Annotated in this window: 51 protein-coding genes and 1 pseudogene (2 of these 52 cut by a window edge); 40 read left to right on the top strand and 12 right to left on the bottom strand. The window is 58.4% G+C overall.

Annotation, left to right across the window (positions count from 1 at the left end; genetic code table 11):
- A protein-coding gene (locus GIW79_RS14030) for an EAL domain-containing response regulator (protein ID WP_054895710.1) crosses the window boundary here: on the bottom strand, positions 1–778 show its 5' portion. It extends 437 nt beyond the left edge of the window; 778 of the gene's 1,215 nt are visible here — the first part of the coding sequence; the start codon lies at positions 776–778; its stop codon lies beyond the left edge, outside the window.
- A 192-nt stretch (positions 779–970) separates the two neighbouring features.
- Here GIW79_RS14030 and GIW79_RS14025 point away from each other — a divergent pair, with 192 nt between their 5' ends.
- Positions 971–1,225, top strand: coding sequence for a hypothetical protein (locus GIW79_RS14025; protein ID WP_014718023.1), 255 nt, complete (start codon positions 971–973; stop codon positions 1,223–1,225).
- A 5-nt stretch (positions 1,226–1,230) separates the two neighbouring features.
- A complete protein-coding gene (locus tag GIW79_RS14020) occupies positions 1,231–1,509 on the top strand; it encodes a hypothetical protein (protein ID WP_020303212.1) in 279 nt (92 codons plus the stop codon).
- 19 nt (positions 1,510–1,528) lie between these two features.
- On the opposite strand, the gene GIW79_RS14015 is transcribed toward GIW79_RS14020, so the two are convergent.
- Positions 1,529–2,029: a CinA family protein gene (locus tag GIW79_RS14015; RefSeq protein ID WP_054895711.1), complete on the bottom strand. Its 501-nt coding sequence runs from the start codon at positions 2,027–2,029 to the stop codon at positions 1,529–1,531.
- Between the two features lie 122 nt (positions 2,030–2,151).
- Here GIW79_RS14015 and GIW79_RS14010 point away from each other — a divergent pair, with 122 nt between their 5' ends.
- On the top strand, positions 2,152–2,550 hold the full coding sequence (locus tag GIW79_RS14010) for a low affinity iron permease family protein (protein ID WP_014718020.1): 399 nt from the start codon (positions 2,152–2,154) through the stop codon (positions 2,548–2,550).
- 34 nt (positions 2,551–2,584) lie between these two features.
- Here GIW79_RS14010 and GIW79_RS14005 read toward each other — a convergent pair whose 3' ends face one another.
- Positions 2,585–3,646 carry a M28 family peptidase gene (locus tag GIW79_RS14005; protein ID WP_072448503.1) on the bottom strand — a complete coding sequence of 354 codons (1,062 nt, stop codon included), beginning with the start codon at positions 3,644–3,646 and terminating at the stop codon, positions 2,585–2,587.
- 192 nt (positions 3,647–3,838) lie between these two features.
- Between GIW79_RS14005 and GIW79_RS14000 the strand changes: the two genes are divergently transcribed.
- The 5 genes from GIW79_RS14000 (at position 3,839) to GIW79_RS13980 (ending at position 7,024) form a co-directional block, all read left to right on the top strand.
- The gene (locus GIW79_RS14000; protein ID WP_072448501.1) at positions 3,839–4,603 is read left to right on the top strand and encodes an OBAP family protein; all 765 of its coding nucleotides are present in this window, start codon (positions 3,839–3,841) and stop codon (positions 4,601–4,603) included.
- An 80-nt stretch (positions 4,604–4,683) separates the two neighbouring features.
- Positions 4,684–5,973 (top strand): SDR family oxidoreductase, encoded by a 1,290-nt coding sequence (locus GIW79_RS13995; protein ID WP_236455801.1) that lies wholly within the window; start codon positions 4,684–4,686, stop codon positions 5,971–5,973.
- A 173-nt stretch (positions 5,974–6,146) separates the two neighbouring features.
- The gene (locus GIW79_RS13990) at positions 6,147–6,428 is read left to right on the top strand and encodes a hypothetical protein (RefSeq protein ID WP_020303208.1); all 282 of its coding nucleotides are present in this window, start codon (positions 6,147–6,149) and stop codon (positions 6,426–6,428) included.
- Positions 6,429–6,530: 102 nt separating this feature from the next.
- On the top strand, positions 6,531–6,788 hold the full coding sequence (locus tag GIW79_RS13985) for a DUF6555 family protein (protein ID WP_236455799.1): 258 nt from the start codon (positions 6,531–6,533) through the stop codon (positions 6,786–6,788).
- Entirely contained in the window at positions 6,785–7,024 is a 240-nt protein-coding gene (locus GIW79_RS13980; RefSeq protein ID WP_019821471.1) for a hypothetical protein, read from the top strand. Before GIW79_RS13985 ends, GIW79_RS13980 begins: the two co-directional genes overlap by 4 nt.
- Positions 7,025–7,334: 310 nt before the next feature.
- Here GIW79_RS13980 and GIW79_RS13975 read toward each other — a convergent pair whose 3' ends face one another.
- Positions 7,335–8,192, bottom strand: coding sequence for an SDR family oxidoreductase (locus tag GIW79_RS13975; RefSeq protein ID WP_014718015.1), 858 nt, complete (start codon positions 8,190–8,192; stop codon positions 7,335–7,337).
- A 308-nt stretch (positions 8,193–8,500) separates the two neighbouring features.
- On the opposite strand from GIW79_RS13975, the gene GIW79_RS13970 reads away from it, so the two are divergent.
- On the top strand, positions 8,501–12,646 hold the full coding sequence (locus GIW79_RS13970; RefSeq protein ID WP_236477379.1) for a CheR family methyltransferase: 4,146 nt from the start codon (positions 8,501–8,503) through the stop codon (positions 12,644–12,646).
- A 15-nt stretch (positions 12,647–12,661) separates the two neighbouring features.
- Here GIW79_RS13970 and GIW79_RS13965 read toward each other — a convergent pair whose 3' ends face one another.
- Together GIW79_RS13965 and GIW79_RS13960 are read right to left on the bottom strand one after the other, a co-directional pair.
- Complete coding sequence (locus GIW79_RS13965; protein ID WP_236455085.1) at positions 12,662–13,177, bottom strand: hypothetical protein; 516 nt, start codon at positions 13,175–13,177, stop codon at positions 12,662–12,664.
- A gap of 14 nt (positions 13,178–13,191) precedes the next feature.
- A complete protein-coding gene (locus GIW79_RS13960) occupies positions 13,192–13,413 on the bottom strand; it encodes a PLDc N-terminal domain-containing protein (protein ID WP_003190416.1) in 222 nt (73 codons plus the stop codon).
- A gap of 288 nt (positions 13,414–13,701) precedes the next feature.
- On the opposite strand from GIW79_RS13960, the gene GIW79_RS13955 reads away from it, so the two are divergent.
- Positions 13,702–14,976, top strand: coding sequence for a glycoside hydrolase family 68 protein (locus GIW79_RS13955; protein WP_236279715.1), 1,275 nt, complete (start codon positions 13,702–13,704; stop codon positions 14,974–14,976).
- Positions 14,977–15,281: 305 nt separating this feature from the next.
- Here the strand turns inward: GIW79_RS13955 and GIW79_RS13950 are convergent, their stop codons facing one another.
- The 3 genes from GIW79_RS13950 to GIW79_RS13945 all read right to left on the bottom strand — a co-directional run bounded on the left by GIW79_RS13950 (position 15,282) and on the right by GIW79_RS13945 (position 18,349).
- Positions 15,282–16,991 carry a polyurethane esterase gene (locus tag GIW79_RS13950; protein WP_236455087.1) on the bottom strand — a complete coding sequence of 570 codons (1,710 nt, stop codon included), beginning with the start codon at positions 16,989–16,991 and terminating at the stop codon, positions 15,282–15,284.
- Between the two features lie 208 nt (positions 16,992–17,199).
- A complete protein-coding gene (locus tag GIW79_RS29815) occupies positions 17,200–17,403 on the bottom strand; it encodes an SDR family NAD(P)-dependent oxidoreductase (protein WP_181197099.1) in 204 nt (67 codons plus the stop codon).
- A 46-nt stretch (positions 17,404–17,449) separates the two neighbouring features.
- Positions 17,450–18,349: a LysR substrate-binding domain-containing protein gene (locus tag GIW79_RS13945; RefSeq protein ID WP_236455089.1), complete on the bottom strand. Its 900-nt coding sequence runs from the start codon at positions 18,347–18,349 to the stop codon at positions 17,450–17,452.
- Positions 18,350–18,494: 145 nt separating this feature from the next.
- Here GIW79_RS13945 and GIW79_RS13940 point away from each other — a divergent pair, with 145 nt between their 5' ends.
- The 4 genes from GIW79_RS13940 (at position 18,495) to yecR (ending at position 20,892) form a co-directional block, all read left to right on the top strand.
- Positions 18,495–18,881 carry a hypothetical protein gene (locus tag GIW79_RS13940; protein WP_236455091.1) on the top strand — a complete coding sequence of 129 codons (387 nt, stop codon included), beginning with the start codon at positions 18,495–18,497 and terminating at the stop codon, positions 18,879–18,881.
- 11 nt (positions 18,882–18,892) lie between these two features.
- A complete protein-coding gene (locus GIW79_RS13935; RefSeq protein WP_236455093.1) occupies positions 18,893–19,495 on the top strand; it encodes a glutathione S-transferase in 603 nt (200 codons plus the stop codon).
- A 68-nt stretch (positions 19,496–19,563) separates the two neighbouring features.
- The gene (locus tag GIW79_RS13930) at positions 19,564–19,989 is read left to right on the top strand and encodes a glutathione S-transferase family protein (protein ID WP_236279720.1); all 426 of its coding nucleotides are present in this window, start codon (positions 19,564–19,566) and stop codon (positions 19,987–19,989) included.
- 600 nt (positions 19,990–20,589) lie between these two features.
- Positions 20,590–20,892, top strand: a complete 303-nt coding sequence (gene yecR, locus GIW79_RS13925; protein ID WP_236455095.1) for a YecR family lipoprotein — start codon at positions 20,590–20,592, stop codon at positions 20,890–20,892.
- Positions 20,893–20,932: 40 nt separating this feature from the next.
- Here yecR and GIW79_RS13920 read toward each other — a convergent pair whose 3' ends face one another.
- Positions 20,933–22,183, bottom strand: coding sequence for an MFS transporter (locus tag GIW79_RS13920; RefSeq protein WP_236455097.1), 1,251 nt, complete (start codon positions 22,181–22,183; stop codon positions 20,933–20,935).
- A gap of 101 nt (positions 22,184–22,284) precedes the next feature.
- Here GIW79_RS13920 and GIW79_RS13915 point away from each other — a divergent pair, with 101 nt between their 5' ends.
- Positions 22,285–23,253 (top strand): AraC family transcriptional regulator, encoded by a 969-nt coding sequence (locus GIW79_RS13915; protein WP_236455098.1) that lies wholly within the window; start codon positions 22,285–22,287, stop codon positions 23,251–23,253.
- A gap of 220 nt (positions 23,254–23,473) precedes the next feature.
- Positions 23,474–23,701 (top strand): hypothetical protein, encoded by a 228-nt coding sequence (locus GIW79_RS13910; RefSeq protein WP_236455099.1) that lies wholly within the window; start codon positions 23,474–23,476, stop codon positions 23,699–23,701.
- A 130-nt stretch (positions 23,702–23,831) separates the two neighbouring features.
- Here the strand turns inward: GIW79_RS13910 and GIW79_RS13905 are convergent, their stop codons facing one another.
- Positions 23,832–25,154, bottom strand: a complete 1,323-nt coding sequence (locus GIW79_RS13905; RefSeq protein WP_236455100.1) for a hypothetical protein — start codon at positions 25,152–25,154, stop codon at positions 23,832–23,834.
- Between the two features lie 51 nt (positions 25,155–25,205).
- A pseudogene (locus tag GIW79_RS13900) lies at positions 25,206–25,817 on the bottom strand (type VI secretion IcmF C-terminal domain-containing protein); the annotation flags it as partial.
- A 638-nt stretch (positions 25,818–26,455) separates the two neighbouring features.
- Between GIW79_RS13900 and tssA the strand changes: the two are divergent.
- The 24 genes from tssA to GIW79_RS13775 all read left to right on the top strand — a co-directional run.
- Positions 26,456–28,021 carry a type VI secretion system protein TssA gene (gene tssA / locus GIW79_RS13895; RefSeq protein WP_236455104.1) on the top strand — a complete coding sequence of 522 codons (1,566 nt, stop codon included), beginning with the start codon at positions 26,456–26,458 and terminating at the stop codon, positions 28,019–28,021.
- Positions 28,022–28,054: 33 nt separating this feature from the next.
- Positions 28,055–28,561: a type VI secretion system contractile sheath small subunit gene (gene tssB / locus GIW79_RS13890; RefSeq protein ID WP_105226457.1), complete on the top strand. Its 507-nt coding sequence runs from the start codon at positions 28,055–28,057 to the stop codon at positions 28,559–28,561.
- Between the two features lie 25 nt (positions 28,562–28,586).
- A complete protein-coding gene (gene tssC, locus GIW79_RS13885) occupies positions 28,587–30,062 on the top strand; it encodes a type VI secretion system contractile sheath large subunit (protein ID WP_236455106.1) in 1,476 nt (491 codons plus the stop codon).
- A gap of 10 nt (positions 30,063–30,072) precedes the next feature.
- The gene (gene tssE, locus GIW79_RS13880) at positions 30,073–30,480 is read left to right on the top strand and encodes a type VI secretion system baseplate subunit TssE (protein ID WP_105226455.1); all 408 of its coding nucleotides are present in this window, start codon (positions 30,073–30,075) and stop codon (positions 30,478–30,480) included.
- Positions 30,481–30,490: 10 nt separating this feature from the next.
- Positions 30,491–31,600 (top strand): PAAR domain-containing protein, encoded by a 1,110-nt coding sequence (locus GIW79_RS13875; RefSeq protein ID WP_233098221.1) that lies wholly within the window; start codon positions 30,491–30,493, stop codon positions 31,598–31,600.
- A 385-nt stretch (positions 31,601–31,985) separates the two neighbouring features.
- On the top strand, positions 31,986–33,773 hold the full coding sequence (tssF, locus tag GIW79_RS13870; protein WP_127881715.1) for a type VI secretion system baseplate subunit TssF: 1,788 nt from the start codon (positions 31,986–31,988) through the stop codon (positions 33,771–33,773).
- Complete coding sequence (gene tssG, locus GIW79_RS13865; protein WP_236455108.1) at positions 33,737–34,765, top strand: type VI secretion system baseplate subunit TssG; 1,029 nt, start codon at positions 33,737–33,739, stop codon at positions 34,763–34,765. Before tssF ends, tssG begins: the two co-directional genes overlap by 37 nt.
- The gene (tssH, locus tag GIW79_RS13860; RefSeq protein WP_236455109.1) at positions 34,752–37,352 is read left to right on the top strand and encodes a type VI secretion system ATPase TssH; all 2,601 of its coding nucleotides are present in this window, start codon (positions 34,752–34,754) and stop codon (positions 37,350–37,352) included. The genes tssG and tssH overlap by 14 nt, the downstream gene beginning before the upstream one ends.
- 19 nt (positions 37,353–37,371) lie before the next feature.
- On the top strand, positions 37,372–38,937 hold the full coding sequence (locus GIW79_RS13855) for a sigma 54-interacting transcriptional regulator (RefSeq protein WP_268934339.1): 1,566 nt from the start codon (positions 37,372–37,374) through the stop codon (positions 38,935–38,937).
- A complete protein-coding gene (locus tag GIW79_RS13850; RefSeq protein WP_236477378.1) occupies positions 38,934–40,985 on the top strand; it encodes a type VI secretion system Vgr family protein in 2,052 nt (683 codons plus the stop codon). Before GIW79_RS13855 ends, GIW79_RS13850 begins: the two co-directional genes overlap by 4 nt.
- A 37-nt stretch (positions 40,986–41,022) precedes the next feature.
- Positions 41,023–41,880 (top strand): DUF4123 domain-containing protein, encoded by an 858-nt coding sequence (locus tag GIW79_RS13845; protein WP_236453265.1) that lies wholly within the window; start codon positions 41,023–41,025, stop codon positions 41,878–41,880.
- A gap of 95 nt (positions 41,881–41,975) precedes the next feature.
- A complete protein-coding gene (locus GIW79_RS13840) occupies positions 41,976–42,686 on the top strand; it encodes a hypothetical protein (RefSeq protein ID WP_236453262.1) in 711 nt (236 codons plus the stop codon).
- Positions 42,687–42,692: 6 nt separating this feature from the next.
- Entirely contained in the window at positions 42,693–43,529 is an 837-nt protein-coding gene (locus GIW79_RS13835; RefSeq protein ID WP_127881703.1) for a hypothetical protein, read from the top strand.
- Between the two features lie 6 nt (positions 43,530–43,535).
- Positions 43,536–45,698, top strand: a complete 2,163-nt coding sequence (locus tag GIW79_RS13830) for a lipase family protein (RefSeq protein WP_127881701.1) — start codon at positions 43,536–43,538, stop codon at positions 45,696–45,698.
- 221 nt (positions 45,699–45,919) lie between these two features.
- Positions 45,920–47,050: a type VI secretion system-associated FHA domain protein TagH gene (gene tagH, locus GIW79_RS13820; protein WP_236453259.1), complete on the top strand. Its 1,131-nt coding sequence runs from the start codon at positions 45,920–45,922 to the stop codon at positions 47,048–47,050.
- On the top strand, positions 47,050–47,541 hold the full coding sequence (tssJ, locus tag GIW79_RS13815; RefSeq protein WP_236453256.1) for a type VI secretion system lipoprotein TssJ: 492 nt from the start codon (positions 47,050–47,052) through the stop codon (positions 47,539–47,541). The genes tagH and tssJ overlap by 1 nt, the downstream gene beginning before the upstream one ends.
- A 137-nt stretch (positions 47,542–47,678) precedes the next feature.
- Positions 47,679–48,524: a hypothetical protein gene (locus GIW79_RS13810; RefSeq protein ID WP_236453253.1), complete on the top strand. Its 846-nt coding sequence runs from the start codon at positions 47,679–47,681 to the stop codon at positions 48,522–48,524.
- A 6-nt stretch (positions 48,525–48,530) separates the two neighbouring features.
- Positions 48,531–50,696: a lipase family protein gene (locus GIW79_RS13805; protein ID WP_236453249.1), complete on the top strand. Its 2,166-nt coding sequence runs from the start codon at positions 48,531–48,533 to the stop codon at positions 50,694–50,696.
- Between the two features lie 233 nt (positions 50,697–50,929).
- Entirely contained in the window at positions 50,930–52,261 is a 1,332-nt protein-coding gene (gene tssK / locus GIW79_RS13800) for a type VI secretion system baseplate subunit TssK (protein ID WP_236453246.1), read from the top strand.
- Between the two features lie 5 nt (positions 52,262–52,266).
- A complete protein-coding gene (gene icmH, locus GIW79_RS13795) occupies positions 52,267–53,181 on the top strand; it encodes a type IVB secretion system protein IcmH/DotU (protein ID WP_236453243.1) in 915 nt (304 codons plus the stop codon).
- The gene (locus GIW79_RS13790) at positions 53,162–54,004 is read left to right on the top strand and encodes a hypothetical protein (RefSeq protein WP_236453240.1); all 843 of its coding nucleotides are present in this window, start codon (positions 53,162–53,164) and stop codon (positions 54,002–54,004) included. The genes icmH and GIW79_RS13790 overlap by 20 nt, the downstream gene beginning before the upstream one ends.
- A 6-nt stretch (positions 54,005–54,010) precedes the next feature.
- A complete protein-coding gene (locus tag GIW79_RS13785) occupies positions 54,011–56,176 on the top strand; it encodes a lipase family protein (RefSeq protein WP_236477377.1) in 2,166 nt (721 codons plus the stop codon).
- A 24-nt stretch (positions 56,177–56,200) separates the two neighbouring features.
- Entirely contained in the window at positions 56,201–57,382 is a 1,182-nt protein-coding gene (locus tag GIW79_RS13780; protein ID WP_236453233.1) for a hypothetical protein, read from the top strand.
- Positions 57,383–57,388: 6 nt separating this feature from the next.
- Positions 57,389–57,671, top strand: partial view of a lipase family protein gene (locus GIW79_RS13775; RefSeq protein WP_236477376.1) — the 5' portion only. The gene runs 1,883 nt beyond the window's last position; the window shows 283 of its 2,166 coding nt (coding positions 1–283); its start codon is at positions 57,389–57,391; its stop codon lies beyond the right edge, outside the window.

The raw sequence follows: 57,671 nt of genomic DNA, 5'->3' as shown, positions 1-57,671 counted from the left end.
GGGATTGGAGTGAATCGCAAAGACGCGGCAATAATGAGCCACGACCGAGCTGGTCGGACTCCAGGTTGAATGCCAGCGATAAGACCTGCTGCTGCTCTGCCGACTGCTGCAAGAACTCAAGGCCTTGTTGCAACAGCGCGAAGAACAGTTCATCCAATGCGCCAACTTGAGCGAGCAGCGGCAAAAAATCTGCCGGATACAACAGGCCGTACTGTGGATGTTGCCAACGCGCCAGCACTTCAAAACCGCGCACGTGCCCCGTGCTCAAATTGAACTTGGGCTGGAAGAACGCCTTGAACTCATGCCTTGAAAAACCCCCAGCCACGCAGGCCTTGCTCAAGAACCCAGACCGGCTGCTTCGGCGCGCCTGCTTTGTCGGCGCGCCAATCCTCTCCAAGTAGCGGCTGAGCATAGGCGCAATGGCGCTTGCTGGCACCGGGAAGTCCACATAACCCAATACACTGATGCCCAACAGGCCTGCCATGCGATCAATTGCATCGTGCAGGTCCGTGCCATGGGCGCTGAACATAATGAGCGCTTTAGCCAAGTGGCCACGGCCGAGCACTTCGATGGCCCTCAAGCCGTGTGCGCCCTCGTCCTTCAAGTTGCACAAGGCGATATCGACAGGCCCGGTACGCTCGAGCAACTCAACGGCCGCCACGACATCGGCAACGGCGGCCACCTCTTCACACCCGACCTCCCGGAACACCTGGGTGGCAACAAGCCGCTTGAACGGGTGTTCTTCGATGACCAGAACACGAATAGGTAGGAAGGACATGGCAGAGCACACATAAGTGGGGATGTGCGAATTATCGGCAGACCTTCAGCCGGCGTATTTAGGAACGCTCCTAGAAAGGGCCAGAAATATGTAAGGTAGAACATCTGCCCCAGCAGCCATTACCTTGCCAGTATTTACGCCAACTGATTCTGAGCTAGCCTTAACGCGCTGAGTCCTTTATGCGGTGAACTCATGGATACGCTAACGAAAGCCGAAATCGAAACGGCCCTGTCCGCTCGCCTTCCCAAGTGCGCGGTCAAGTGCGCGCTCAACGCAGACGGCAGCCTTTCAGTCACTGTAACGGCGCACGGTATGGACCAATTCACCATCGCGAACATCAACCGCGCCCACTACCACGGTGTTTCGGGGATCAACCGGCTTGTGCGGGAAATACGTGAAGAAATGGTCATCGCCAGACAGTCTTTCTGGCTGTCATCGGTGGGGTAACAGATATGCCAGACGCTACTGACGCAACGCTGCAACCGGTCAACATTCAATACCTGCATGACACGCTGTTCGGTGTGAACACGCTCGCCAGCGAATGCATGGGGCAACTTGTGCGCACTGCGCCCGGCGTGCAGTTGCGGCTTGCACCGCCATGGCCAAAGCTATTGCCGAAGGCCCACTGGATTAGCTTTGAATGGAATGGTCAGGCCTATCGTGGCGTGGTGCAGGAGGCTGAATCCTTGACCAACGGCGACTTGCTGATGGACATCGAACCGCAGCCGTAAACGCGCACACTTGGCAGCATTAGGCGCGTTCACCGACCATCGCCCGTTGGTGAAAATGCGGCAGCCATTTCAATGCATGAAGAGACGCGGCCAACTGCACCTGCTCACGAGAACCCATAAAGCGTTCCTTGCGACTGAACACACTCAGTGCCCCGCCGTTTCGATAGGCCCAGGCAAAACAGACAGTGCCTGGGGGAATGCCATCAATTCCATCCGGCCCCAGCAGGCCAGTGGTGGCGACCGCCACATCAGCGGGGCTGTCGCGCAGCGCGCCTTGGGCCATTTCCTGAGCGACCTCACAGCTGGTGAGATTGAAGGTATCGATGGTATAGCGACGCACGTTCAACAGCCGCTGTTTCGCTTCTGGCGAATACACCACGTACCCGCTTTCGATCCACGAACCGCTGCCGTCGACCTGCGAAAGCAAGGTGATGATCTTGCCTGCGGTACACGACTCCGCCGTCGTGATGACCAACTGATGGTGCTTGAGGTATTCAACGATAGAAGCAGCGACCGACATGCTGAGTGCTCCTTTGCAAGAGGGATTTGCTCATTGATTTTTGTCAAAAAAAACGATTTGTAAAAAAGAATTTCGAAATTCTGCTGGGGTCTACAGAGGAACATCCCCCAGGAGACAGCACCATGAAGTTCGCGAAATTCTGCCAAAAACTCTCCAACCAGGCGGGCAGCTCAAAAACCTTTCTGACAGCCGTCAGCTTGATTGCTGTTTGGGCGCTCACCGGGCCTTACTTTCATTACAACGACACCTGGCAGTTAATCATCAATACCTCCACCACCATCATCACCTTCCTGATGGTGTTCCTGATCCAGAATACCCAGAACCGTGACAACGATATTCTTCATCTGAAACTGGACGAGCTGATTCGTGCCACCAAAGAAGCTCACAATGCGGCGTTAAGCCTGGATAAGCTTGGGTCGCGTGAGTTGCAAAAATTGCGCGAGCAATACAGCAAGCTGGGGCAACCCAATGCGGCCGATGAAATCAGGCAGGAGACAGATTCTCCAAGCGGCCCAATCTGAGCCCCACGCCGGTCAGCGTACCTTGCCCCGTCTATCAGGTTGCAAGGTACTCGGCCAATGTCGCGGCACAGGCCTGCACCGCCCCATCCACAATCAATTCATAACCATGGGTATTTTCCGTTGGAATGGCCAGGCAGCCGGCGCGGGCACAGGTCCCGTTACTCATGACCGCACTGGCATCCGAAGCGAAATCCACCAACAGCGCATATTGGGGGCTGTAGCCGCAGCGCTCTGCGGCAGCCGCCAGGTCGTTGACCACCGCCCGGGTGTAATAGCCTTTCTGGTCCCCGGTATTGATGATCGGGTCGACGGCCAGGCGCGTGCCGTATTCCTGCATGACCGGCCCCACCTCCACCGCGATGGTGGTGTCGCCGGGTAGCGTCGACGCGGCATACATTGCCCCGGCATTGCACTCCTCTTCGAGGGTGGTGAATACCAGATAGACATCCCTGGCCAACGCCTCCCGGCGCGAAGCCAGCAGCTGGGCTGTATGCAGAACGGCAGCAATCGGGGCGCGGTCATCCAGAAAATGCGCGGCAATGGCATCGCCCACTTGGAAGGGCTCACGCCAATGCCGGCTCAGCACCACACGGCTTCCTGGCCGAATGCCGTGCTCGCGTAATGCCTGGGCAGTGCATCGCGTGATCACATGAACGTCGTTCCAGTGCACATCGCCCGAGAGCACATCAGCCCCTTGTGCCGTATTACTGGTCGCGTGCATCGAGCCAAAGGACAGCACGCCAGGAAGGATGCGTGCGTCCCCCAGGATATCCACCGGGCACACACCAAAGTTGACCGGGTTGGCCCCACCCAACGCCGTCACCCGCAACGTGCCATCCGCCTCGACGCGTTTAACCACCATGGCGATTTCATCCATATGCGCCATGACTTTAACCGCACCGGCAGGCTCGGCATCGCTGGGTTTGCCCTTGATCAAACCCACCACATTACCTGCCGGATCGACCCAGGCCTCATCGCACAACGGCGTCAGGCTTTCCAGGCATATGGCGCGCACCTCGTCCTCCTGACCGCCCGGCCCGCGTGCCTGGAGCAATTGGGTAAGCAGCGTCGACGCTGGATTTTCAGTCTTGTGCATGGGATGAACACCTCACTGGCAGGTAAGCAATTGCGCTGTCAGCGCCTCTATAAAAAACGACCTGATGAATGAGTGAGTGTTCAACTCAAAGCATTTTGAACGCCCCGTACGCGCGTCTTTCCAACGAGAACAGGATCAAACCTGGCTTTGATCATCGCGCATGAACACACCGGCAACAGGAGGCAGCCGACCATGACTGACAACCCCATCCATCAAGTGACCCAATCCCTGGCCGCAGCAGTGACGCTGGCCCTGCTCAGCGCCTGCGCTGGCAACAACTCACCCTCGAATGTCGAGGCCCCCGGAAAACCCACAACACCCTCGACCCGAACACTGGAAGCCGGCGCCGCCCTGCTTCAATCACGCCCGCCGATTGACGCACTGAACGCCTACCTGGACGGCTTTCACTTCTACAACGGCCATCCCGATGTACAAATGGAAGCCCATCACTACTGCGCAATCCTCAATGAAGAGGTCATCCAGTGCGTGATCTACGACGGCAACCGCAAGGATGCGAAGTTGATGGGCGTGGAGTACATCATCAGCGAGGCGCAGTTCAACACGTTGCCCGCGCCTGAAAAGGCGCTGTGGCACAGCCATGTGCATGAAGTGAAGTCAGGGCAACTGGTCGCGCCGGGAATTCCTGAGGTGGCGGAACATGCGCTGATGGAGAAGCTGGTGCACACCTACGGCAAGACCTGGCACACCTGGCATACCGATCTGGATAAACGCCTCCCGTTAGGCGTGCCTCAGCTGATGATGGGCTTTACCGCCGACGGCCAGGCTGACCCGCGCATGGTCGCCGAGCGAGATAAACGCCTGGGCATCGACAGTGCCGACAAGAAAAAGACGCGTACCGATATCCCCGCGCCGCCCATCGCCCCTGGGGCGGACGCGTGGCGCCAGGGCACGGTTATCCAGATCGCCGACCCGACCCTGAAGGCCCATCAACATTGACACCGCCATTCAGTCATTTGGATTGAACGATCATTTGCGGGCCTTTCTCTACCCAAGACCAGCCAAAGGAGGATGTCATGATGATTGATACCGCAACCGGAATGAGGCCTGGCGAGCGATACGCCGTGGAAAACCTGGAGCGCACACCGAACTTCAGCGGGTTTTTCCTGGACGGAAAGTACTACCTAGGCCCTGAATTGATGACGGCCGTCGGATGGCTTGAAGGCCAGACTTTTATCTATGATGAGCTCGACGCCACAGGCGAACCGGTGTTTCCCGACCGCGTCGCTGGCACCGTCGAAAACCTGACCCTGATACTGACTGACGGTACCCGCCTGCAACTGCACCCGGTGCCCGTCCACGTGCCCGAGGATTCGCCTGGCGTCATGCAGGCCAAGGGGAAACTGCACGGCAAGACCGTGGTGATCACCGGCGCCTCCAGTGGCATTGGTCGCGCGGCTGCTCACGCCTTTGCCGAGCAAAGTACCCGCTTGGTATTGGCGGCCCGAGATGAAAAAGCCTTGGAAGAGGTGGTCGAGGAATGCGCTGCGCGTGGCGCCGAGGCCATCGCCGTTAAAACCGATGTAACCCAGGGCGACCAGATGCGCGCCCTTGCCGAACAAGCGGCTGCCTTCGGCAATGGCCGCATCGATATCTGGATCAACAACGCCGGAGTAGGCGCCGTCGGCAGTTTCGAGGACACGCCCCTGGAAGCCCACGAACAGGTGCTGCAAACCGACCTGCTCGGGTACCTGCGCGGCGCCCACGTGGTGTGGCCCTATTTCAAAGCCCAGCACCGCGGCACTCTGATCAACACCTTGTCGCTGGGCAGTTGGGTAGCCCAGCCCTATGCCGTCGCCTACTCCGCCAGTAAATACGGCCTGCGCGGCCTGACTGAGGCACTGCGCGGCGAGCTGACTGACTACCCGGATATTCATGTGTGCGACATCTATCCCGCCGTGATGGACACACCGGGCTTTCGCGATGGCGGCAATTTTACCGGCCACGAGTTGACGCCACCGCCACCGGTCTACGACCCACATAAAGTCGCGCAAGCGATGGTGGCCTGTGCGCTGCAACCGAGGGACAGCACCACGGTAGGCAGCGCTGCCACCGTGGCCCGCGTCGCGCATTTTTTGCTGCCCGGCTTTGCCCGGTTATCCGGTTGGCTCACCCGCCTCGGCCTGGAGCGCAGCCCGCGCGCCGTGACCTCTACGGGCAACCTCTACACCCCGGCAAGCGGCGAACGTCGTGTCGAAGGCGGCTGGCGGCAAACCCGCCGTACGCCCTATGGGATGGTTGCAATAGGCGCAGCGCTGCTAGTGGGCGGCGTTGTCGTTGCGCGCAAATATTCGGCTCGTCACAAATGAAAACGGGGCAAATCCCGAATACCAGCCAGTCAAGCACAACTCCTCTGTGGGAGCGGGCTTGCTCGCGAAGGCGGTGGATCAGTCACGTCAATGTTTAATGGACGGACGTCTTCGCGAGCAAGCCCGCTCCCACATTTGATCTTCGTTGTTCCCTTTACATGAGGTAACCCAGCATGTCTTACGACTACCAAGGTATTGCCAGTGTCATCACTGCCTCGCGCCATCTTGGAACACCCTCAGATGAACGCCTTAACGAATCAAAAAACATCCAAATGACCAGTAGCGGTAAACCGACCATCGCGCGCTTGGACTTTGACACGCCAATGGATTGGCCCGGCAATCCCAACTTTATCACCGTCAATTTGCCCGACGGCTCCTCTGTCAGCGGGGTCATCGCCGAGCTGCAACGCCCGGCCGATGGGCCTGGATGGGTCACCTTTACGGTAGACGATTAGGTCTCGTCCACGCCCTGCGCCCAATCATCGAATTGTCGGACAACTTATTTGAATTTTTTTTGACGTCAAATATCTGTAGTTCATGAGTATCAAGGAGGCCTCATGAAACAAAACGACCTTTTCACTATCGAGTACCAGCTGCACGGCGAGCCCAAGTCCTTCATCGTGCGCGCACCGCGCATGGACAATGCCGAGGCTTGGCATTGGGCCAGTTGTGACGCTGGTGTGGCGGTCATCCCCAAATTTGGGCAACACACGTTCAAGCGTGTGTCCAAACCGATGGCGGAGAAATACGGCATTACCCAGGTGCGCTGGAGTGGCGCGGCACAGATTCAATGGGCGGAGGGCCTCAGAGGATGAACAGTCAGACTCTTGGTTACACAACTACAAACAGGCGGGACGACGAGGTCACGCGAAACGCCGAGATGTTCTTCGAAGCGGATCGATTGGACGCGTTGGCGTACGAGATCATTGAGTCCTACAGCGGCGATGCGCAGACGTGGGCGCGCTTTACCGAGGCGAAGAAACGTGCGGATGCGCAGCGTACAGTGGCCTATCGAGAGTGGATGCGAATTCATCGGTCCAAGCGAAAATAACGTCAGCCAGCATGCATCGACCTGACACCCCCGCGATCCAAATGTGGGAGCTGGCTTGCCTGCGATAGCGGCCTGACAACCAATCAGGATGTCAGGCCGAGTGTATATCCCCTCGCGTTCACGCCCCTGACTCAGGGTCTGTTGAAGGCCCTCCAGGAGCGACACCGCCTTGCCTATGTGCCTGTTGCCCGCCTGCCGGTGCCTGCGACTTATCGTTTCGCTTAGCCGCCGCCGGGCGCACCTTGCGCTCAGAAGGATTCGGTTCGTGGTGCTTCGAGGCTTCGCTCATACCGCCCTCCTCAATCACTGATCAAAGTATCGGCTTGCCACCCGTCACGCCGTAGCGTTCGCCGGAGATGTAGCTGCCTTCATCCGACGCCAGCAGCACGTAGATCGGCGCCACTTCCACTGGCTGGCCTGGGCGTCCCAATGGGGTGTTGCCGCCAAAGTTTTTCACCATGTCCGGCGTCATCGTCGAGACGATCAACGGCGTCCAGATAGGCCCGGGGGCCACGCTGTTGACGCGAATCCCGCGCTCGCCGAGCATCTGCGCCAGGCCGGCGGTGAAGTTGGCAATCGCGCCTTTGGTGGCCGCATAGGGCAACAGGCTGGGGTTGGGCATATCGGAGTTGACCGAGCTGGTGTTGATGATCGAACTGCCCTCGGCCATATGCGGCAGCGCGGCCTTGCAGATGCGAAACATCGCGGTGATGTTGACGTTGAAGGTTTTCACCCAGTCCTCGTCGGGGATGTCTTCCAGCGATTGATAGGTCATCTGGAACGCTGCGTTGTTGACCAGCACATCGATGCGGCCGAACTTCTCCACGGTGTCGTTGACGATGGCCGTGCACTGCGCCGCATCGCCCAGGTCGCCGGGCAGTAACAGGCATTGACGACCCGCCGCCTCGACCCAGCGTGCGGTCTCCTTGGCGTCTTCATGTTCATCCAGATACGACACCGCCACGTCCGCGCCTTCACGTGCGAAGGCAATGGCCACGGCCCGTCCGATGCCGCTGTCGGCCCCGGTGACCAAGGCGATTTTATTGGCGAGCCGGCCCGAGCCTTGGTATGACTGCTCACCGCAATCGGGCATCGGGTCCATCTTGCGCTGCTCACCGGGTACGGGCTGTTGCTGGGCGTTGAAGGGTGGTTTTGGATAGCTGTTCATCAGAACGTCTCCTGGGTGGGTTTCTCTTTGCGAGGGTTCGCCAGGAAGCGAAGTTCAGACGGATTTTCAGAAAATCGGATAACCGTGCTACCACGATGGCCACTCGTCAGTTTGATTAAACCTTCCGCAGGCTGCGCGCCTCAACCGGGTGTAAGTGGTCGGTCGAATGACCGGGTGGCCTAAACGCATTTTTTGTTGGCGGCAGGTTTTCAGCTATATTTCACTGTCGGTTCAGCCCTCGCCCTCGTTGCTCAAGTTCTTCCCTCTACACCCGTCTTCCTGTGCGCCGTTATCCAAGGTTGGTATTTATGAAGTCTGCCCCCCCGCGGTCCCCCAACGTTCCGCAACGCAAAGATCTGACCCCCAGCAACTTGAATTTCCCGGTGGTGGGTATTGGCGCGTCGGCGGGCGGGCTGCAAGCCGTGAAAGCGTTCTTCGAGCACATGCCCAGAGACTGCGGCATGGCCTTTGTGGTGATCCTGCATCTTTCGCCCGACCATCAAAGTGTGGCGGGCAAGATCATTCAGGAAACGACCCGCATGCCGGTGTCGCAGGTCAATGACGCCACGCCCATCGAAAAGAATCACGTGTACGTCATCTCGCCAGCACAGCTCTTGAAGATGAATGATGGCTACCTCGCGGTCTCACCTGCCGTGCGCGAAGGTGGACCGCACATTGCCATCGACCTGTTTTTTCGCGACCTGGCAGACACCCATAAAGAACGCGCGTTTTGTCTGATCCTGTCTGGTACCGGCTCAGATGGCGCGGTAGGGCTGTCGCGCATCAAAGAGCAAGGCGGCATCACCCTGGTACAAGCACCGGAAGACGCCGAGTACGATGGCATGCCGCTGGCGGCCATCGAAACCCAGATGGTCGACCTGGTGCTGCCTGTGGTGGAAATGCCGCAGAAGCTGCTGGAACTGTGGCGCAATGCCCAGTCGATTGTGCTGCCCACCGCCAACGACCCTGAGATCAAGACCACCCCACCCAGTACCGAACGCGATGCCGCCGTGGCCGAGCAGCTGTTGCTGGATATTCTGATCCAGTTGCGCGCCAGTACCGGGCATGACTTCAAGCATTACAAGCGCGCCACGGTGTTACGTCGTATCGAGCGGCGCTTGCAGGTCACGGCCCAACCCGACCTCGCCACCTATTACAACTTCCTCCAGGCCAACCCGGACGAAACCAAGGCTTTGCTGGGCGACATGCTGATTGGCGTGACCAACTTCTTTCGCGACCGCGAGGCCTTCGAAGCGCTTGAGCGAGACGTAATCCCCAACCTGGTGAAGTCACTGGAAGACAGCGTGCCGCACCGTGAGGAAGTGCGTATCTGGTCGGCAGGATGCTCCACCGGCGAAGAGGCCTACAGCCTGGCGATGCTGGTGGCCGAGCAACTGGCGCTGGACGCCAGCGGTGCAAAGATGCAGGTGTTTGCCACTGATATTGATGAGCGGGCCATTACCCATGGCCGCAACGGCGTGTACCCCGAAGCGATCATCACCGACGTACCGCCTCAACGGTTGCGCCAGTACTTTGCCAAGGAGAAGAACCAGCACTACCGGGTGCGCAAGGAAATTCGCGAAAAGGTACTGTTCGCCAAACACAGCCTGTTGGCCGACCCACCGTTCTCGCAGATCGACCTGATCGTGTGCCGCAACCTGTTGATCTACCTGGACCGCGAAGTGCAACGCGACATCCTGCAAATGTTCCACTTCGCGTTGCGCCCCGGAGGTTACCTGTTTCTCGGCTCCTCGGAGTCGGCCGACGGCTGCCTGGACCTGTTTGTACCGGTGGACAAGCGCAACCGCATTTTCAGGGTGCGTGCCGGCTCGTCCGCCGTGCGTCGCGCCCCGACCATGCCGCGAGGCGGCTACCTGCGCCCGAGCGCCAGGACGCTGGCGATTGAAACCAAGGCGCCCAGCAAGGTCTCGTTCGCGGACATCCATCTGCGCGCTCTGGAAAAAGCCGCGCCGCCCAGCGTTATCGTGAATATGCAGGCCGATATCCTGCACATGAGCGAAGGCGCAGGTCGATTCCTGCGCTACGTGGCCGGCGAGGTGACGCACAACCTGCTGACGTTGGTGCATCCCGATTTACGCCTCGATATCCGCACCACCTTGTTTCAGGTCCAGCAATCGAATAGCCCGGTGTCTTCGCGCAAGATCCGCATCCAACGCGAGCAAGGCCCCTTCCTGGTGGACATCAGCGCCCGCCCCTACCGCGATGAAGCGACCGAAAACGACTACGTGCTGGTGATCTTCCAGGAAACCGCCGTCGACCCACAGCTGCCCGACATCGACACCGTCAGCCAGGCCGAAAACGCGATCATGAGCAACCTGGAGCGCGAGCTGCAACGCACCAAGTTGCACCTGCAGGACACCATCGAACAGGCGGAAGTCTCCAGCGAGGAACTCAAGGCCTCCAACGAAGAAATGCAGGCCGTCAACGAAGAACTGCGCTCGGCCACCGAGGAGTTGGAAACCAGCAAGGAAGAGTTGCAGTCGATCAACGAAGAATTGCTGACCGTCAATTTCGAGCTCAAGACCAAGGTGGAAGAGACGGACAAGGTCAACGACTACCTGACCAACCTGATCGCGTCCACCGACATCGCCACGGTCTTTGTCGACCGCAACATGCGCATCCGTTGGTTCACGCCACGGGCCACGGATATTTTCAGTATGTTGCCGGTGGACACCGGACGCTCATTGCTGGACATCACCCACCGCCTCAATTACCCGCAAATGACCGAAGACGCCGCCACCGTGTTTGAGTCCCTGAGCTTGATCGAGCGGGAAATCAGCAGCAACGACGACCGCTGGTACATTGCGCGGTTGCTGCCTTACCGCTCCAGTGAAGACCACATTGATGGCACCGTGCTGACCTTCATTGATATCACCAAGCGGCGTCAGGCCGAAGAGGAACTGCGCCTGGGCGAGGAGCGCATGCGTCTGGTTGCCGAGAGCACCCACGACTTTGCCATCATCATCCTCGATGACCACGGCGCCATCACCGACTGGAACACCGGTGCCGAACTGATCTTCGGCTACACCAAGGACGAGGTGCTGGGCGCTTACTACGACCTGATTTTCTCCCCGGAAGACCGCTCCGCTGGCGTGCCGGAGAGCGAACTGCGCACCGCCCGCGAACATGGGCGTGGCGAAGATGAACGCTGGCATGTGCGCAAGGATGGCAGCCGTTTCTATTGCAGTGGCGAGGTGACGCAGCTCAAGAGCGACAGCTTGCGCGGCTACGTCAAGATTGCCCGCGACCTTACCGGCCACAAACGCACCCAGGACGAACAGAATCAGCGCTTGAAGGAAACCCAGACCAAAAGCCATCTCAAGGATGAGTTCTTCGCGGTGATGTCCCACGAACTCAAGCATCCGTTGAACCTGATCCAGCTGAACGCCGAACTGTTGCGGCGCTTGCCAGCCACCAAGGTCGCGGGCCCGGCCATCAAGGCGGTCAATACCATCTGCGAAGCGGTGTCCAGCCAGGCGCGGATCATTGACGACCTGCTGGATGTCGCCCGGGTTCGCACGGGCAAACTGAAGCTGAAAAAGCAACCGATCGACCTGATTCGCACCCTCAAGGACATTCACAGCGTGGTCCTTGCCGACGGTCATCGTCGCCAGGTCAGCCTTCAGACACCTTCGGTGCCGGGCCCGTTGATCGTTGACGTAGACCCCACGCGCATCGAGCAAGTGATCTGGAACCTCGTCAACAACGCCCTGAAATTCACCCCCGAAGACGGCCAGGTGCAGTTGGTGGTCAGCCGCTCGGACGGGCGCGCGCAACTGGACGTCATCGACAGCGGCGCGGGCCTGGCCCAAGAAAGCCTGGAAGAAATCTTCGACCTGTTCGGGCAAGCGGAAAACCAGCACCAGACTCACCAGCGCGAAGGCCTGGGGATTGGCTTGTCGTTGGTGCGGCAGCTGGTGGAGGCCCACGGCGGTTCGGTGAGCGTGCATTCGCGAGGGCTGGGCTTCGGTTGCACCTTTTCGATCTGGTTGCCGCTGTGCGAACAGCAGGATCATCTGCTGGATAGCGGCGCTACCCAGAACGAAGATCAGCGCCTCAATGGCCTCAAGGTTTTACTGGTCGATGATTCAGCCGAAGTCCTTGAGGTGCTGAACATGCTGCTGGAAATGGAAGGCGCCCAAGTGAGCGCCTTCAGCGACCCGTTAAGCGCACTTGAAACAGCCCGGGATGCCCAGTACGACGTGATTATTTCGGACATCGGCATGCCTAAAATGAATGGCCATGAGCTGATGCAGAAGCTGCGCAAAGTAAGCCACCTTCGACAGGCTCCCGCCATCGCCTTAACGGGCTATGGCGCTGGCAATGACCAGAAAAAGGCGACTGAATCGGGCTTTAATGCGCATGTCAGCAAACCCGTGGGCCATGACTCGTTGATCTCCTTGATCGAAAAACTGTGCCGCTCACGCCGTTAGGGTTTGGGCTGACGGTCAAGGGTAGATGAACTGAGAGAAGCGCACGGACGCCCCTGTTGGTCGCGACACCTGGGTATCCACGCTGCCCACCGTGTCGCTGCGCAAGGTCAGGTACAACACGGCCTGGCCGGCGCTGTCACTCAGCATCCAGACGCTTACACCCTCCCCGGCCGCCCTGGCCTTGAGCGGCTGCGGCTGGAGCATCTCGATATTGAAACCGCGCAGCAGCTCACCGCTCAACTCGACCTCCAGGGGTTCTTGGGCCTTGCCTTGCACATGAATCACCAGCCCATCGGAGGCGCCATTGCGCAAAAAGCGTTGGTACTCCACGCGCAACTGCCCATCGGCACTGCGCACTTCGCGGGTGCTCAGCGGCCCGCTGGAAAACAGGCCCGCCAGGCTCAGCCCCATCAGCACCAGCAGCGCGTACCAACCCACCCTTTCAAAGCGCCAGACCTTGCGCTGCAAGGCCATATCTTCCGGTACCGGGTAGTTGCGGCTCTGTAAGTCGGCGGGGTCTGGGTTGTTCATAGCGCGGCCCGGACTCAGCCCTTGCTGTGCTCGGGAGAAGACGGCCCCTTGGTGACACCCCTTGGGCCGGCAATCGCCCATATCGCGGCGCCCAGGAACGGCAGTACCACGACGACAGCACTCCAGCCTGCCTTGCTGGCCGATGCGTTATCGCTGCGCCAGATGCTGTTGATGATCCACGCGTCGAGCAGTACGAGGATCACTGCCAGGCCTATCCAGAAGTAAGTGGTTTGCATGATGCACCTCCAGGTTATGTAACTTTGGGTGCGCAGGCGCAGGCAGGGTTCATTATTTTTGGGCTTTCTGCCTGGCGCTTGGTTTGCCGCCATCATGCGGACAACTTCGCCGATCCATTCAGGAACGAACCTCTTTAAACAAGACACGCTGAAACGTATCAGCTTTGGAAAAAGCACGAATTATGCACAACTGCATTTTTAACCTTGACCCATAGCGACGAGTCCTCTAAATTCAAATAACTGTATATGAATACAGTATTTTGAATCCCTTCATGGACGAGGCTTACTATGAAAAGCACCCCTTCGAAATTTGGCAAAACACCCCATCAACCCAGCCTGTGGACCCGCGCCGATGCGCTCAAAGTCCATGCGGACGACCCCACCACCACCCAGCCGCTGGTCAGTGCGAACTTCCCGGTATTGAGTGACGAGGTTTTTATCTGGGACACCATGCCGCTGCGTGATATCGACGGCAACATCACCTCCGTCGACGGCTGGTCGGTGATCTTCACCCTCACCGCGGATCGCCATCCGAACGACCCGCAATACCTCGATCAGAATGGCAACTACGACGTCATCCGCGACTGGAACGATCGCCATGGCCGGGCAAAGATGTACTACTGGTTCTCCCGCACCGGCAAAGACTGGAAACTCGGCGGCCGGGTAATGGCTGAAGGGGTTTCGCCCACCGTGCGCGAATGGGCTGGCACACCGATCCTGCTGAACGAACAAGGCGAAGTGGACCTGTACTACACCGCCGTCACGCCCGGCGCGACCATCGTCAAGGTGCGTGGCCGCGTGGTGACCACCGAGCACGGCGTCAGCCTGGTGGGCTTCGAGAAGGTCAAGCCGCTGTTCGAGGCGGACGGCAAGATGTACCAGACCGAAGCGCAAAACGCCTTCTGGGGCTTTCGCGATCCATGGCCATTCCGCGACCCGAAAGACGGCAAGCTGTACATGCTGTTCGAAGGCAACGTGGCCGGCGAACGCGGCTCGCACAAGGTCGGTAACGCCGAAATCGGCGACGTGCCACCCGGCTATGAAGAGGTCGGCAACTCGCGCTTCCAGACCGCCTGCGTCGGGATCGCCGTGGCCCGCGACGAAGACGGTGACGACTGGGAAATGCTCCCACCGCTGCTGACCGCGGTCGGCGTCAACGACCAGACCGAACGCCCGCACTTCGTGTTCCAGGACGGCAAGTACTACCTGTTCACCATCAGCCACACCTTCACCTACGCCGACGGTGTAACCGGCCCGGACGGGGTGTACGGTTTCGTCGCCGATTCGCTGTTCGGCCCGTATGTGCCGTTGAACGGCTCTGGCCTGGTACTGGGCAACCCGTCCTCCCAACCGTTCCAGACCTACTCGCACTGCGTCATGCCCAACGGCCTGGTGACCTCCTTCATCGACAGCGTACCGACTGACGACACCGGCACGCAGATCCGTATCGGCGGCACCGAGGCACCGACGGTGGGTATCAAGATCAAAGGGCAGCAAACGTTCGTAGTCGCCGAGTATGACTACGGCTACATCCCGCCGATGCTCGACGTCACGCTCAAGTAAACGGAGGCTGTAAGACAACGGGTTTGAATTCGATGACAAACCCGTAGTGGATAGCATCGAGGTATCCCGTCTGATGCAACTCACCCCACCTCACTGGCTACAAGGATGTCGCCAGTGAGGTGGGGTGCGCCGCACCTGTGGCGAGGGAGCTTGCTCCCGTAGCGGTCTGACAGCAGACGCTGATCTCACTGACACGCCGCGATCCAAATGTGGGGAGTAAGGTAGATACGCCTAGGCTGACAGGACGTCACGGGAGCAAGCTCCCTCGCCACAGGTTCAGCGTCACATCACCGTTATTTGGAGACTCAGGAAATATAAATCCCCGCCCCATTCAACTGAGTCATATTCACGCCAACCAACGTCACAGAATTGTCCCCGAAGGACAGCAGCGCGTTGTCCTCGAACATCGAGACATGGGAGCGATAATCGTATTGCTGTCCCAAGTCAGGAATACCCATGAACACCAGCTTATCGCTGGCCTGGTACCCCTCGACCCGGTCATTACCAAAGAGGCCGTTGAACAGGAAGGTATTGCTGCCACCGCCCGACACCATCAGGTCATTGCCCGCCCCGCCAACGAACACGTTATTGCCCTGCCCACCGATCAAATGATCGTCGCCGCCCAAACCAAATAACCACTCCCCTGCTGCATGAGCGGTGAGAACGTTATCCTGTACATCGCCGTTGACTGAGGGCACGTAGTGCGTCAAGGCTGTTCCGGCCAGCAGGCCCTGGCCGGTTACGGTATAGGTGATGTCGTGAGAACCCCACGGAATTGAATTCCACAGTATGTAGGACGTCTCCTTACTCACCAGCGCGCTGATATCCCGAGTCATACTGATACCACCATAGGCGTCGTTGACGTACAGCGTGCCATCGCCATCATTGGCAAAGCTGAAGCCGGCCAGTGGTTTTTGGAGTTCGAAGACGTTATCGCCCTGCCCGCCCAGCAGGATGTTGTAGCCACCGTCATCGCGAAAACGATCATCACCGGCCCCGCCTTCCAGGAAGTCATTGCCGGCCCCGCCCTTGAGCAGGTCGTTGCCCTCGGTGCCGAGGATGAAGGTATTGCCGGTGTGTTTTTCAGCGTAGCGGTTCAGATCTTCTACCCAGGTGGTTCCACGCGCAGCCTCTGTAAGGCTGGAAACCACGATGGTCGAGTCCTTGTCGGTCAAGTCATAGAACTGCGAGGACGCGATGCGCCCCAGGCCCTGGATATAACCGTCCAGGGAGTGGGCCTTGGCGACGCCCCAATTGAGGCTATTGGGTAAATGCGCCGAGAACGACGCGTAATTATCGGTAAAGCTGACGAGGTTGTTCGCGGCCGAATCCCAGCCCCTGTCGTTACCCCAGAAGAGCGCCGAGGTGTTGATGCCGTTTCCATCAATGGCTTTGAACACCGGATCGTTCTCGTAGCCGATATTCAATACCTGAGTGTCGCCTGAACGTTGGGTAGGTGAAGCGAAGGTCACATAGTGAGCGTCCTGGTAGAAGCCGCCCCAATGATCGGGGCTCAAGGCCGCCAGGCTGTTGGCCCCGAGCGCGCCGAGGCTATGGCCGGTGACCAGGATATCCTTACCGCTCAGCCCCTGGCTCGCGGCATAACGGGCGACGTTCTCGAACAAGGCGCTGAAGGCGAACTTGGCATAATTGGCGGCGTATCCAGGTAGTGCAGCGGCTGCCAGGTCGCTGGCCACATCGCCCGCGCCATCCCAGGTCAAGCCAAAGGACGTGCCACGAAAGGCAATGCCCATGGCAATCAGCCTGCCACCCCCATCGTACTGCCCGAGAATCTCGACGTTTGCCGAAGGGGCCAAGGCAGTCTCGCCCCAAAAGGTGCCTTGCTTGTCGACGTTCTGCGTCACGCCCAACGCTTGCGCACCAATGGGCGCCCAGCCACCGGTGGCCAGGGGTTTGCCGGTGGAGTCATAAGCGTACTCGGACAACGCCAAGGCGTTGTCCAGCAGCGCTTTGGCTTGCTCGCCCCTCATGCTCTTGTAATCGAAAACGCCCATGCCCTTCGCCCCTTTCAAATGACTATCAGATGGCGATCAGTTCGCACAGCCGGGGTCGATTGAGTGCGCGGCGCTGGGGAGTGTCAAGGGTTACCTAGAAATTCAATAATGCTCATCAAATCACCCTCTCATCCGTGCGCAGGTGCATGCCGTCGATCAACGTGTGTTCTCAATCACCCAATAGTCGGCTGTGTCGACGTTGATGTAACTACCCTTCTCGATGCGTCTGTGCCTGGTCGGCGTCAGTCAGGTCGCTGGCAAAGGTATGCACCTGCAGGCCCGCTCGCTCGCACTCGCGTTGCGCCTGTTCCAGCCGCACTTGCGACCTTGAAACGATCGCCGCTCGGGCGCTTTCACCGGCGAATGCCCGGGCGCATGCCAGGCCAATCCCCGAGCTGCCGCCCGCGACCACAACCAGGCGTTCTTGCAGAGACAGATCCTTTCGGGCAGTACCTCCGTCAGGTGTTTTTTTTCAGTTGCGCGAGGTAACGCTCCACTTCCCCCGATAACCAATGGGAGAACTCGCGTTGTTTATCTTCCGAACTTTCCCTGGGTGGCCACACCAGCCAATAGGGGTACGCGTACGGTGCACTGACGTCACACAGCTGGATCAGTTCGCCCCGCTCGATAGCGTCATGCACCAGGCTGCGCCGCTCCAGCGCGATGCCTTGCCCCAGGCGAACGGCTTCCAGCACCAGGTTGGAGTCATTGCTGCATAAACCCTTGCGCTCGCTGCCCATCTCGACACCTGCAGCCTCGCACCAGGGCAACCAGGACTCAGTGTTGTAGATGATGGTGCTGTCGACCACCTCCTGCGGTGTCTGCGGCAGGCGCCCGCCATTGAAATGAGGGGCGGCAACCACAACGACTTCATCATGAAACAACAGCTTTTGCTCGACGCCCTCCCACTCCCCCTTGCCCATGCGGATGCCGATATCCACTGACTCCTGATGCAAATTGGAGATGGTCAAGCTGGCTTGCAGACGAATGCCGATATCAGGGTAAAGCTGCTGAAAACCCGGTAGTCGCGGTAACAGCCAGGACCGGCCGAACGACGGCAGAACCGCTATCACCAACTCCCCCATCTTGGGCTGTGCCTGGATCAATCGGGTGGCCTCGGCGATGTCGCCCAGCGCTTTGCGGATCTGCAACGCATACAGGCGCCCATCCTCGCTGACTCGCAAGCCGCGCCCTTCGCGCACGAATAGCGTCAACCCCACAATTTCCTCCAGCACCTTGATCTGCTGGCTGATAGCAGAATGCGTGACGTGCAACTCCTTGGCAGCAAGGGTGACGCTCCCCAATCTGGAAGTGGCTTCGAAACTGCGCAGGCATGTCAATGGAGGAAATGCACTCATGTAAGCTAAGCTAACCTTTTCTGGTAAAAATTATCGATATTTTGAGGGCTATACCAACGTTAAAGTAACCTCAAATTAACAATTCCTGCCAGCCACGGGCGTCTTTGCGTTCCACCGTCACCTCGAGAACAGCGGAGCGTCTTCGATGAAAACCACCCTCATGGAACCAAGCCTCCGGACCACCCGCCTCAACCAGGCCCCGCAGGTATTACTGACGAAAATGGGCCAGGGGCGCCATGCCCTGAAATGGCTGGTGACCAAGGATCAACTACTCTCCTTCTGGCTGGAGCAGCAGGCCTACGTGATCGCGCTGAAGGGCCGCCATTGGATGACGTCCCAAGGCATTGATGTCTGCCTGGAACAAGGGACTTTCACCTGCCTTGCGCCGGGCCTGATCCTGCTGGAAGGCGAAGGGGAAATTGCGCTGTACCTGGCCGACCACCAGGCCACCCCCCGCGCCTGGGGGCTGCTGTTCAACCTGTACAAGTACCTCAAGCATCCCCACTGCACGTTGAAAATTACCCTGACGTAAATGGAGGTTTCATGAAACTGGTCGGCATGCTGGACTCGCCTTACGTGCGCCGCGTAGCAATTTCCCTGGATCTTTACGGCGTCGACTTTGAGCATCAGCCACTTTCGGTATTCAGCACCTACGAACAATTTGCCAGCATCAACCCGGTGGTAAAAGCGCCCAGCCTGGTGCTGGACGATTCAACCGTACTGATGGACTCAAGCCTGATTCTCGATTACTTCGAAGCGTCGGCCCCGATTGATAGAAAGCTGTTGCCACAGCAAGCCAGCGCGCGCGTCCAAGACCTGCAGTTGATTGGCCTCGCCCTTGCTGCCTGTGAGAAAACCGTACAGATCGTGTACGAACATAACCTGCGCCCCGCAGAAAAACTCCACGAGCCCTGGCTCGACCGAGTAACCGGCCAGTTGCTGGCCGCCTACTCAGCCTTGGAAAAACGCCTGGCCCATGCGCCGGATGCAGGCTTGACCCAAGGTGCCATCAGCGCAGCAGTGGCCTGGTCGTTCAGCCAGTTCACAGTGGCCTCAGTGGTTAACGCCGAGGCCTTCCCGCACCTGCAGCGCCATGCTGGGAGGCTCGAGGAACACCCGGCCTTCAAGCGATACCCCATCGCATAAGCCCCCTGCAACGTACCGCGAGCCGGCACCTGCCGGCTCTTTGCCCTGCGCTCACATGAACGGCCTCTATGTACACCGTCTTTTTCTCACCCACCGCCAATGGCTATAAAATGCTGCTGATGCTGGAGGCCCTGGCGGTCAGTTATGACATCTGCCACATCCATCTCGCCGGCGATGAACAACACCTTCCCGCGTATCTGCAGGTGAACCCGAACGCCAAAATCTCGGTGCTGCTGGACAACGACAACCAGCAAGTGGTGGTGGAGTCTGCCGCGGTGCTTCTATACCTGGCGGAAAAACACGCACGTTTTGGCGGCACATCGCCCGTACAACGCTGGCAAGTGATGCAGTGGCTGATCTGGCAAGTCAGCAGCCTGGGGCCGATGACTGGGCAGAGTTACCACTTCCATCATCAGTTGCCCCAACCCGATGGGTACTCGGCTACGCGCTATCTGAACCAGACCCACACATTGTGGTTTTGGTTGATTGCGTAAGGCACCTGGCTGAACTTATCCGCGGTCGGCGTCGCAAAGCGGTCGCTCAGCAGTTGTTGCTCATGCGCCAATACATTGATCGCAAAGCCCTGCGCCGCAATCGGTAGCAGCGTCGCAGAGCCCGATAACTGCTTGGGTTGTAGCCGATTTCCGTCAGCCCCAGCACGGTCCACCGTAGCTTGCGTCTCGATTTCCTCCAGGTGATTGTCGGGCTCTTTACGCGCTTCTAGACTCCGCCGCCGTGGGGCAAGTCCCTTTCCCATCATGATTCCCACAGGCGGCACGGCGCAGATTTTTTTGCCGCCGCCATTCGCAAGGAGAATTTCCTGGGCGGCGCTGAACTGAACTCAAAGCCGCGACCCCCAGAGGCCGTCTGGTCAACTGCTCGACGGTCAATAACCCGAATTACTGCATCCTTTCCATCACCATGGATCAGGACAGGAAAGTTGTCGGGTTTGAGGCCGATGAAGGCGAACCGCTGCTGCCCAGTGGTTACCAGTCAGTCAAATTTGGGCCACCTTCGCCCTCTACGTTGATGCTGGCGAACAAAAAACGAAGCCTACCAACGTCATTTTCACCAATAAAGGATCGTCCTCGACAATGAAACCCGTCATCGTCGCCATCGCCCTACCGCTCTTTGCAGGCTGCGTCACGCCGAAATATTGGGAAGCTACCGGCGGCAACCCGTCCGATGGGCTGGTCCAACTCTCCTACCTACATACGCCATTCGAGCTCGGCCAAATCCGGGAATCCCAAGGTCTGGCGATCGCCACGGGGCGCTGCCAGTTTTGGGACTACGCACGCGCAGAACGCGAAGGTGCGGAGAAATCCGTGTGCCGAACGATGGGGCAATTTCATTGCCTGGAAACCACCGTGACTCAGGATTATCGGTGCCAAATGTGACATCCACCCAAAGCGCAACGAGGCAGTTTGGAAAACCGAATCAAAGGTGCAATGCGGGCGTGGACTCGCGAACGCCATGGACAGAAGGGACCCGGACACGCAGCGCAATCAGCAACGCAGCCAGCAGCATCAGCACCGCTGCCGCTATGAATACGCCCGCGCTGCCACCGAGGCTGAACACTGCACCGCCAGCGGCGGCGCCCGTGGCGATGGCGGACTGCACAGATGCCACCACCATGCCCCCGGCGCTTTCCGCCTGATCAGGTACCGCGCTGGCGACCCAGTTCGACCACGCTACCGGCACACCGCCGAAGGCCAAGCCCCATATTGCCAGCAGTACTGCCTGCACCGGCAACGAGGGTGGCAACAGCACCAACGCCAATGCTGCAACCCCGACCAGCGCAGGCATTAACACCAGAGTGGCCAGCGGGTGGTGCTCCAGCAGCCTGCCAGCCAACAGCGTGCCGAAGAAGTTCGCCACACCGAACCCCAGCAACATCAGCGACAGCCCTTGCGGGCCGATGCCGGTAGTGCCTTCCAGGAATGGCCGAACGTAGGTGAACATCGCAAAGTGACCGCTATGCACCAGCACACAACCGAACATCCCCATGGCGATGCCCGGGCGCTGCAACACTTCGAAAACGGTGCGCAGACGTGTCGGCCGGCGCGGCGCGAGGTGCGGCAAAGTCAATGACTGAAAAGCCAGGGTCACCATGCCTACCGCCGCCGCTGCAAAGAACGCGCTGCGCCAGCCGTATAGCCCGCCCAGATAACTGCCCAGCGGCACGGCAACGACCGTCCCGATGGCAATCCCGCTGAAAATGATCGACAGCGCCCGAGGCAACAAAGCACTCGGCACCAAGCGCATCGCCACCGCCGCAGCCATGCTCCAGAACCCGCCTAGGGCAATCCCCAGCAAGATGCGCATCAACAACAGCACCGCGAAGCTGGAGGAAACGGCGACCAGAAGATTGGAGGCAACCATCAGCGTTGAAAACCCCAGCAACACCCAACGTCGGTCGATACCGCGGGTCAGGCCTGGCACCAACAAACCGGCGAACAGCGCTATCACTGCTGTCACCGTTACCGCCTGGCCAGCCAGTGCTTCGGACACTCCCAGATCAGTCGCCATCAGTGTTAACAAACTGGCCGGAAGGTACTCAGCGGTCAGTAATCCGAACACCCCCATTGCCAGCGAGAAGACCGCCATCCACGCGGGGGCCGCAGGCTCTGCCTCCGAGAAGGCGCCGGGATGGCGGTTGGATACGGCACTACATATACAGTCAGTCATTGCAGGGATCTCCAGTCTTCATTTCAGGCCGCAGTCTAGGCGCCGGAAACTGGATGATCTATGATCAAAAACCTCTACTTTTTGACTAAAACACCTGAACAATGTCTGCAGAACAGTTTGCTCTTTCCTCGGATCTCATCAACGAGCTGTTGCGCGGTATGCGCCTGCGTGGCGTCGAATACCGGCGTATACAAGCCAGTCCGAGTTTCGGTTTGGGCTTCGCTGAAAAACCTGGGCATGCCTGGTTCCATTTCATGGCGGTCGGCAATGCGGTGCTGCGAATGGCGGACGGCACCACCTACGCGCTGTCTGCCGGCAACGCCGTGTTCATCTCCCATGGCGCCGCCCATCAACTGTCTTCCCATGCGGACGCACCTGTTCAGGACATCGACGGTCTAGACAGCGTCCCCCTCGGTGACACCGTGAGCGCGGTGCACACCGCAACCGATGCCAGCCCAACGCCGAGCACTATTTTGTTCAGTGGTTGCATGGAGTTTGAACTGGGCAGTATCCATGGCCTTGGCAAACTGATGCCGGGCCTGATGTTGATTGATGCCAGCGGCCAGCGCTACCCTGGACTGGTGCCTATCCTGACCACCATGGAACGCGAGGTCAGCGCCGCACGTGTGGGCTTCGCCGGTATCCTCGCGCGGTTGGCCGACGTGGTGGCCGCCATGGTCGTTCGCGGCTGGGTGGAGTGCGCTTGCGGTAATGCCTCTGGCCTGGTCGCCGCCTTGCGCGATCCACGCTTGGCAGGGGCACTGCTAGCGCTCCATCAACAACCGGGCCGCGACTGGACCGTTGCCCAGTTGGCAGAGCAATGCAATACCTCACGCTCAGCCTTCGCGGATCGCTTCCAGGTGACGATTGGCATGACGCCGCTGCGCTATGTCACCGAACTACGAATGCGGCTTGCAAGCCAGTGGCTGACCCTGGAAAGGCTGCCGATTGAAAAGGTAGCACAGCGCTTGGGCTATACATCCCAGGCCGCTTTCAGCCGCGCATTCAAACGCATTACGGGCAAGACACCAGGATCAAGTCGCAAGGTGAGACAGCCCATTGTTACTTGACGCTGAGCGCAAGTAGTCGACGATCTGTGCCTCTGAATCATTTAACGCCCGTTACGTCGAGTAATGGGTCACGGCAGTGCAACACCGGCTAAAGGACTGTCAAGTATGACAGTAGACGCCTGCGACGACTCACCTGAGAATGAACGCCACGCGGCAAGAATCCCAGCCTCTGATCCTGGGCCTGCACGTTTGCCGCCAGCACTCGATGAGAGGCTCAGTCATGGAGATCACTGAATGCCGCGCCGCAGACAACGTCATCTTGACACTAAAGCAGCCGATGAACGCGCGACGCACACGCCTGCTGTGCGGTTATCTGCGCCAGATCAATCCGCCGGCCGAGTATTTGATCCTGGTCGAGGAATGGACGGCGCAAGCCCATTACGTGCAGTTCAACCAGATTACAGGGTGCGCGCGCATGACCAAAAAACTGCGGCCACGCCTTGCCTGAGCATTTCCTCATGAAGGTACGTTCACGCGCCATCAGCGTAACGCTGGCGATCGGTTTGTTCACCACCATGGGGGGGTGCGGGCAGAACGCGGCCTCATTGAGCAGCCCCAGATGGAGCACCCTGCCCCCTTTACGAGCGCAGCGCCTCACCGATTTCTTCAATAGCAAAACCAACGTCATGCCCCGCACGAATCAACTCCGCGAACCGCAGCATCACTGAAGAGCCGACATCGTGGGACAGCGCCAAGGTCATCAGTTCGCGTATCGGTTCATCAAGCGCTGCTTCGACGCTGGGAGAACACGCCTGCCCTGTGAGCCAGGCAACAAGGGACGAGACCCTATGGCCAGGGGTATCTTCATCAACACCCAAAATCTCGCCTAACACCATTCCCAGTGTGCCTGCAGGATGTTGTTCCGGGCGGCTCCAAGTCTTGAGTTCAATTGACTCTCGCTGCACCTTTTCCAAGTTCCGCCGAATCTTTCCAGGAATGGTCGCCGCCGCTTTGGGGCGATTGTAGTACTCGCGGTTAGCTAAACTTGCGGCATCCCTGACAACCTTCCAGGCCACCGACCACAGCTGTGAAACACTGTAGGTATGCAAAGCTGCGCGCATAGTACTTTTAATTTCTGCCAGCTCTTGTTCCGACAGATCATGGTTATAGAGTTCGCACTGAGCGTCCAGATAGCGCATGACATCGGCGACTGCGTAATCAAGCCACAGGTTGAACAGCCCGTCAGCATCGGTATACACCCTATCCGACAGGTTACGAATGACCTCGTCCGCACGCCTTGATGCGACATCTGGCGCCAAACGATAGACAACCTGGTCCCTCAACACCCAAATCTCATCGCCCTCCCAATAGTAGGTGCCCGGGCTTGCTTTACTGGGGTCATCAAGGACGAGCCCAGCCTCACGCAATTGCAGCATGAAGTCATCGACATATCGAGGCGCCAGCCCTCGACAATCACCCGGTCTGAAGCCGCCATTGGTCAACCTCGGGGTAACAGCCCTGTCCAACGCAAGCAGAAGCACCACCTGATTATCCGGGACCGCTGAGTAGTCCACCGTACGGGTTAACTGCTTGCGTACGTATTCGGCCAACTGCCGTTCAAGCTCTGCGGCTTTGGTCTTTTTAGCCTCAAGCGCAATGGCGTCATGGTCGTTCTGACAAAGCGTACAAAGCTTCGTGGACCGTTGAGGGACCTTTTTGGCCTCTGAGCGATTTTTGATTTCGATCAATTCCGCACACTTGGGGCAGACCTGATTATCATCGAATGCATTGCAACGTTGCCGTACGAAGCTGGCGAGTGTAACGCCTGGGGCCATTTCAATAACGTCCGTCAGAGCACTCACTTTTTCAAGGTACTGCCCTGACTCATCGACAGCCCAGTACCGCTCGATCAACTCAATTTCTTTAGGATCTTCGGTCAACATTTGCAGCTTGATTGCCATGTAAGCAGTCCTGTTTCGCGTGTGATTATTTCGCACCCAGTCATCGCTGACTTATGGGCGTTCATAGGTGAGAGCTGTTGCGGCGAGCCTCTCGACCTTGTTCGGTTTTTTCTTTATTTGACGTTCTTCCAACAGAGTCCTGGGCAATACAAACCCTTCAAAACTGCGCTGTGTAATCGGGTTATTAGCCTTCTCCGCTCCAATCCGATAACGCATCAACCCATCGGCGACTGAAAAGGTCAGGTCCACACTGGTGTCGGTGCGGCCATTTAGGTGCCCGCGACTCAGCAGCCGGAACAACGACCACGGCCCGCGGTAGCTCAGGCTGGCGGTGTTGCCGGTGCTATGCACCAGAGTCAGTTGACTGCCATTGCTGTTGCCCAGGCTGTTGGGCCACACCAGACCGGTGCGCTGTGGCGCGCCGTGCTGGTAGGGGATCAGTTGGCCGTCGACGCTGAGCATGCTGCTCAGGCGAGTGGCACTCAGGGCCAGGGGTTCGATGGTGAGTTGCACGGCAAGATGGCCGCGATGGTTGAAGAAGGTCTCGCGGATGCGCTCGGCCTTTTTCAGTTGCTCCAGCACGTCGCTGCGTACCAGGTAGCCGCCGAGGCTGTCGGAGTACAGGGCATCGAGGTTGTCCTTGAGGAACACGTTCGGGTATTGGATCAGCATGGTTTGGGAGAATAAACTTCACACTTTCTTGCAGCAGTGACACGACGGTCATATAAGCAGCGCGGATCCCCGGCATTTCTTTCCTGACCGTGAGGGTCGACTGCTTGAATTGCTCCAGTGCATGCGCTGAATAGTGCAACGATTTAACCGACTCCATCACCCCTCCTTCACCTGATCAAACCAAAGTAGAAAGAAACAACTGTCGTCCACTTCCTACAAATAGAAAGTTAATGAACACAACACATGATTAAACCGCCCCGCAGGCGCAGAAAATTAACTATTGCCTGCAGTCAGCATGCGCTCAGAACTTCATCACACCATAGCGCAAAAAGACCATGCAACTTGTTCCAAGTTCGCAGTATTACGTGACTTCCCACAAATAAAAGCGAAATCAACGAAGCCACGCAAAGCCCTAGCTAGAGCTGTTTCGGAAAAGACTTACGAAACCAGAGAAAAATCTCACACAAAATTCAAGGATCGGTCCTACTTGCTACTTATATTGCATTCCGGCAAGTATTGTTCTCACATTGAGATGCAAAATTCGCCACGGGCTAGAAACTCAACCAAAGCAAGAAAAATCAGTCAACACGGCTACTTTCTACCGAACCGTTCATCATGGACGATATAATGTGAACCACGCCCATCCGCTCTGTACTCATTACTTGCAGTTAGCCAAGTGCGCTATCTCGTCCGATGACTTTATGGGAAGTGACCTACGGTATTGTCCAGAGTTTGAAGAACTCGAAAGCGAAGTGGGGCGCGAAGCCACATTTCATGAGACAGCGCAGACAGACTGGAAGCTGGTTCGCGAACGCAGCGAAACATTCCTTGAAACGCAGTCCAAAGACCTGCGCGTCGTAGCATGGCTGGCGTGGAGCCTGTTTCAGTGCGAATCCTATAAAGGCCTGCAAGCTGGCCTCGCCATGCTTCGCTATCTCATCAGCGACCATTGGGACGAGATCCACCCGCAGAAGCCGCGCACGCGGGCAGCGGCCGTCAGTTGGTTGTGCTTGCGCTTGGAGCAAATCCAATTTGAGCAGGTCGCCATCGCCGGGCAGCTTGCGCTTTTTCGCCAATTGATCGACGACCTACACGCCATTGAGGGCTCGCTATCTCATCACTTGGGCGAAGGGGCACCTCTGTTACTTCCGCTATGTCGTCGCCTGGACGAGTTGCTTACACGGGCCAGTCAAGGGCATCCAGAGCCCGGCACCCTGGGTGCCGCGTTCGCCCAGGTGAAGCACGTCGCGGAACAACTGATCACGCCTGGGGCACCGGTGGACAATGAAAAAACCGCCCATAAAACCCTTCGCACGCTTCAGGATCAGACCCGGCCACTGTGCCTGTACTGGCTCAAACAAAAATCCAGCGACATTCGAGCTTTACGCTTGGGCCGAACGCTACTCTGGCTGCCTATCGATACCCTGCCAGAACACAACGCCGAGAAGGTCACGGCACTGCGTGGCGTTCCCATCGACAAGTTGGCCGACTTTCAGGAGCGTTTTGCCCAACGGCAATACGCCGACCTGATGACTGAGCTGGAAGCCTGTACGGCCCGCTCTCCCTTCTGGCTGGATGGGCAACGCTTAACCTGGGAATGCCTTCAGGCCTTGCAGGCAGAACACGCCATGCGCGAAGTGGAAATCCAGCTGGCCCTGTTTCTGCAGCGCGTTCCCGGCTTGGAGGAATTACAGTTTCACGACGGCACCCCGTTCGCCGATCCGCAAACCCGATTGTGGATCCGCGCATCCGTCCTTCCCCACTTGAAAGCCAATGAGCCGCCGCCTGACCTTCACCCCAAAAATGGTGATGACACGACTGCACCGTGGGAGCAAAGCTTGCAGGACGCCCTCCCCACCCTGCAGGCATCAGGCCTGAAAGCTGCCGTTCAGCACTTCAAAAAAGACATGCGCATGGCCGGGAACCGTCGCGAACACTTCCTCTGGCAATTGACGCTCGCCCGCCTGAGCTTCCATGCCAAGAAATACGAACTGGCCAGGGTCCAGCTCACTGCCTTGGACACGTTGCTGCACAACAGCGGCCTGAATGATTGGGAGCCGGACCTCGTACTGGACGTACTCAATCTTTTGCATACCTGCTGCGAGCTGCTGCCGCAGAACCACGAAGTGCGCGAGCACAAAGAAGAAATTCACCGAAGGCTGTGCCACCTCGATGTTGAAGTGGTGCTCGACTAACCCCTCGGATCAACCCCGCGATGGAGAATGGACATGGCCAAAGAAGGCTCAGTTGCCCCCAAGGAACGTATCAACGTCACCTACAAACCTGCAACCGGAGGCGCGCAAGAACAGACCGAACTGCCGCTCAAGCTGATGGTGTTGGGTGACTTTACCCAGCGTCAGGACGAGCGCCGGATTGAGGACCGCAAACCCATCAGCATCGACAAGAACACCTTTGACGATGTGCTCGCCAAACAGGAAATACAACTGACCTTGGCGGTGCCCAACCGGCTTCAAGAGGATGCGGGCGACGACGAATTGGCCGTCCAGCTGAACATCCAGTCGTTGAAGGATTTTCATCCCGACCAACTGGTTGAACAGGTTCCTGAACTCAAGAAATTGATGGAGCTGCGCGATGCCCTGGTCTCGCTGAAAGGCCCCCTGGGCAATGCACCGGCATTCCGCAAAGCCATTGAGAGCGTGTTGGACGACGGCGATAGCCGTGAACGCGTACTCAAAGAATTGGGCCTAGCCGCCCGCCCTACTACGGACGCCTGATCCCCCGACAAGGAAGAGAGTACTCATGAGCACTCAAGCCGCCAAAGCCCAACAACACAGCACCGCCGACGTCGGCATCCTGGATCGCATCATTGCCGAAACCAGGCTGACACCGGATGACGATGCCTACCTGATTGCCAAACGTGGCGTTTCAGCCTTTATCGAAGAACTGTTGAAACCGCAGAACAGTGGCGAGCCAGTCAAGAAAGCCATGGTCGACCGCATGATTGCGCAGATCGATGCGCGGCTCAGCGAACAGATGGATGAGATCCTCCATCACCCGGATTTTCAAGCGGCCGAATCGGCGTGGCGTGGGTTGCGGCTGCTGGTGGATCGCACCGACTTTCGCGAAAACATCAAGTTGGAAATCCTCAGCACGTCAAAACAGGACCTGCTCGACGACTTCGAAGACAGCCCCGAGCTGGTTCAGTCGGGTCTCTACAAGCACATCTACAGCGCGGAGTACGGGCAGTTCGGCGGCGAGCCTGTAGCGGCATTGATTGCCAACTACTATTTCGACCCCAGCGCACCGGATATCAAAACACTGCAGTACGTTTCCGGGGTCGCCTGTATGGCGCACGCGCCATTCATTGCAGCTGCAGGCCCCAAGTTCTTCGGCCTGGAAAGCTTCACCGGCTTGCCGGACATCAAGGACCTGAAAGACCACTTCACCGGCCCGCAATTTGCCAAATGGCAGAGCTTTCGCGAGGAGGAAAATTCTCGCTACACAGGATTGACCGCGCCGCGCTTCCTGCTGCGCCAACCCTACGATATGGAAGGCAACCCCATCAAACGCTTTGGGTATGCGGAAAACGTCGCGCACAGCCACGAGCACTATCTGTGGGGCAACACCGCCTACGCATTTGGTACCCGGTTGACCGACAGCTTTGCCAAGTTTCGCTGGTGTCCGAACATCATTGGCCCGCAAAGCGGCGGCGCCGTGGAAGACCTTCCCCTGCACCACTTCCAGAGCATGGGCGAGATCGAAACCAAGATTCCAACGGAAGTACTGGTCTCTGATCGCCGCGAGTATGAACTGGCTGAAGAGGGTTTCATTGCGCTGACCATGCGCAAGGGTAGCGACAACGCAGCGTTCTTCTCTGCCAACTCGGTTCAGAAACCGAAGAACTTCGGCAACAGCGACGAAGGCAAGGCGGCGGAGCTGAACTACAAGCTCGGCACTCAACTGCCCTACCTGTTCATCATCAACCGCTTGGCGCACTACATCAAAGTGCTGCAGCGCGAACAGCTCGGCTCGTGGAAGGAACGTACGGACCTGGAAACAGAGCTCAACAAGTGGATCCGCCAGTTCGTCGCCGACCAGGAAAACCCCAGCGCCGAAGTGCGCGGCCGCCGCCCTTTGCGCGCTGCCGAGATCAGCGTCAGCGATGTGCAGGGTGAGCCGGGCTGGTATCGGGTCAGCCTGAATGTACGTCCGCACTTCAAGTACATGGGTGCCGACTTCACCCTATCGCTGGTCGGCAAGCTGGACAAGGAATAGGAGCACCACCATGTCGAGATACGGCAGCCTGTTTGAGCGGTTGAACAGCAGCGGAGCGCAGGCTCCCCGCCAGTCTCACGAGGCCGATCTCACGGCCTCGGTGGCCGGGCACCTGGCGAAAATGCTCAGTACCCGCGCAGGCAGCGTGCAAACCCTGCCTGACTACGGGCTGCCGGATCTCAACGACATGCGCCTGAGCCTGCATGACGCATTGAGCCAATCACGTCAGGCAATCGAACGCTTTATCGAACGCTATGAACCGCGGTTGAGCAAGGTTCAGGTGACCTCTTTACCCCGCGACCACCACCATTTGTCGTTGAGCTTTCGCATCTACGGCCTATTGGAGGTTGAAGGCGACAAACGTCCTGTTCAATTTGCTGCGAACCTGGATGGCAGTGGCCAGGTCACCCTACGCTGAGGAACTACTGATGTCTGCAAAACCTGCGGCCCGCAAGGGCGACCCAACCGCCGATGGCGACAGCAATCTGATTGATAGCGGCTCTCCCGATGTTCTGTTCGACGGTCTGCCGGCAGCGCGCGAAGGCGATACGACCGAGTGCGGCAGTGAGCTGTGCGATCAGCTGAGTTTGACGGTGCTGATCAATGGAAAAGCAGCGGTCATGGTGGACAGTGAAGGCAGTGCTGGAAATGTCGTGATGAGTGGGTCCAGGACCGTACTAATCGGAGATTCACCCTCCAAAGAGAATTCACACACGTCGCTGATCAATCTTCTTGCGAGTCCACCTACCCAAAAGCAACACGACAAACTCACCGAATATTTAGACTCCTTAATGTCACCCAAACCATCACCAAAACCTTGCCAGTGTAGCGGCACCGAAGTCACACAAATTTATGGTTACGACAGTATTCCAAGCTATTCAGGAGATATCCCCTCTCCATTCCCCTTGATGCCCTATGTTCCAGAAGCACACGAAGCCTTCAAGATCTACTTTCCCGCTAGCGAAATTCGCAGTTGGGTGCGTTCAGCCGCTGAGTACCACGGCATCCCACACGTTTTATTGGCTGTGATTATTCAACAAGAAAACTGGCCCAAAGCAGGTACTCTTCTGAAGATTGCCCAATTCGTCGAGCGCACCCTGACGACAATCTCTGCGATTACAGATGAGTTGATATTTGACCTATTCCCAGACAGGGTTTCCGCCAGCTCAAGTGGTTTGGCAAACATGAGCAGAGCAACGCTTAGAAATGCCGTGAAATATATAGAATTCAATTACAACAAGCCTCCCATGCCACCTGAAGTTCAGTACCGAATATTTGATTACAACCAAGATACCCGAATCCCTGGTGACGATTGGAAAGCTGATCTCTACTACTGCGCAGCGCACTTGCGAGAGTTGATTGATCGAGTCACTGGGCAGCTATGCCATAACGCAAAGGTCGACAAGGTACAACTTAGGGACATTATTTCCGCCTACAACGGGTCTGGCAAAGATGCAAGAAAATATGGGCGCGACGCTATCGCACTTCTAGAACGAGCAGACAAAGGCACGGACTATCTATATTTTTATGAAAAATAAAATCACAACCAAACGCATTTTTTATGCTTTCACGCTCTATGCAATATCAATGCTCATTACATTCACTAATCTATTCTCAAATACATTCATGCTCTTAACGGACCGAAGCAATTTCATCCCCGCCGAATCATCGATCCTATTTTTTGACCCCTACATCATTGACCAAGGCTCATCCAACAACTGGATATACGGAAAAGACAAAAAAAATTACTACTATTTTTCACACGACGACGACATACCTTACATCTATGTTTCAAAATCGAATACGTGCCCATACTTTGATAAAAATAATTATGAAACTTGGTGTAGCACTGTGAAAGGCCGACCAAATTAATCCCAACTTACAACTTGATTGCCCTACGACTTAGAACGGCAGGAAGTACAGATGTCACTCAACCACCACTACCAAAGTGAACTCACCGCCCTGCGCCAACTCGGCAAACGCTTTGCCGAGCGCAACCCGGCGTTGGCGCCGTTCCTGGCAGAAAGTGGACGTGACCCCGATGTCGAACGGCTACTTGAAGGCGTCGCCTTCCTGACCGGCCGCTTGCGGCAAAAGCTGGATGACGAGCTGCCGGAACTGACGCATTCGCTGATGCATTTGCTGTGGCCCAACTACATGCGCCCGCTGCCCGCGTTCGGCATGCTGCAGTTTGACCCGCTGACCCGCGCTGGCCCCGCGCAGCTAGTGCCGCGCCATACACCAGTGCAGTCCACACCATTGCAGGGAGTGCAATGCCGCTTCCAGACAGCCTTTGACACCGACGTTTTGCCGCTGGCGCTGAGCGGATTGGAGTACACGGTCACCAGTGAAGGCGCAGTGCTGTCGCTGCGGCTGACACTGTGCGCCGACGGTCACTTGGGCGAGTTGAACCTTGAACGCTTACGCCTGCATCTGACGGGTGAACGCTACATCAGCCAACAGCTTTACCTGAGCCTACTGCAACAGTTAGACAGCGTGCAGTTGCGACTGTTGAGCGCGATGGGACAACCGCTCGAAGACAGCAATGGCAATACCTACAACAGCATCCTGCAACGCGAGCACGTAAAACCGGTTGGCTTTGCCGAAAACGAGGCGCTGGTGCCCTACCCGCTCAACACCTTCCGCGGATATCGGCATTTGCAGGAATATTTCACCTTCCCTGAGAAGTTTCTGTTTATCGACCTGGAAGGGCTGGATGTTCTGGCGACACACCCAAAGGACGTGATCGAGCAGGCCCAGGGTCTAGAGCTGCGTTTTACCCTGACTGGCGCCAGCGCCCAGCGGGTGCAGCCTACCGTGGACAACATCCGGTTGTACTGCACACCGATCGTCAACCTGTTCAGCGACGATGCCGCACCAATCCGGCTTGATGGCAAACAGGACCGTTACCGCGTGCTCCCCGGCACGCAGGATCCTCAGCATTTCGGTGTGTTTTCGGTCGACAAAGTGATTGGCTGGAAGCCCGGCAACGCGGGGTACACCGAATACGCGTTGTTTGAGTCCTTCGAGCACGATGCCAGTTTCGATGGTCCGGGGGCCCGGCCTCATTACAGCGTACGCCAGGAGCCGTCGATGGTAGCTGGCCGCCTGGACACCTACCTGAGTTTCGGCCAGCGCGATGCCAGCCAGAGCGAGACGATTTCGGTCGAGTTGACCTGCACTAATCAGAACCTCCCCAGCCAGTTGGGTGACGGCACCATTTGCATGCCGTGTGTGGGCACGCCCTCTTCGCTGAGCTTTCGCAACATTGGCCTGATCACCCCCTGCTATGCCCCACCGCTGCACCGTGACTTCCTCTGGAAGCTGATCAGCAACATGTCGCTCAACTATTTGTCCTTGGCCAACGTCGAGGCCCTCAAGGTCATTCTCGAAACGTATGACTTGCCACGTTACTACGACAAGCACGCCGAGAAGATCAGCCGCCAACTGATGAGCAGCCTGATCGAGATCCGCCACCAACACACCGATCGCCTCTACCGCGGCCTGCCCATACGTGGCGTGCGTACCCACCTGACCGTTGACACAAGTGGCTACCGCAGCGAGGGGGAACTGTACCTATTCGCCTCGGTACTTAATGAGTTCTTCGCGCTGTACGCCAGCCTGAACTCCTTCCATCAACTGCACGTACACAGCAAGCAAGGAGAGGACTACGTATGGACGCCACGCATGGGACAACAGCCCCTGCTCTAACGCCCTTGAGCCATGCGATTCGCGAGTACAGCCTGTTCCAGGGTGTACAGCAGGTGCTGACTCAACTCGCCAAAGCGGCCCCGGGCCTGAGCGATGAGGCACTGTACGAGCGCCTGGAATTTCAGGCCAATGCCAGCATGGGTTTCCCCGGCCGGGACATTGATCAGGTGCAGTTTTTTACCGAGAAAGGCGTCACACGTGCCCGGCTGCGGATCAACCTGGTCAGCCTGCTCGGGGCGGGATCGCCGCTGCCATCCTTTTACAGTGAACAGGCGTTGGCCGACAGTGATGGCGGCCGCTGCACCCGTGATTTCCTCAACCTGATCAACCACCGTTTGCAGTGCCTGCTGCTGCCTATCTGGCAGAAGTACCGCTACCACGCCCGGTTCCGCGCCGGCGCACGTGACCCGCTGTCGGAACAGCTGTTTGCCTTGATTGGGCTCGGTGGCCAACGCATCCGCCAAACCTCGGAACTGAACTGGAAACGCCTGCTTCCCTACCTCGGGCTGCTCAGCCTGCGTGCCCATTCCGCCGCGCTCATCGAGTCAGTGCTGCGCTACTACTTCAAGCATGCCGACCTGTTCATCGAGCAGTGCCTGGTGCGACAGGTCGCCATTCCCCTGGATCAACAAAACGCATTGGGAAGAGCCAACCATCAACTGAACGAGACGGCCGTGCTGGGCGAACAGACCGTCGATGGCGGCAGCCGATTCCGCGTGCACATCCGCCAACTGCGCTGGGACCAACTGCACGCCTACCTGCCGATCGGCGACGACTACCGCCCGTTGTGCGCCCTGGTGCGATTCACCTTACGGGACCCCTTGAGCTACGACATTCAGTTGCAGCTGCGCCCCGACGAAATCCACGAACAACGCATTGGCGAAGACAACGAATGCCATCTGGGCTGGACCAGTTGGTTGGGCCATGAACACGCCGACGGCATCGTTTCATTGAATAGCGCACTAGAGGACAACTCCGATGATCAACGTTGATCTGCAGCACCTGGTCCAGGCATTGGATGCCGATTGCAAAGCTGAACTGGAACGCAGTGCCGAGCGCTGCATACGACGCGGAGGCCAGAAAGTTCTTATCGAGGACCTGCTGCTGGGGTTGTTGGAACGCCCGCAAGGCATGCTAGTTCGCGCCCTGCAGGATGCTGCGATAGAGCCCGGTGAGTTGGAGCGGGTGCTGCATGCCACCAGCGGCCAGAGCGAATCCCGCAACCCGGTATTTTCCACCGAACTGGTGCAATGGCTGCAGGATGCGCTGATGCTGGCCACGCTGGAGCTGCGCCAACCCTACATTGGTGAAGCGGCATTGCTGCTGGCCTTATTACACAACCCTCAACGGTATGCCGGCAGCCAATACCAACCGCTCCTGGCGCGGTTGAATGCGACACGTCTTCGCGAATACGCAAAGGCGACGCCCCCCGCTCTGACGCCCGCTGCCTCCGGTACTTCTGTCGCCGCCGACTCCGCTCTGCAACGCTTTACCCACGACCTCACCCAACAAGCAGTTGAGGGCAAGCTGGACCCGGTCTTATGCCGGGATGACGAGATTCGGCAGATGATCGACATCCTCTCGCGCCGCCGCAAGAACAACCCCATCGTGGTCGGCGAAGCCGGCGTGGGCAAGACCGCCATCGTCGAAGGGTTGGCGTTGCGCATTGCGGCCAAAGAGGTGCCGGAAGCCCTCAGGCATATGCGCCTGTTAACGCTAGACCTGGGGTTATTGCAGGCCGGGGCAAGTATCAAGGGCGAGTTCGAGCGGCGCCTTCAAGGGGTCATTGAGGAGGTGAATAATGCTACCAAGCCAATCATTCTCTTCATTGACGAAGCCCATACCCTGATCGGCGCTGGCGCCCAGGCTGGCGGCTCTGATGCCGCCAATTTGCTCAAACCTGCGCTCGCACGCGGAGAACTGCGCACCATCGCAGCGACCACCTGGAGTGAATACAAGAAGTACTTCGAAAAAGACCCCGCCCTGGCGCGGCGCTTTCAACCGGTTCAGTTACATGAACCCACCGTCCAGCAGGCGGTGACTATTCTGCGTGGGCTTGCGCCGTTCTATGAGCAGAGCCACGGCGTCTACCTGCGCGATGACGCGGTCGTGGCCGCCGCTGAACTGTCGGCACGTTACCTGTCCGGCCGGCAGTTGCCCGATAAGGCGGTCGATGTCCTCGACACCGCCTGCGCCCGCGTACGCATCAGCCTCGCCGCAGCCCCCTCACTGCTTGAGCGCCTGCGCAATGAACTGGCCGAAGGAGAACGCCAACGTGAAGCGTTGCAACGCGACCATGACGCCGGGCTGATAACCGACCCGCAAGTACTGGCCCAGCTGCATCAGCAGCTCGATGCCACGGCCACAGAAGTGACGGCCTTGGAAGCCGAATGGGTGACCCAGCGCGAGGCGGCAAAAAAGCTACTGGATCTGCGCCAGCAATGCGCAGCGCTGCGTCGCTCCCCCGCCAGCGAAGTGCACTCATCGTCGGCGCTGGAAGACCTTGAAGCACAACTGCTCGAAGCGCAGTCGGCACTAGCAACCAGCCAGCGCCACAAACGCCTGGTCAGCCACGAGGTTTGCCCGCGCTTGGTGGCCGAGGTCATCAGCCACTGGACCGGCGTGCCCCTCTCCCATCTGGCACGAGAGCACAACAGCGCCGTGGCCGAATTCGGCCACGCGTTGGGCCAACGCGTGCTCGGCCAGCCGCAGGCGATCAACGCGCTGGATAGAGCGATGCGGGCCAACGTCGCCGGCCTCAATCGCAGCGACGCACCGGTCGGCGTGTTCCTGCTGGTCGGCCCCAGTGGTGTGGGCAAAACGGAAACCGCCCTGGCCATGGCTGACCTGCTGTATGGCGGCGAGCGTTTCCTCACCACGATCAACATGGCCGAGTTCCAGGAAAAGCACACCGTGTCGCGCCTGATCGGTTCACCGCCCGGTTATGTCGGCTATGGCGAGGGTGGCATGCTCACTGAGGCCGTTCGGCAAAAGCCCTATTCGGTGTTGTTGCTGGATGAGGTCGAGAAAGCCGACCCCGAAGTGCTCAACCTGTTTTACCAAATCTTCGACAAGGGCGTAGCCAACGATGGCGAAGGGCGCGAGATCAACTTTCGCAATACCCTGATCCTGATGACCTCCAACCTGGCCAGCGAGCAGATCACCGCCCGATGCGCCAGCGGTCAACCGCCCACCGCGCAAGACCTGGAACAACTGATTCAACCGACCCTGGTTCGGCACTTCAAACCGGCGCTGCTGGCGCGTATGCGTGTTGTGCCGTACTACCCCATCGCGGGCGACGTGCTGCACGCCCTGGTCGTACTGAAACTGAATCGCTTCGGTGAACGCCTGACGTCGCGCAAGCTGCGTTTCAGCTACAGCGACCACCTGATCGAGCACCTCGCACAGCAATGCACCGATGGAGCCAGCGGCGCCCGCCTGATCGACGCCTTGGTTGATCAACACCTGCAACCGCAGATCGTGGACCGCCTGCTCGCAGCCATGGCCGGTGGTCAACCGATACAGCAGGTACACGCCAGCGTTGATGCCCAGGGAGCGGTTGCCTGTGAGTTCGCTTGAACCTGCAATCGACCAACTGATGCCCGACACCGAGGCGCTACTGCGTCACCTCGGTGAGCTGGCTCAGTTGACGGACGGCACCCGGCTTCAGGAGGGGCTGGTGACCACAGCGGCGCAGTTGGCCCAATGCCCGCTGAGCTACCTTTTCGTACTGGATGACACCGGCGCCGGGCTGAACCTGGCTGCCGCATGGTGTGATGGTCAGGTGCAAGCCCAGGCTGCCGATAGCCAGCCGCGCAACTACATGAACGAGGCGTTGCTGCAGTACTGCCTGAATCAGCAGCAATCCTTGAACATCCCTTTACTGAGCAACGGGCTGTATCAGACGGACTTTTTACCTGCCGGTGAGCCGGGCTGGCGCTGCCTGCTCTGCATCCCCTTGCATGATGTTTCACAGGGCCTTCGTGGCCTGCTGCTGGTCGCCGATCGCCACGCCCGTGATCTGAATTCATCCTCTGCTTCGCTCTGCCATCTAGGGCATTTCGTACTCGTTCAACTGGGGCGGCTGCGCCACCTGCACCCAGCGCCGGCAATGGCGCCGAAACACGCCAGCATTTCTGATCGGCCTGCCAGCAACTACGGCCTACTTGGCAATAGCCCCTGCATGCAGGGTGTTCGTGAGCTGATCAGCAAGGTGCTGGACTATCCGGTCAGCGTATTGGTCACCGGAGAGACGGGCACCGGCAAAGAGCTGGTCGCTCGTGCCATTCATGACAACGGCGCACGGGCCAGCAAGAGTTTTGTTGCACAAAACTGCGCCTCCCTTCCTGAGAACCTGCTGGAAAGTGAACTGTTCGGCTACGTGCGGGGCGCGTTCACTGGCGCCGATAGCCATCGCCCAGGTCTGTTCGATGCGGCCAATGGCGGCACCTTGTTCCTGGATGAAATCGGCGATATGCAACTGGCCTTGCAGGGCAAATTGTTGCGTGTATTGCAGGAGGGAGAAGTACGCCCGCTGGGCAGCAACAAGACCCACAAAGTGGATGTACGCATCATTGCCGCCACCCACCACAACCTGGAAGAGCTGGTGGAAGCCGGGCAATTTCGCCGGGATCTGTTCTATCGGCTGGCCTACTTCCCTATTGAACTGCCGCCACTGCGAGAGCGTGGGGCAGATGTGCGGGCGCTCGCCGAACACTTCACTGCCACGTTCTGCACAACCTTGCAGCGCCCCACCTGTCACTGGTCATCGGAAGCACTGGCCCTGCTCGATAGTGAGAGCTTCCCAGGCAATGTGCGCCAGCTCAGGGCCCAGGTCGAGCGTGCAGTCTTGCTTTGCGACAGTGGCGAACTGCTGCCCTGCCACCTCGATCCACGCCAGGCAAAACAAGAGGTAAAGCCCCCCACCAATCTTCAGCAACGCCTCGACCAGCTCGAACGCGGGCTGCTGCTGGACTGCCTGCGTCGCAATGGGGGCAACCAAAGCCAGTCCGCGCGGGAGTTGCAGGTGTCCCGCCGCACGTTCCTAAACCGGTTGGCGCGCTTGGACATCAAGCCGGCCGAGCAGGACTTCAGGCCGGTACAGAAACCAGCCAAACCCAACTTCCATGACCCGATGCTTCGCTCGAAAGGTATCTCAGGATGAGTCAATCCCCTCTCGCACTGTCACTACCCGATGTAGCCAATGACTTCAAAGTGCTGGCCTTCAAGGGCAATGAGGCCCTCAACACGCCGTATCGCTTCGAGATCGAAGTGGTCAGCGATCGTGCCGATATCGACCTGGAAGGCCTGCTGCACCAACCGGCCTTCCTCGCCTTCGACGTCCAGGGCGCCGGCGTGCATGGTCAGATCCACAGCGTGGCCCAGGGCGAAACCGGGCGGCGCCTGACCCACTATCACTTGGTGTTGGTGCCACGCCTGGCGTACCTGGCGCACGCTCACCAGCAGCGCATGTTCCAGAACATGAACGTGCCGAAGATCATCGCCGCCGTGCTGGAAGGCCATGGCATCCTTGCCGACAGCTACCGCTTCCAGTGTGGCCCGACGGTCTATCCTCCGCGCGACTACTGCACCCAGTACGACGAGACCGACCTCAACTTCCTGCAGCGCCTGTGCGCCGAGGAAGGCCTGAGCTACCACTTCCAGCACAGCTCCACCCAGCACCTGCTGGTGTTCGGCGATGACCAGACTGTGTTCCGCAAACTGCCGGAGACCGCCTACCAGCCAGGTGCGGGAATGGCAGCACAGCATAGCGTGGTGTCACGTTTCGGTGTACGGGTGGAAACCCGCGCCGCCCAGGTCAGCCGCCGCGACTACGACTTCAAGCAACCGCACGTACGCCTGAGTGCCGAGCAGCGGGTGGTGGTGGCCGAGGGCGAACGCGCCCCACCGCCGCTGGAAGATTACGACTACCCCGGCGAGTTCCGCGATGACGCCCGTGGCAGCCAATTGAGCAAGCGCGCCCTGGAACGGCATCGCCACGACTACCGCCTGGCTGAGGGCAAAAGCGATCAGCCGGCCTTGGTCAGCGGCCACTTTCTACCGCTCACTGCCCACCCGCGCACTACCTGGAATGACCTATGGCTGCTGACCGCCCTCACCCATGAAGGCCGTCAACCGCAGGTACTGGAAGAGTCGGTGACCAGCGACACCAGCAAGGACCCGGACGGCTTCCATCAGGGCTATCGCAACACCTTTACCGCCACGCCCTGGGACACCCCCTATCGGCCGGAGCTGAAGCATCAACGCCATGTGATCCACGGCAGCCAGTCGGCGACCGTCACCGGCCCGGCCGGTGAAGAAGTGTTCTGCGATGAATTTGGTCGCGTCAAAGTGCAGTTCCCCTGGCAGCGCACCGGCCAGGCCGACGAACACAGCAGCTGCTGGCTGCGCGTGGTCAGCGCCTGGGCCGGCAACCAGTACGGCAGCGTGGTGATTCCGCGTATCGGGATGGAGGTCGAGGTGTCTTTTTTTGAAGGCGATCCCGACCGTCCCTACGTGTCAGCCTGCCTGCCCAACACCACCAACCCGGTGCCCTACCCACTGCCCGCGAACAAAACCCAGTCGGTGTTCAAGTCCTCCAGCACCCCTGGCGGTGGTGGCTTCAACGAAGTGCGCATCGAGGACAAGAAAGGAAGCGAAGAGATCCTCGTGCATGCCGAGCGCGACTGGCGCCAGATCGTCAAGCACGACCATACCCTATACGTCGGCAATGTGCGGCGCACCACGGTTGGCGCCAATTGCTATACCGAGCTGAAAGCACAAGAACATCACACAACCCACGGCGAACGCATGGTCGCCATCAAAGCCAGCGATCACCTCAACATCGCCGAGAGCCAACATATCAAGGTGGGTGTCGGGCAGTTTGTTGAAGCGGGTAATGAGCTGCACTTCAAAGCCGGCGACAAGGTGGTCATCGAAGCCGGCGTAGAGCTGACGCTGATAGCCGGTGGCAGCTTTGTGAAGATCGACCCAAGCGGCGTCTGGTGCAACGGCAAGAAGGTCGGCCTCAACGCCGGGGGCAGCGCTGGCGAAGGTTCTGGTCTTCAACTGCTGTCCCCCCTGGAGCTAGCCCCCCCACCTCCGCCACTGGCCCCAGTACAGGCCAAGTTGATGCAAGTCGCACAGGAACAGGGCAGCGAACGCTGCTTGATCTGTGAAGCCTGCCAGGAGGGCGTATGCACGCCAACCTGATCTCCCTGACACACGCCGCACATAGGAGCCCACCCGCATGAGCACGCCCTCCCTCCTGACCAGTCAGTGGCTGAGTGAACAACGGCGCCGCCAGCGCCAGTTGCTGGTCATTGCCAACCCGATGGCAGAGCCCAACCCGATACCGACGCTGTTTGCCCACGCGCCGATACGTGATTACGTCAAGGTTTATCAAGGCACGCCGTTTGAGAACCTAGCGCCACTGGGGCCATGGCTAGTACGCATCGACTTCAGCACCATGGCCGCCCTGTCTGCGCTACTGCGGTCGCCTGAGCACCACTGGGGGTGGGTTGCCAGTGCGGAGCAGTTGGACATGAACGAGGTGGTTGCGCATTGGCAAGCCCGCATGCTCATCCATGACGAGGACCAACGGGCGTTCTATCGCTTCCAGGACAATCGCGTCATTTCGCGCCACCTGCAGGCATTGGATAACGAGCAGATCCCGTTGTTGTTGGGGCCGCTTTGCAGCGCGCTGTGCTGGGACGGCAAACAATGGATAAGTGTGGACAACCCCGCCCCAGGTACCTACTCGGAGCCCTTCGATACGCCGTGGCTTCAAGTACCGCCTGCGGCTGAGCAATCTGCTGCAGCGCAGAAGGCCACGTTGGAAACATGGCTCTGGGAAAACCATCTGGACGCAACCCAGCAGTTACTAACCCGTGAGTCCCTGGCGACCTGGCTGCAGGTTCAGTTGGACAAGGCTGATAGCTGGGACTGGTCCAGGCAGGAGCAGGTTCACTTCCTGCTGGAACATCAACTCAACACTGACCTCGCCAACCTCCCGGCCTGGGCTCCGCGCGCAGAAGAGACTCCCGATGCTCATTTTGTGAGAGCCCAGCAAGACATCCTGCAGGCCAACAAGGGAGCACTGGCATGAGGAGCCTCATCTCTGTGGGTCGTTTGAGCCTTCTGGCATTCAGCCTTAGCGCTTGCAGTTGGGTCGGAGTTCTCGCCACGGAGGGCCCGCTTTTATTGACCGAACGTCGTGGCCTGGACAGTTTCACCCTGGTGGCCGACCTGCCTGAGAATTTCGGCCTCAGCATCACCGGTTGGTACGGCCCTGTCGACAAAACCCGACTCAATTGTCAGGTCACCAATCTTTACGACAACGAACAGCAGGCGCGCAATCTGGGCAAGGGCTTCGATATCCCGATTAATCCCGAGGCGAAGTCGACCTCACGCACCATCCCGCTTACCTATTACGTCGGTGCCTGCAAGCTCCGGTTGGGCAAGGTTGAAATGGAGATTGACGGGCGTTACGGCGAACAACCCTGGCAAAAAACCTATGCCGACGCAATTTTCTATATCCACAAGCGTACTCCCGAAGATGAACAAAACTTCGACAACAACAGCACTCGGCAAGTAGATGCCCAGTGCACCTGGCTGTTCCAGCAGAGCAAGGCCAAATCCCGTCTGGGTGAAATCAGCAAGCTGCTGACCTGCAAAGGCGCCGGCGCCAACCTGCAATACGACCAACTGGCCGGCAAGACGGTGAAGCTGGCCATTGAGGTCAATCCGGAGGAGCGACCTTACTACAAAGACACCTGGATCAAATTCCCAAACGGCTGGAAGCCATGCAAGGCAGAAGATAACGATTGGATTTGGTGCAGAACCCCTCCCACCTTTCAAACTTTCAAAATGAACGGGCAGACCTGCACGGTCTATCCCGGCTGCACGGAGTAATCACGGATGATTAATCGCTTTTCCTGGAAGTGCCGGCTCCCCATACGCATTCGCCACTTGCGCCTATTCACGCTAGGCCTGGCGGCAACCACTCTGACCGCGTGCAGTTGGGTCGGTGTTTTCGCCACAGAAGGCCCGCTGCTACTGACGGAACGTCGTGGCCTGGACAGTTTCACCCTGGTGACCGACCTGCCTGATAACTTCGGCCTCAGCGTCACCGGTTGGTATGGTCCCGTCGATACAAACGGGCTCAATTGTCAGGTCACCAACCTTCACAACAACAAACAGCAAGCGCGCGAGCTGGGTAAGCGTTTCGATATCCCGATCAACACCGAGGCGAAGTCGACCTCACGCACTATTCCACTGACCTATTACATCGGTACCTGCAAGCTCCGGTTAGGCAAGGTTGAAATGGAGATTGACGGGCGCTACGGCGAACGGCCAAGGCAAAAAACCTATGCCGACGCGATCTTCTATATCCACAGGAAGGTTACCGATGATGAACAAGGCTTCGACAAGAACGGTACTCGTCAAGTAGATGCCCTGTGCACCTGGCTGTTCCAAGAAAGCAAATTACATCTTGAACTTACCAAACTGCTGACCTGCAGAGGCGCTGGCGCCAATCTGCAATACGACCAGTTGGCCGGCAAGACGGTGAAGTTGGCCATTGCGGTCAATCCGGAGGAAGAACCTTATCGCGATGACACGTGGATCAAGTTCCCTGAGGGATGGAAGCCATGCCAGCCCAAAGAAGGTTGGCAACGCTGCCAGAAGCCACCTGTTTTTAAAACTTTCCAAATGAACGGGCAGACCTGCACGGTCTATCCAGGTTGCACGGAGTAATTACGGATGACTACTAAATTCAAGGAAACCTGTCCTAAACGTGGTTCGTGGTGCAGCTTTCGCCTGGTGGACGAACATGGCGAAGGGACACCTTATGCCGGCCTTAATTACACTCTGCATGACCGCATGGGCATGGCCTACTCGGACACGCTTGATAGCGAGGGATACGCCCGCGTAGAAAATTTCTATTTCGGTCCGCTGGTGCTGGATCTTTCAATGCCTTACCAAGGTGGGGTAGACCCGTGGTATGAAGAGCTTCAAATCCGTAAGCATTTCAAGCTGCCACTAACAGCCCTCCAGATCGCCGCCGAGCAGTCTCCCACCGGCCCACGCACCAATGGCCTCACCTACAAGGCACGCGAACGCGCTGAAAAAGAGCAGGCCGCCTTTTTCCAGGTGGAAGTGCGTGACTTTACCAAGCCCGGCGAAGCCACCCACCTGCCAGACGCAGATACCACTTTCCAATCATGCCCGTCACCTTTTCTGAAAGAAGCCTGCACACACTCCAACACCCAACCCGGCGTCGCCTTGATGGCCAACAAGCACAATGTGCTCGAAGTCAAAGCCCTGCGCGCCTACAACCCATTGCTCTCACATGACAAAGGGTTCTGTGCACTCAACGCTTACCATTTATCGATCATGTCGCTGCTCAGCTACGCCCCGTTTCACAAGGACCGCGCCTATAACGAAGATCCAACTCCGCCTCCCTATAAAGAAGCGGGCTGCATCGGCGCTGTGCTGCAGAGCCAGTTGGCTCGTTGTGAACGGCCAACCCGCTTTAGTGACGGCGGGCCCTATCACCTACTCACAGAAGAGGTGCCTTACTCCAAACGCCTGGAAGTGGTCCCCTACAATCCGGTGCGCTATGCCAAGGAAGCTAAGGAAGGTTGGGAATACCCCGAGAAGGTGCATTTTCTTCACGATGAATCGGACAACCAAGCCTTCATCACCCATAGCGATAAGGTAATGCTGATCTCGGTAAGAGGTACCGCAGGTCTCAGAGATGCTCTGCGAGACATGGATGCCAAGCAGGTCCCCTACCTTGCTGGCGAAGGGGGCAAAGGCAATGCCCATCGTGGTTTCTACAATTCCTTCGAAGTAACTCGAAAATTTGTCGAACGCTACATGGATGCGTTCTACACCGGCAATCAGACCATCATGGTCTGTGGTCACAGCCTCGGCGGTGCCATTGCTTTGTTGCTGGCGGAGTGGCTACGGCTGAGTGCAAGCAAACCCAAAGTCATGCTCTACACCATCGGCGCCCCTCGCGCCGGCAACCAATCCTTCGTCAAAGCCGCCGCCGACCTCACCCACCATCGCATCGTTAACCACAATGACCCGGTACCTGGGGTGCCCTCCACCTGGATGGACGCCGAATGGAAGATGGTACTCCCCGGCACCACCCTGCTGATCGCCTCCATCGGCTCGCCCTGGATCGGTCTGATGCTGACCCTTGGCGGCTTGCTCAACCTCAAGGACGATAACTACGAGCATCACGGCGAACAGTGGCACTTCATGCCACGCAAACTAGGTAAAAATTCGGTGCTGTGGCAACCAAGGTGCGCAGCCATCGAACAGAAGACGTGCGCCGAGTTCGCCGCCCATATCGAGCTCAAAGGCGATATGCCAAAACGGGCGGCGTTTCTCATGCAAGCCTTGTCGGCCGCTGAGCACTCCAGCGACGGCGGCTACAGTCGCAACGCGTTGACCACCCTGCTGCGCTGGCATGCCAGCGTTCAGCACCGCGGGGGGAAGTTGCTCACCCCCGACGAGCGCGAACAGATCGAAAAGCAGATCAAGCCGCTACGAGCAGAGATGGAAAAACCTATCAACCTTAGCTACGAACGTTTTAGACACAACCTTCGCAGCCGCCCCCATCCACGGCTCTCGCAAACCTCTGAAGTGGAACTGCGCGGACTTTTCCGAACAAGTCAGCAGCGCCTTGAATCTCTTCAGAGTGATCAGACAAAAAGTCTGAGCCGAGCACAAGCACGACTGAAAAATCAGGACGAACATCGACTCGAATGGCAACACGTTTTCGGTGACATCCCAAAGAGCGATGAACTCATCAAATTGATCGACGAGTGGCTTGATCGCCCTGAAAACAAAAAAGCCGCCGCGTTGGCCAAGGTATCCAGCCCCAGCGAAGAACAGCAGGCCTACGCCTGATTTAACCCCAAACAGTGACTTTCCTCATCGGCATGGGGCGGGCACCTGTTGCCAAAATTCAATGAAGGAGCGCCCGAATGCGTTGTTTTTCACCTGTTTTTCTTCTTCTGCTGCTGTGCATCAGCGGCTGTACCGGCAACTACGTATTCAGCGACCCGGATTACCGCCCACTCGGTGATCCTCGCGCGCTCAACCGCAGTCAATGAGGCAGAGATCTCGACATGCAAATGATCATGGAAATCCTCAATCCTCCGGCATCCCTGCCGGAGCACTCCCGCAGCCAAGTTTTCACCTCAGCCGGTGGCGTGGCGGGTCGCAACGATGACTGCCACTGGTGCATCCCCGACCCGACAAAACAGCTCTCCGGCCAACATGCACGCATCAGTTTTCACGACGGCGACTTTTACCTCACCGATACCAGCAGCAATGGTACCTGGGAGGTGGATACCGGCAAGCGCCTGACCAAGGACCGGCCGCTGCGCCTGCGCAATCGCGCCGTTTACCGGCTGAGCCAATTCGAGATCGGCGTCCGCCTGGTACAACCCTCGGACCTGCTCACCCTCGGCGCCGGGCGCCCACTGCCCGCCGACAGCGTGATCCGGGAAGACTACCTCGATGCCGACCCCATCACATTGCTCGACCGGGTAGCACATCAAGCCAGTGATGATGACCTGAGCGATGTGCTCAACACTTCGCCGAAAGTCGACCAGCACGATGATCACACTCAGCTGGAGGCCACCCATGTGCGGGTACCGACCCTGGCACCCGCGCCTACGGCCATGGCATCTCCAGCCCCGCTCTCCTCGACGTCTTTCTGGAATGAATTCGGAAGCGCCCTGGGAATGGACCTGCTCCATCTTTCTGATCATGAGCGCGAGACACTGGCGGTCAATGCTGCCCACCTGCTGCGCAGTTGCACCACAGAGCTACAGCGATGCCTGCGTACCTGCGCCGAGCTCAAACACGACACCCGGATTGAATCGGACGTTGACGTTCGCCTGGACTCAGTAGCGGAGCTGGTGCATGCACCGCTGTCGGCCAGTTTGGCGCAAGTCGGTCGTAGCTGCCGCACGTTGCAACGCCATCAAGTGGCCACGCATGCCGCCAGCCGCACCGCATTGCGTAATGCGGTGGAACAACTATCGCCGGCCAATGTGACCTTGCACTTCGAACCCACCGCCTCGCGCCGCTGGTTCATTGCCGAAGGGCGATGGAAAACCTACTGCCGGCTGCATCAGGACCAACGCGAGGCACTCCTGCAACACCCTTTGGGAGAAGGCTACCCCCATGCCTACAACGAGCAGCAGCGCCTGCTCGACACCTTTGAGCAGCTGCCAACAGGAGAGATTTAATGCCTTACCTAAGAACATTGGCCTGCATGGCTTTGGGGCTGTTGCTGAGCGGGTGCTCGGCCCTGTCCCCCTATTCCTCCATGACCAAACTGGAACTGTCCCTTGCCGCCAGCGAGGACGTGAATCCAGATATCCATGACCGCCCTTCGCCCATCGTGTTGCGGCTGATGGAGCTCAAACACCCGGTGGCGTTTGAGAACGCCGACTTCTTCAGCCTGTATGAGCGCCCGAAGACTGCCCTGGCCGTCGACCTGGTGAACACCGAAGAACTGGAGTTGAGCCCCGGCAAACAGGTCGAGCTCAAGTTGAGTGTGGAGCCCTCCAGCCACTACGTGGGCGTACTCGCCGCCTACCGCGATCTACCAGAAACCCAATGGCGCTATGTGATCCCACTGAAGCCCGCCGAGATCAACCGAACCCATCTGATACTCGACCAGCACGGCATACGCCCCCCCGCCGATCCCAAGCCAGCCGCCGAGGGCAGACCATGAATACGGATAAGACTGCCTGGAAAGATTGCCTAGGCACCGAAAAGTCTGACCGCTGCCAACAACCGTCTCTGTTCAAAACCTTTCAAATGAACGGGAAGACTTGCACGGTCTATCCCGGCTGCACGGAGTAATCACGGATGACTTTTAAGCTTAAGGAAACCTGCCCAAAACGTGGCCTCTGGTGCAGCTTTCGCCTGATCCCACTGACCATTGCGCTACTCAGCCTCAACGCCTGCAGTTGGGTCGCCCTTGCGGCCAAGGAAGGTGCCGTCTCAGCCACCGGCCGCTATGGCTTGGACAGTTTCACCTTCGAGGGCTCGCTGCCGGCAGAGTTCGGCATGGACATCAAACCCTCGTACGACCCGGTCGATCCAGAGAGCAGCGTCTGTCAGCGCCAGAACCTGTATGGCGAATGGAGCCCGCGTTATTACGGCACCCGCGACACCGTGCCGATACAGGCTCAACCACAAACCTTCACACGCAAGCTGCCGCTGACCTACAGCGTTGGCCTGTGCAAGATGCGACTGACGGCGGTGGATCTGGAAGTCAATGGGCGTTACGGCCAGCAAGATTGGCAACAGACCTATGCCAATGGTGGCTTTAGGATTTTCAACCAGTTGCCGGCGGACGCGCCTGGGTTCGATGAAAACGGCATTCGCGCTGTAACCGCTCAATGCAGTTGGTTGTTCCAGCAGAGCAAAGCCAAATCCCGGTTGGGTGAAATCAGCAAGCTCCTCACCTGCGATGCCACGGGCACCCATTTGCAATACGACCAGTTGGCCGGCAAGACGGTGAAGTTGGCGATTGAGGTTAATCCTGAGGAAGAACCCTACTACGACGACACCTGGATCAAATTCCCAAACGGCTGGAAGCCATGCAAGACAGAAGGTAACGACTGGATTTGGTGCAGCCCCCCCCCCACATTCCAAACCTTTCAAATGAACGGCCAGACCTGCACGGTCTATCCCGGCTGCACGGAGTAATCACGGATGACTTTTAAACTCAAAGAGACCTGCCCCAAACGTGGCCTCTGGTGCAGCTTTCGCCTGGTTGATGAACATGGCGACGCGACACCTTATGCCAGCCTCGATTACACCCTGCATGACCGCATGGGCACGGCCTACTCGGGGACACTCGATACTGAAGGCTACGGCTATCTGGAAAACTTCTACTGCGGCCCTCTGATACTTGATCTGAGTGCACCGTATACGGGGCTCAATACTTCGTACAGACGTCTTCAAACTCGACAACAATTCAAACTTCCTTTAACCGCCCTCCAGGTCGCCGCCGAACAGTCCCCCACCGGCCCACGCATCGATGGCCGCACCTACAAGGCACTCGAACGCGCCGAAAAAGAGCAAGCCGCCTTTTTCCAAGTGGAAGTGCGTGACTTTGCCAAGCCGGGCGAAGCCGCCCACCTGCCGGAAGCCGATACCACCTTAAATCCGCGCCCCTCGCCTTACCTCAAGGAAGCCTGCACCCACTCCAACACCCAGCCCGGCATAGCCTTGATGGTCAACAAGCACAATGTGCTGGAAGTCAAAGCCCTGCGCGCATTGAGCCCGCTGTTTTCCCGTGACAAAGCCTTCTGTGCGTTAAACGCCTATCACCTGTCGATGATGGCCGTACTCAGCTATGCGCCATTTCATCGGGAGCGCACGCCCGACGAAGCCCCAACTCCACCGCCCTACAAAGTGCCGGGCTGCATCGGCAGCGTTCTGCAAAGCCAACTCGGCCACCTGATCCCGCCGACCCAGTTTAAGCAAAGCGGCCCGTTCTATCTGCTGAATGAAGAGGTGCCTTACTCCAAGCGTCTGGAGATCGTGCCTTACGATCCCGAACGCTATGCCAAGGAAGCTAAAGCCAACTGGAAGTACCCTGAAGGGGTGCATTTTTTGCACGATAAAGATACCGAGACCCAAGCCTTTATCACCCACAACGATAAGGTGGTGCTGATTTCGGTGCGTGGCAGCCAGGAGTTTTCGGACTTTTTGCGCGACGGGGATGCCCGACAAGTGCCCCATGTCGACGGCCAAGGAAAGATCCATCGAGGATCTCATGATGCCTTCCTGGTCGCCAGGAAATTCGTCGACACCTATATGGAAGCCTTTTATACAGGCAACCAAACCATCCTAGTCTGTGGGCATAGCTTGGGCGGCGCCATTGCTCTGCTACTGGCCGAATGGTTGCAACGCAAGTACTCCGACGATATCCAGCTCTACACCTACGGATCCCCGCGCACCGGCAACCGGACCTTCGCCAATGCCGCCCAATCCTTGCCGCATCACCGACTGGTCAACCACAACGACCCAATCCCGTCGGTACCGGCCACCTGGATGGATGCCGAGTGGAAAATGGCGCTACCCGGCAGTGCCATGCTCATCGCCAGTATCGGCAACCCCATGATCGGTACCTTCCTGCTACTGGGCGGCCTGCTCAACCTGCGTGGCGATCCCTACCAGCACCATGGCGAACAGCGGCACTTCATGCCGCGCAAAGCCGGCCAGAGCGCCGCCTCGTCGGTGCTCTGGCAACCCGGCTGCGCCGCCATCGAAGAACTGACCTGCGCGAAGTTCGCCGGCGCCATTGAGCTCAAGGGCGACATGCCCGCCCGCCAATCCTTCGCCACGCAAATGCTGTCGATGGGCGAACACTTCAATGACCCCGGCTATGCCAATGCTGCATTGGCCACCTTGCTGCGCTGGTACGCCAGCGTCTCGCGGGACAAAGACAAGGGCGCGCTGTTCACCGGCAGGGAGCGTAAGCAATTGGGTTTGCAGATTGAGGCTATTCAGACCGAGGTCGAACAAGTCCCGACGCTGACCTACACCCAGTTCCGCCACAACCTGCGAGGGCGAACCGACCTACGCTTCGATCGCCTGACCGAGCTGCAACTGCGCAGCCTGTTCCAGGACAGCCAGCAACAACTCAACGCCTTGCACACCCAGCAGCGCCAGGATCTGAGCCGGGCGCAAAAACGCCTGAAAGCGCAAAGCGAGCGAACACTCGGTTGGCAGGATGTGTTTGGCGATGTCGCCGACAGCCCGGCCCTGCAGCAGTTGCTTAATACCTGGCTAGCCCTAGACACCAACCAGGCGGCAGCCCGCCTGGCAAAAGTGTCCCAAGCCACTGACGAACAGCAGGCATACGCCTGAGCTACCCCCCGAAGAAGTGACCTCTCCTCACCCAGATGGGGTTGGGGATCTGTTGCCAAAAAGTCAATAAGGAGCATCGGTATGCGTTGTTTTTCACCCGTTTTTCTTCTGCAGCCGTGCATAAGCAATGGCTGCCGCAACTACGTATTCAGCGACCCGGATACCCACCTGATACTCGATCAGCATGGCATACGCCCGCCTGCCGATCCCAAGCCAGCCGCCGGGGGCAGATCATGAATACGGATAAAACTGTCTGGAAAGAAGGCATGTTGCTGCGCCCGCAACACTTCCAACAGAACGACCGCTACTACGCGCACCAGCTGAACATGCGCACCCAGTTGACTAGCCCCTACAGCTGGGGCTTCTTCAATTTGGAAGTGGACACCAGCTACCTGAAACAGAGCAAGGTACTGGTTCGCGCCGCCTCAGGGGTCATGCCGGATGGCACCTTTTTCGAGCTGACCCATGACCATCAGGCACTGACACTGGATGTGCCGTCAAACACCTATGACGTGCCCGTCTACCTGGGGCTTCCGCTAGTCAGTGGCAGCCAGGTTGAGACCCGCGACCCCGCCCAGACTGACGCGCTGGCGCGCTACCTCAGCCATGATTGCGACGTGAGCGACTCGAACGCCGGCGCGCATACGACCAAGATGATGAGTTGTGCCCGCCCGGATCTCCAGCTACTGCTGGGTGAGCAGCGCCGTGACAGCGCGTTTGTCAAAATTAAGCTCTGCCACATCCAAGGCGTGGACAACAACAAAACTGTGATGCTGCAGTCAGGCTTTCAGCCCAGCCATCTGCATTTTCACGCCTGCAAAGTCCTGATTGAGAGCGTGGAGCAGGTACTCAACCAGCTCAACAGCCGCGGCGAAGCCATCGCTGACCGGATGCGCTCCACCGGCCAGATTGGGGGGGCCGAGCTGGGCGACTTCATGATGCTGCAGTTGATCAACCGCTCGGAGCTGCTGCTACGCCACTACCTGGCGATGGACCAGTTGCATCCCGAACAGGTCTATCGCAGCCTGCTAGCGTTGGTCGGAGATCTCTCCGCGTTCTCCAGCGCACGCAGGCCCGAGGCGGTACTCGCTGGCTATGACCACCAGGATCAGCTCGGGTGTTTCCTCAAGCTCCGGGACGAAATCAGCCATGTGCTGTCGCTGGTTCTGGAACAGCACGCCGTCGAGCTGTCGCTGGAGCAACACAAATACGGCGTGCAGGTGGCGCGCATGGAAGACTCGTCCTTCCTCAAGAACGGCTACTTCGTACTGGTCGCCAGTGCCCAGTGCGAGATGGGCGAACTACGCCAGCGCCTGCCCCAGCATCTGAAAATCGGCACCGTCAACAGCATCCGCGACCTGGTCAATCTACATCTGCCCGGTATCAAGCTGAGCCCACTGCCTGTGGCACCCAGGCAGATCCCGTACCACACGGACAAATCGTATTTCAAGCTCGAACTCTCCACCCAGGACATCTCGGACCTGGAGAACTCCCGTGGCTTCGCGCTTCACCTGTCGGGTGAATTCACCGCGCTTGAACTGCAATTCTGGGCCATCAGGAGCTGATCACCATGCAACGCGACACTTTTGGCAGCCTGGACAACAAGACCGTGATCGTCAACCTGGATGGCACGGCCCCCGCTCAGAGCCCATTGACCGACTTTGAGCAGCCGCCGCGCTATGAAGAGCTGGAATCGCACTATGTGTATTCGGCACGAAAGGAGGCCATCCAAACCTTCAGCATCAGCCCCAATCCCTTGGTGGCCGCAGCGGCGGATCTGCTTTCCGATGTGGTCAGGCTCAAGCAACGCAAACGCTGCAAAGACCTCATCAAGCTCAATAAACGCCTGAACAACGACATCAAGGCGTTCGAACGCCGGACCCGATTGGCCGGGGTGGAACACTACGAAGTTCAGACCGCCCGGTACCTGCTATGCACCGTGGTTGACGAAGCGGTCCTGACTACTGAGTGGGGCAAGCACAGCGACTGGCCGCATCGCAGCCTGCTCAGCCACTTCCATAACGAGACCTCTGGCGGTGAGAAATTCTTCCTGCTGGTGGAGCGGGTGATCAAGAACCCGGCCCGGCACCTGCACATGCTTGAGCTGATGTACCTGTGCCTGTCGCTGGGGTTCAAGGGCAAGTACGCGATGGACACGACAGGCGGGAGCGTGGAGCTGGAAGAGATCCGCGACGACCTCTATCGGCACATTCGTCAGTTGCGTGGCGATACCCCGCATGAGCTATCGCCGCAATGGCAGGGCCTGCTTCGAGAGCATCGAACACACACACGGTTGGTGCCGTGGTGGTTGGTAGCATTGTTCACTGTGATCAGCCTCGCCACGCTCTACGCCGGCTTTGCCTGGGTGCTGAAAGAGCAACGGGGGGCCGTGCTTGAGCCTTTCCAATTGCCTGCACCAACGGCGATTGAACAGACGAACAGCGTGCTGCCCAAGGAGGTTGCGAATGCGCCCTCCAATCGCTGATTCGGCTGCTGTGCCTGAACACAGAAGACCTCTGAGATGCCTGCGCCTGGGCATCCTTGCCATTGCCCTGCTCAGCCTGAATGCCTGCAGTTGGGTCGCCCTCGCCGCCAAGGAAGGTGCCGTCTCAGCCACCGGCCGCTACGGCCTGGACAGCTTCACGTTCGAGGGCACGCTGCCGGCGGAATTCGGTATGGACATCATGCCCTCGTATGACCCGGTCGATCCAGAAAGTAGCGTCTGCCAGCGCCAGAACCTGCAGGGCGAGTGGAGCCCTCGCTACTACGGCGCCAGCGACAACATACCCATTCAGGCGCAACCGCAAACCTTTACCCATAAGGTGCCGCTGACCTACAGCGTTGGCCTGTGCAAGATGCGGCTGACGGCCCTGGATTTGAATATCAACGCTCGCCATGGCCAACAAAAGTGGCAACAGACCTACGCCAATGGTGGCTTCAGGATTTTCAAACAACTGCCGGCAGGCGCTCCAGGGTTCGATGAAAAGGGCATTCGCGCCGTAACAGCTCAGTGCAGTTGGCTGTTTCAGGAAAGCCAACTTTACCTTCAGCTATCGAAGCTTCTCACCTGCGCAGCCACGGGTACCCATCTGCAATACGACCAGTTGGCCGGTAAGACGGTTAAGTTGGTTATTGAGGTCAATCCGGAAGAACGACCCACGATGCGCAACAGATGGATCAAATCAGAAGCAGGTTGGAAACCTTGCCTAGGCACCGAAAAATCTGACCGCTGCCAGCAACCACCTGTCTTTAAGACCTTCCAGATGGACGGGCAGACCTGCACGGTCTATCCCGGCTGCACGGAGTAGTCACAGATGACGACAAAACTAAAAGAGACCTGCCCAAAACGAGGTTCATGGTGCAGCTTTCGCCTGGTGGACGAACAGGGTGAAGCATCACCCTATGCTGGCCTTGATTACACCTTGCACGACCGCATGGGCATGGCCTACTCGGGAACGCTCGACAATGAGGGTTACGCGCGCCTGGAGAACTTCTATTTCGGCCCTTTGATACTCGACTTGTCGATGCCCTATCAATCCGGAGAGAAATGGTATGAGGATTTGGTCGAACGTGAGCATTTCCCACTTCCTTTGACTGCCCTTCAGGTCGCCGCAGAGCAATCCCCCTCCGGCCCGCGCAAAAACGACCGCACTTACCTAGCACGGCAACGCGCTGAACAGGAACAGGCCGCTTTTTTCCAAGTGGAAGTGCGTGACTTTGCCAAGCCCGGCGAAGCCGCCCACCTGCCGGAGGCCGATACCGCATTGGATTCGCGCCCCTCACCCTATCTCAAGGAAGCCTGCACCCACTCCAACGCCCAGCCCGGCATCGCCTTGATGGCTAACCAGCACAATGTGCTGGAAGTAAAAGCCCTGCGCGCATTGAGCCCGCTGTTTTCACGTGACAAAGCCTTCTGCGCCTTGAACGCCTATCACCTCTCGATGATGGCCGTACTCAGCTATGCATCGTTTCACCGGGAGCGCAAGCCCGACGAAGCCCCGACGCCACCGCCCTACAGCGTGCGGGGCTGCATCGGTAATGTTCTGCAAAGCCAGCTCGGCCACCTGATCCCACCGACCCAATTCAAACAAAGCGGCCCGTTCCATCTGCTAAGTGAAGAGGTGCCCTACTCCAAACGTCTGGAGGTGATGCCTTACGACCCTGATCGTTATGCCAAGGAAGCCAAGGATCAGTGGGAGTATCCCGAACAGGTGCACTTTCTTCATCATAAGAAGACTGAAACCCAGGCCTTTATCACCCACAACGATAAGGTGCTGTTGATCTCGGTGCGTGGCAGCCAGGAACTCGCCGACTTTCTGCGCGATGCGGATGCACGACAAGTGTCCCATGCCGACGGCCAGGGAAAGATCCATCGGGGCTTTCATGATGCCTTTTTGGTCGCCAGGGCATTTGTAGAGAGATACATGAGAGCGTTCTACCGCAAGGGGCAAACCATTCTTGTTTGCGGGCATAGCTTGGGCGGGGCTATTGCTCTGCTGCTGGCCGAATGGCTGCAACGCTTACCCAACAGTCCAGATGTCCAGCTCTACACCTACGGATCCCCGCGCACCGGCAATCGGACCTTCGCTCAGGCCGCCCAGTCCCTGCCCCACCATCGGCTGGTCAACCACAACGACCCAATCCCGTCGGTTCCGGCCACCTGGATGGACGCCGAATGGAAAATGGCGCTACCCGGCAGTGCCATGCTCATCGCCAGTATCGGCAACCCAATGATCGGTACCGTCCTGCTACTGGGCGGCCTGCTCAACCTGCGTGGCGATCCCTACCAGCACCATGGCGAACAGCGGCACTTCATGCCGCGCAAATCCGGCTTGACCGCGGCCTCGCCGGTGCTCTGGCAACCCGGCTGCGCGGCCATCGAAGAGCTGACCTGCGCGAAGTTCGCCGGCGCCATCGAGCTCAAAGGCGACATGCCCGCGCGCCAGTCCTTCGCCACGCAAGTGCTGTCGATGGGCGAACACTTCAATGACCCCGGCTATGCCAATGCCGCATTGGCCACCTTGCTGCGCTGGTACGCCAGCGTCTCCCGGGAGAAAGAAACGGGCGCGCTGTTCACCGACAGGGAGCGTAAGCAACTGGGATTGCAGATTGAGTCCATTCAAGCCGAGGTCGAGCAGGTCCCGGCACTAACCTACACCCAGTTCCGCCACAACCTGCGAGGGCGGACCGACTTACGCTTCGAACGCCTGACCGAGCTGCAACTGCGCACGCTGTTCCAGGACAGCCAGCAGCAACTGAACGCCTTGCGCACCCAGCAGCGTCAGGAGCTCAGCCGGGCGCAAAAACGCCTGAAAGCACAAGGCGAGCGAACACTCGGTTGGCAGGATGTGTTTGGCGATGTCGCCGACAGCCCAGCCCTGCAGCAGTTGCTCAAGGCTTGGCTTGCCCTGGACGCCAACCAGGCGGCAGCGGGCCTGGCCAAGGTCACCCCAAAAAATACCGAACGGGCCTACGCCTGATTTCTACCTCAGAGAGCCTCTTCGATGAAAACGCTATTCACCTCACTGACCCGCCTCTTGGCCCAGACGTGGCTATGGAGCCTGCTCGTGGTTATCACTCTGGCCTTGCTGATCTGGTTCGCTGGCCCCTTGTTGGCGGTGGCTGATCACCGTTTCTGGGAAAGCGCCACGTCGCGGTTGCTGACCATCTGCGGGCTGTTGCTCGCCTGGGGCCTGTTTCTTGTCGCCAGTGATCGGCGCAAAGCCTCCGGTTCGGTAAACAACGACAAGGATCCCCTGCCGCCCTCACGGCGTGCTGTCGACATGGAACAGGCCACGTTGCGTCGCCTGTTCAAATGCGCCGTGCAGACCCTGCAACGATCCGGGTTTTACAGCGGCCATAGTGCACGGTGGCGCAAAGAGTTGAAGTACTTACGCCTGGGTAGCCTTGCCATTGCCCTGTTCGGCCTGAACGCCTGCAGTTGGGTCGCCGTAGCCGCCAAGGAAGGCGCAGTCGCGGCCACCGGCCGCTACGGCCTGGACAGCTTCACTTTCGAGGGCACGCTGCCGGCGGAGTTCGGCATGGACATCATGCCCTCCTATGACCCGGTGGATCCCGAGAGCAGCGTCTGTCAGCGACAAAACCTGTATGGCGAATGGAGCCCGCGCTACTACGGCACCAGCGACAACATACCCATTCAGGCGCAACCGCAGAGCTTTAAGCACAAGGTTCCGCTGACCTACAGCGTTGGCTTGTGCAGGATGCAATTGACCTCCGTAGACCTGGATATCAATGGGCGCCATGGCCCTCAGCGTTGGCAACAGACCTACGCCAATGGTGGTTTCAGGATCTTCAAACAACTGCCGGCAGACGCACCTGGGTTCGACAAAGATGGCGTGCGCGCCGTGACCGCTGAATGCAGCTGGCTATTTCAGCAAAGCCAGGCCAAGTCACGCTTTGGCGAGCTTGAAAAGCTCCTCACTTGTGAGGCCACGGGAACCCATCTGCAATACGACCAGTTGGCCGGCAAGACAGTGAAGTTGGCCATTGAGGTCAATCCGGTGGAGGAACCCTACTACGACAACACCTGGATCAAGTTTCCGAATGGCTGGAAACCCTGCCTTCCCAAAGAGGGTGGATGGATCAAGTGCCAAGAACCTCCCATTTTCAAAACCTTTCAAATGAACGGGCAGACCTGCACGGTTTATCCCGGCTGCACGGAGTAATCACGGATGACTTTTAAACTCAAAGAAACCTGCCCTAAACGTGGCCTCTGGTGCAGCTTTCGCCTGGTTGACGAACATGGCGATGCGACACCTTATGCAGGCCTTGATTACACCCTGCATGACCGCTGGGGGATGTCTTACTCGGGCGTGCTTGATCATGAGGGGTATGGCTATCTGGAAAACTTCTACTACGGACCACTGATACTTGATCTTTCAATGCCTTATCGAGGAACTGTTGACCCTTGGTATGAAGTCATCCAGCAACGTAAAGCGTTCAAACTTCCCCTGA

This window comes from Pseudomonas sp. PA-7-1E (genome assembly GCF_021605325.1).
Classification (GTDB): Bacteria; Pseudomonadota; Gammaproteobacteria; order Pseudomonadales; family Pseudomonadaceae; genus Aquipseudomonas; species Aquipseudomonas fluorescens_BV.
Note: the sequence above shows the minus strand (reverse complement) of the source record. Positions and strands in the feature narration are given on the sequence as shown.

Excerpts from the sequence above, each read along its gene's own strand:
- tssB (WP_105226457.1), top strand. The coding sequence starts at position 28,055 with ATGGCCAAAGAAGGCTCAGTTGCCCCCAAGGAACGTATCAACGTCACC.
- tagH (WP_236453259.1), top strand. The coding sequence starts at position 45,920 with ATGCAAATGATCATGGAAATCCTCAATCCTCCGGCATCCCTGCCGGAG.
- GIW79_RS13990 (WP_020303208.1), top strand. The coding sequence starts at position 6,147 with ATGTCTTACGACTACCAAGGTATTGCCAGTGTCATCACTGCCTCGCGC.
- icmH (WP_236453243.1), top strand. The coding sequence starts at position 52,267 with ATGCAACGCGACACTTTTGGCAGCCTGGACAACAAGACCGTGATCGTC.
- GIW79_RS13920 (WP_236455097.1), bottom strand. The coding sequence starts at position 22,183 with ATGACTGACTGTATATGTAGTGCCGTATCCAACCGCCATCCCGGCGCC.
- GIW79_RS13780 (WP_236453233.1), top strand. The coding sequence starts at position 56,201 with ATGAAAACGCTATTCACCTCACTGACCCGCCTCTTGGCCCAGACGTGG.
- GIW79_RS13875 (WP_233098221.1), top strand. The coding sequence starts at position 30,491 with ATGTCTGCAAAACCTGCGGCCCGCAAGGGCGACCCAACCGCCGATGGC.
- GIW79_RS14010 (WP_014718020.1), top strand. The coding sequence starts at position 2,152 with ATGAAGTTCGCGAAATTCTGCCAAAAACTCTCCAACCAGGCGGGCAGC.
- GIW79_RS13915 (WP_236455098.1), top strand. The coding sequence starts at position 22,285 with ATGTCTGCAGAACAGTTTGCTCTTTCCTCGGATCTCATCAACGAGCTG.
- GIW79_RS13910 (WP_236455099.1), top strand. The coding sequence starts at position 23,474 with ATGGAGATCACTGAATGCCGCGCCGCAGACAACGTCATCTTGACACTA.
- GIW79_RS13945 (WP_236455089.1), bottom strand. The coding sequence starts at position 18,349 with ATGAGTGCATTTCCTCCATTGACATGCCTGCGCAGTTTCGAAGCCACT.
- GIW79_RS14015 (WP_054895711.1), bottom strand. The coding sequence starts at position 2,029 with ATGTCGGTCGCTGCTTCTATCGTTGAATACCTCAAGCACCATCAGTTG.
- tssE (WP_105226455.1), top strand. The coding sequence starts at position 30,073 with ATGTCGAGATACGGCAGCCTGTTTGAGCGGTTGAACAGCAGCGGAGCG.
- GIW79_RS14025 (WP_014718023.1), top strand. The coding sequence starts at position 971 with ATGGATACGCTAACGAAAGCCGAAATCGAAACGGCCCTGTCCGCTCGC.
- GIW79_RS13935 (WP_236455093.1), top strand. The coding sequence starts at position 18,893 with ATGAAACTGGTCGGCATGCTGGACTCGCCTTACGTGCGCCGCGTAGCA.
- GIW79_RS14020 (WP_020303212.1), top strand. The coding sequence starts at position 1,231 with ATGCCAGACGCTACTGACGCAACGCTGCAACCGGTCAACATTCAATAC.
- tssK (WP_236453246.1), top strand. The coding sequence starts at position 50,930 with ATGAATACGGATAAAACTGTCTGGAAAGAAGGCATGTTGCTGCGCCCG.
- GIW79_RS13785 (WP_236477377.1), top strand. The coding sequence starts at position 54,011 with ATGACGACAAAACTAAAAGAGACCTGCCCAAAACGAGGTTCATGGTGC.
- GIW79_RS13830 (WP_127881701.1), top strand. The coding sequence starts at position 43,536 with ATGACTACTAAATTCAAGGAAACCTGTCCTAAACGTGGTTCGTGGTGC.
- GIW79_RS14005 (WP_072448503.1), bottom strand. The coding sequence starts at position 3,646 with ATGCACAAGACTGAAAATCCAGCGTCGACGCTGCTTACCCAATTGCTC.
- tssH (WP_236455109.1), top strand. The coding sequence starts at position 34,752 with ATGATCAACGTTGATCTGCAGCACCTGGTCCAGGCATTGGATGCCGAT.
- GIW79_RS13970 (WP_236477379.1), top strand. The coding sequence starts at position 8,501 with ATGAAGTCTGCCCCCCCGCGGTCCCCCAACGTTCCGCAACGCAAAGAT.
- GIW79_RS13845 (WP_236453265.1), top strand. The coding sequence starts at position 41,023 with ATGAGCACGCCCTCCCTCCTGACCAGTCAGTGGCTGAGTGAACAACGG.
- GIW79_RS13810 (WP_236453253.1), top strand. The coding sequence starts at position 47,679 with ATGACTTTTAAGCTTAAGGAAACCTGCCCAAAACGTGGCCTCTGGTGC.
- GIW79_RS13985 (WP_236455799.1), top strand. The coding sequence starts at position 6,531 with ATGAAACAAAACGACCTTTTCACTATCGAGTACCAGCTGCACGGCGAG.
- GIW79_RS13975 (WP_014718015.1), bottom strand. The coding sequence starts at position 8,192 with ATGAACAGCTATCCAAAACCACCCTTCAACGCCCAGCAACAGCCCGTA.
- GIW79_RS13965 (WP_236455085.1), bottom strand. The coding sequence starts at position 13,177 with ATGAACAACCCAGACCCCGCCGACTTACAGAGCCGCAACTACCCGGTA.
- GIW79_RS13905 (WP_236455100.1), bottom strand. The coding sequence starts at position 25,154 with ATGGCAATCAAGCTGCAAATGTTGACCGAAGATCCTAAAGAAATTGAG.
- GIW79_RS13995 (WP_236455801.1), top strand. The coding sequence starts at position 4,684 with ATGATTGATACCGCAACCGGAATGAGGCCTGGCGAGCGATACGCCGTG.
- tssJ (WP_236453256.1), top strand. The coding sequence starts at position 47,050 with ATGCCTTACCTAAGAACATTGGCCTGCATGGCTTTGGGGCTGTTGCTG.
- GIW79_RS13850 (WP_236477378.1), top strand. The coding sequence starts at position 38,934 with ATGAGTCAATCCCCTCTCGCACTGTCACTACCCGATGTAGCCAATGAC.
- GIW79_RS13855 (WP_268934339.1), top strand. The coding sequence starts at position 37,372 with ATGCCCGACACCGAGGCGCTACTGCGTCACCTCGGTGAGCTGGCTCAG.
- tssC (WP_236455106.1), top strand. The coding sequence starts at position 28,587 with ATGAGCACTCAAGCCGCCAAAGCCCAACAACACAGCACCGCCGACGTC.
- GIW79_RS13930 (WP_236279720.1), top strand. The coding sequence starts at position 19,564 with ATGTACACCGTCTTTTTCTCACCCACCGCCAATGGCTATAAAATGCTG.
- GIW79_RS14000 (WP_072448501.1), top strand. The coding sequence starts at position 3,839 with ATGACTGACAACCCCATCCATCAAGTGACCCAATCCCTGGCCGCAGCA.
- yecR (WP_236455095.1), top strand. The coding sequence starts at position 20,590 with ATGAAACCCGTCATCGTCGCCATCGCCCTACCGCTCTTTGCAGGCTGC.
- GIW79_RS13805 (WP_236453249.1), top strand. The coding sequence starts at position 48,531 with ATGACTTTTAAACTCAAAGAGACCTGCCCCAAACGTGGCCTCTGGTGC.
- GIW79_RS13980 (WP_019821471.1), top strand. The coding sequence starts at position 6,785 with ATGAACAGTCAGACTCTTGGTTACACAACTACAAACAGGCGGGACGAC.
- GIW79_RS13790 (WP_236453240.1), top strand. The coding sequence starts at position 53,162 with ATGCGCCCTCCAATCGCTGATTCGGCTGCTGTGCCTGAACACAGAAGA.
- tssF (WP_127881715.1), top strand. The coding sequence starts at position 31,986 with ATGTCACTCAACCACCACTACCAAAGTGAACTCACCGCCCTGCGCCAA.
- GIW79_RS13955 (WP_236279715.1), top strand. The coding sequence starts at position 13,702 with ATGAAAAGCACCCCTTCGAAATTTGGCAAAACACCCCATCAACCCAGC.
- GIW79_RS13960 (WP_003190416.1), bottom strand. The coding sequence starts at position 13,413 with ATGCAAACCACTTACTTCTGGATAGGCCTGGCAGTGATCCTCGTACTG.
- GIW79_RS13950 (WP_236455087.1), bottom strand. The coding sequence starts at position 16,991 with ATGGGCGTTTTCGATTACAAGAGCATGAGGGGCGAGCAAGCCAAAGCG.
- GIW79_RS13835 (WP_127881703.1), top strand. The coding sequence starts at position 42,693 with ATGATTAATCGCTTTTCCTGGAAGTGCCGGCTCCCCATACGCATTCGC.
- tssG (WP_236455108.1), top strand. The coding sequence starts at position 33,737 with ATGGACGCCACGCATGGGACAACAGCCCCTGCTCTAACGCCCTTGAGC.
- GIW79_RS13940 (WP_236455091.1), top strand. The coding sequence starts at position 18,495 with ATGAAAACCACCCTCATGGAACCAAGCCTCCGGACCACCCGCCTCAAC.